At 74.5% G+C, this 57,671-nt stretch carries 45 protein-coding genes and 4 pseudogenes (2 of these 49 cut by a window edge); 25 read left to right on the plus strand and 24 right to left on the minus strand.

The features are described from left to right. From VSR01_RS11425 to VSR01_RS11440, 4 genes and pseudogenes are all read left to right on the plus strand, one after another. Positions 1-978 (plus strand): annotated as a pseudogene (locus VSR01_RS11425) (FGGY family carbohydrate kinase) (it extends 485 nt beyond the left edge of the window). 240 nt (positions 979-1,218) lie between these two features. Then, positions 1,219-2,955: an ABC transporter ATP-binding protein gene (locus VSR01_RS11430; protein WP_326449149.1), complete on the plus strand. Its 1,737-nt coding sequence runs from the start codon at positions 1,219-1,221 to the stop codon at positions 2,953-2,955. A 143-nt stretch (positions 2,956-3,098) separates the two neighbouring features. Continuing rightward, entirely contained in the window at positions 3,099-5,015 is a 1,917-nt protein-coding gene (locus tag VSR01_RS11435) for an ABC transporter ATP-binding protein (protein ID WP_326453597.1), read from the plus strand. Positions 5,016-5,088: 73 nt separating this feature from the next. After that, positions 5,089-6,036 (plus strand): DUF3048 domain-containing protein, encoded by a 948-nt coding sequence (locus VSR01_RS11440; protein ID WP_326449150.1) that lies wholly within the window; start codon positions 5,089-5,091, stop codon positions 6,034-6,036. Here VSR01_RS11440 and VSR01_RS11445 read toward each other — a convergent pair. The 4 genes from VSR01_RS11445 to VSR01_RS11460 form a co-directional block, all read right to left on the minus strand. Continuing rightward, the gene (locus tag VSR01_RS11445) at positions 6,024-7,133 is read right to left on the minus strand and encodes an RNA polymerase sigma factor (protein WP_326449151.1); all 1,110 of its coding nucleotides are present in this window, start codon (positions 7,131-7,133) and stop codon (positions 6,024-6,026) included. The two genes, VSR01_RS11440 and VSR01_RS11445, sit on opposite strands and share 13 nt — an antisense overlap. A gap of 288 nt (positions 7,134-7,421) precedes the next feature. Next, a complete protein-coding gene (gene dnaG, locus VSR01_RS11450) occupies positions 7,422-9,449 on the minus strand; it encodes a DNA primase (protein WP_326449152.1) in 2,028 nt (675 codons plus the stop codon). Positions 9,450-9,532: 83 nt separating this feature from the next. Then, complete coding sequence (locus VSR01_RS11455) at positions 9,533-9,994, minus strand: GNAT family N-acetyltransferase (RefSeq protein WP_326449153.1); 462 nt, start codon at positions 9,992-9,994, stop codon at positions 9,533-9,535. Positions 9,995-10,082: 88 nt separating this feature from the next. Then, a complete protein-coding gene (locus VSR01_RS11460; RefSeq protein ID WP_326449154.1) occupies positions 10,083-11,345 on the minus strand; it encodes an NAD(P)/FAD-dependent oxidoreductase in 1,263 nt (420 codons plus the stop codon). A 167-nt stretch (positions 11,346-11,512) separates the two neighbouring features. On the opposite strand from VSR01_RS11460, the gene VSR01_RS11465 reads away from it, so the two are divergent. Further along, positions 11,513-12,877 (plus strand): deoxyguanosinetriphosphate triphosphohydrolase, encoded by a 1,365-nt coding sequence (locus VSR01_RS11465; protein WP_326449155.1) that lies wholly within the window; start codon positions 11,513-11,515, stop codon positions 12,875-12,877. 516 nt (positions 12,878-13,393) lie between these two features. Here VSR01_RS11465 and VSR01_RS11470 read toward each other — a convergent pair. Next, entirely contained in the window at positions 13,394-14,380 is a 987-nt protein-coding gene (locus tag VSR01_RS11470) for a sirohydrochlorin chelatase (protein WP_442785438.1), read from the minus strand. A 243-nt stretch (positions 14,381-14,623) separates the two neighbouring features. After that, a complete protein-coding gene (locus VSR01_RS11475) occupies positions 14,624-15,055 on the minus strand; it encodes a gamma-glutamylcyclotransferase family protein (RefSeq protein WP_326449156.1) in 432 nt (143 codons plus the stop codon). 338 nt (positions 15,056-15,393) lie between these two features. On the opposite strand from VSR01_RS11475, the gene VSR01_RS11480 reads away from it, so the two are divergent. Together VSR01_RS11480 and VSR01_RS11485 are read left to right on the plus strand one after the other, a co-directional pair. Beyond that, positions 15,394-16,107 (plus strand): SanA/YdcF family protein, encoded by a 714-nt coding sequence (locus VSR01_RS11480; RefSeq protein WP_442785663.1) that lies wholly within the window; start codon positions 15,394-15,396, stop codon positions 16,105-16,107. 168 nt (positions 16,108-16,275) lie between these two features. Beyond that, a complete protein-coding gene (locus VSR01_RS11485; RefSeq protein WP_326449157.1) occupies positions 16,276-16,893 on the plus strand; it encodes a hypothetical protein in 618 nt (205 codons plus the stop codon). On the opposite strand, the gene VSR01_RS11490 is transcribed toward VSR01_RS11485, so the two are convergent. Beyond that, a complete protein-coding gene (locus VSR01_RS11490) occupies positions 16,880-17,368 on the minus strand; it encodes an OsmC family protein (RefSeq protein WP_326449158.1) in 489 nt (162 codons plus the stop codon). The two genes, VSR01_RS11485 and VSR01_RS11490, sit on opposite strands and share 14 nt — an antisense overlap. A gap of 137 nt (positions 17,369-17,505) precedes the next feature. Beyond that, entirely contained in the window at positions 17,506-18,177 is a 672-nt protein-coding gene (locus VSR01_RS11495; RefSeq protein WP_326449159.1) for a cysteine hydrolase family protein, read from the minus strand. Positions 18,178-18,460: 283 nt separating this feature from the next. Here VSR01_RS11495 and nirB point away from each other — a divergent pair, with 283 nt between their 5' ends. Beyond that, positions 18,461-21,028, plus strand: a complete 2,568-nt coding sequence (gene nirB / locus VSR01_RS11500) for a nitrite reductase large subunit NirB (protein WP_326449160.1) — start codon at positions 18,461-18,463, stop codon at positions 21,026-21,028. Between the two features lie 42 nt (positions 21,029-21,070). After that, positions 21,071-21,421 carry a nitrite reductase small subunit NirD gene (nirD, locus tag VSR01_RS11505; protein WP_442785664.1) on the plus strand — a complete coding sequence of 117 codons (351 nt, stop codon included), beginning with the start codon at positions 21,071-21,073 and terminating at the stop codon, positions 21,419-21,421. 29 nt (positions 21,422-21,450) lie between these two features. Here nirD and VSR01_RS11510 read toward each other — a convergent pair. From VSR01_RS11510 to dusB, 3 genes and pseudogenes are all read right to left on the minus strand, one after another. Further along, positions 21,451-22,528 (minus strand): annotated as a pseudogene (locus VSR01_RS11510) (LacI family DNA-binding transcriptional regulator). A 185-nt stretch (positions 22,529-22,713) separates the two neighbouring features. Then, entirely contained in the window at positions 22,714-25,506 is a 2,793-nt protein-coding gene (ppdK, locus tag VSR01_RS11515) for a pyruvate, phosphate dikinase (RefSeq protein ID WP_442785439.1), read from the minus strand. Positions 25,507-25,943: 437 nt separating this feature from the next. Further along, positions 25,944-27,107 (minus strand): tRNA dihydrouridine synthase DusB, encoded by a 1,164-nt coding sequence (gene dusB / locus VSR01_RS11520; RefSeq protein WP_326449162.1) that lies wholly within the window; start codon positions 27,105-27,107, stop codon positions 25,944-25,946. A gap of 135 nt (positions 27,108-27,242) precedes the next feature. Here dusB and VSR01_RS11525 point away from each other — a divergent pair, with 135 nt between their 5' ends. Together VSR01_RS11525 and VSR01_RS11530 are read left to right on the plus strand one after the other, a co-directional pair. Continuing rightward, on the plus strand, positions 27,243-28,685 hold the full coding sequence (locus tag VSR01_RS11525; RefSeq protein ID WP_326449163.1) for an MFS transporter: 1,443 nt from the start codon (positions 27,243-27,245) through the stop codon (positions 28,683-28,685). Next, positions 28,682-29,326, plus strand: coding sequence for a MarR family winged helix-turn-helix transcriptional regulator (locus VSR01_RS11530; RefSeq protein WP_326449164.1), 645 nt, complete (start codon positions 28,682-28,684; stop codon positions 29,324-29,326). The genes VSR01_RS11525 and VSR01_RS11530 overlap by 4 nt, the downstream gene beginning before the upstream one ends. On the opposite strand, the gene VSR01_RS11535 is transcribed toward VSR01_RS11530, so the two are convergent. From VSR01_RS11535 to VSR01_RS11550, 4 genes are all read right to left on the minus strand, one after another. After that, positions 29,317-29,931 carry a hypothetical protein gene (locus VSR01_RS11535; RefSeq protein ID WP_326449165.1) on the minus strand — a complete coding sequence of 205 codons (615 nt, stop codon included), beginning with the start codon at positions 29,929-29,931 and terminating at the stop codon, positions 29,317-29,319. The genes VSR01_RS11530 and VSR01_RS11535 overlap by 10 nt on opposite strands. A 188-nt stretch (positions 29,932-30,119) precedes the next feature. Next, complete coding sequence (locus VSR01_RS11540) at positions 30,120-30,710, minus strand: TetR family transcriptional regulator (protein WP_326449166.1); 591 nt, start codon at positions 30,708-30,710, stop codon at positions 30,120-30,122. A 106-nt stretch (positions 30,711-30,816) separates the two neighbouring features. Continuing rightward, positions 30,817-31,821, minus strand: coding sequence for an aldo/keto reductase (locus VSR01_RS11545; RefSeq protein WP_326449167.1), 1,005 nt, complete (start codon positions 31,819-31,821; stop codon positions 30,817-30,819). Positions 31,822-31,955: 134 nt separating this feature from the next. Beyond that, positions 31,956-33,425 (minus strand): MFS transporter, encoded by a 1,470-nt coding sequence (locus VSR01_RS11550; RefSeq protein WP_326449168.1) that lies wholly within the window; start codon positions 33,423-33,425, stop codon positions 31,956-31,958. 155 nt (positions 33,426-33,580) lie between these two features. Between VSR01_RS11550 and VSR01_RS11555 the strand changes: the two genes are divergently transcribed. Further along, positions 33,581-34,591: a helix-turn-helix transcriptional regulator gene (locus VSR01_RS11555; protein ID WP_326449169.1), complete on the plus strand. Its 1,011-nt coding sequence runs from the start codon at positions 33,581-33,583 to the stop codon at positions 34,589-34,591. Between the two features lie 39 nt (positions 34,592-34,630). On the opposite strand, the gene VSR01_RS11560 is transcribed toward VSR01_RS11555, so the two are convergent. Continuing rightward, the gene (locus tag VSR01_RS11560) at positions 34,631-36,061 is read right to left on the minus strand and encodes a PP2C family protein-serine/threonine phosphatase (RefSeq protein WP_326449170.1); all 1,431 of its coding nucleotides are present in this window, start codon (positions 36,059-36,061) and stop codon (positions 34,631-34,633) included. A gap of 329 nt (positions 36,062-36,390) precedes the next feature. Here VSR01_RS11560 and VSR01_RS11565 point away from each other — a divergent pair, with 329 nt between their 5' ends. Then, positions 36,391-37,203, plus strand: coding sequence for an SAM-dependent methyltransferase (locus tag VSR01_RS11565; RefSeq protein ID WP_326449171.1), 813 nt, complete (start codon positions 36,391-36,393; stop codon positions 37,201-37,203). 114 nt (positions 37,204-37,317) lie between these two features. Here VSR01_RS11565 and VSR01_RS11570 read toward each other — a convergent pair whose 3' ends face one another. After that, entirely contained in the window at positions 37,318-38,700 is a 1,383-nt protein-coding gene (locus VSR01_RS11570) for a glycine--tRNA ligase (RefSeq protein ID WP_326449172.1), read from the minus strand. A 212-nt stretch (positions 38,701-38,912) separates the two neighbouring features. Between VSR01_RS11570 and VSR01_RS11575 the strand changes: the two genes are divergently transcribed. Continuing rightward, complete coding sequence (locus VSR01_RS11575) at positions 38,913-39,398, plus strand: Fur family transcriptional regulator (protein WP_326449173.1); 486 nt, start codon at positions 38,913-38,915, stop codon at positions 39,396-39,398. A gap of 21 nt (positions 39,399-39,419) precedes the next feature. Here VSR01_RS11575 and VSR01_RS11580 read toward each other — a convergent pair whose 3' ends face one another. From VSR01_RS11580 to leuA, 4 genes are all read right to left on the minus strand, one after another. Beyond that, complete coding sequence (locus tag VSR01_RS11580; protein ID WP_326449174.1) at positions 39,420-40,280, minus strand: isoprenyl transferase; 861 nt, start codon at positions 40,278-40,280, stop codon at positions 39,420-39,422. A gap of 14 nt (positions 40,281-40,294) precedes the next feature. Then, a complete protein-coding gene (recO, locus tag VSR01_RS11585; RefSeq protein WP_326449175.1) occupies positions 40,295-41,080 on the minus strand; it encodes a DNA repair protein RecO in 786 nt (261 codons plus the stop codon). A 144-nt stretch (positions 41,081-41,224) separates the two neighbouring features. Further along, the gene (locus tag VSR01_RS11590) at positions 41,225-41,932 is read right to left on the minus strand and encodes a TerB family tellurite resistance protein (protein WP_326449176.1); all 708 of its coding nucleotides are present in this window, start codon (positions 41,930-41,932) and stop codon (positions 41,225-41,227) included. Between the two features lie 285 nt (positions 41,933-42,217). Further along, entirely contained in the window at positions 42,218-43,984 is a 1,767-nt protein-coding gene (leuA, locus tag VSR01_RS11595) for a 2-isopropylmalate synthase (protein WP_326449177.1), read from the minus strand. 372 nt (positions 43,985-44,356) lie between these two features. Between leuA and VSR01_RS11600 the strand changes: the two genes are divergently transcribed. The 3 genes from VSR01_RS11600 (at position 44,357) to VSR01_RS11610 (ending at position 47,082) form a co-directional block, all read left to right on the plus strand. After that, positions 44,357-45,475 carry a M4 family metallopeptidase gene (locus VSR01_RS11600; protein WP_326449178.1) on the plus strand — a complete coding sequence of 373 codons (1,119 nt, stop codon included), beginning with the start codon at positions 44,357-44,359 and terminating at the stop codon, positions 45,473-45,475. A gap of 156 nt (positions 45,476-45,631) precedes the next feature. Next, positions 45,632-45,895 (plus strand): protealysin inhibitor emfourin, encoded by a 264-nt coding sequence (locus VSR01_RS11605; protein ID WP_326449179.1) that lies wholly within the window; start codon positions 45,632-45,634, stop codon positions 45,893-45,895. Between the two features lie 215 nt (positions 45,896-46,110). After that, positions 46,111-47,082 (plus strand): aldo/keto reductase, encoded by a 972-nt coding sequence (locus VSR01_RS11610; RefSeq protein ID WP_326449180.1) that lies wholly within the window; start codon positions 46,111-46,113, stop codon positions 47,080-47,082. A gap of 84 nt (positions 47,083-47,166) precedes the next feature. On the opposite strand, the pseudogene VSR01_RS11615 reads toward VSR01_RS11610, so the two are convergent. Next, a pseudogene (locus VSR01_RS11615) lies at positions 47,167-47,734 on the minus strand (DJ-1/PfpI family protein). Positions 47,735-48,264: 530 nt separating this feature from the next. Between VSR01_RS11615 and VSR01_RS11620 the strand changes: the two are divergent. The 5 genes and pseudogenes from VSR01_RS11620 to VSR01_RS11640 all read left to right on the plus strand — a co-directional run. Beyond that, positions 48,265-48,636, plus strand: coding sequence for a hypothetical protein (locus tag VSR01_RS11620; protein ID WP_326449181.1), 372 nt, complete (start codon positions 48,265-48,267; stop codon positions 48,634-48,636). A gap of 72 nt (positions 48,637-48,708) precedes the next feature. Next, positions 48,709-49,506 (plus strand): ABC transporter ATP-binding protein, encoded by a 798-nt coding sequence (locus VSR01_RS11625; protein WP_326449182.1) that lies wholly within the window; start codon positions 48,709-48,711, stop codon positions 49,504-49,506. Next, positions 49,496-50,767 (plus strand): hypothetical protein, encoded by a 1,272-nt coding sequence (locus VSR01_RS11630; protein WP_326449183.1) that lies wholly within the window; start codon positions 49,496-49,498, stop codon positions 50,765-50,767. The genes VSR01_RS11625 and VSR01_RS11630 overlap by 11 nt, the downstream gene beginning before the upstream one ends. Further along, on the plus strand, positions 50,764-51,381 hold the full coding sequence (locus VSR01_RS11635; RefSeq protein WP_326449184.1) for a hypothetical protein: 618 nt from the start codon (positions 50,764-50,766) through the stop codon (positions 51,379-51,381). Before VSR01_RS11630 ends, VSR01_RS11635 begins: the two co-directional genes overlap by 4 nt. 23 nt (positions 51,382-51,404) lie before the next feature. Next, positions 51,405-51,782 (plus strand): annotated as a pseudogene (locus tag VSR01_RS11640) (TlpA disulfide reductase family protein); the annotation flags it as partial. A 318-nt stretch (positions 51,783-52,100) separates the two neighbouring features. Here the strand turns inward: VSR01_RS11640 and VSR01_RS11645 are convergent. After that, positions 52,101-53,543 carry an MFS transporter gene (locus VSR01_RS11645; RefSeq protein WP_326449185.1) on the minus strand — a complete coding sequence of 481 codons (1,443 nt, stop codon included), beginning with the start codon at positions 53,541-53,543 and terminating at the stop codon, positions 52,101-52,103. 218 nt (positions 53,544-53,761) lie between these two features. On the opposite strand from VSR01_RS11645, the gene VSR01_RS11650 reads away from it, so the two are divergent. Next, positions 53,762-54,811 carry an Lrp/AsnC family transcriptional regulator gene (locus tag VSR01_RS11650; RefSeq protein WP_326449186.1) on the plus strand — a complete coding sequence of 350 codons (1,050 nt, stop codon included), beginning with the start codon at positions 53,762-53,764 and terminating at the stop codon, positions 54,809-54,811. Between the two features lie 129 nt (positions 54,812-54,940). Here VSR01_RS11650 and era read toward each other — a convergent pair whose 3' ends face one another. Next, positions 54,941-55,870, minus strand: a complete 930-nt coding sequence (gene era / locus VSR01_RS11655) for a GTPase Era (protein ID WP_326449187.1) — start codon at positions 55,868-55,870, stop codon at positions 54,941-54,943. A 263-nt stretch (positions 55,871-56,133) separates the two neighbouring features. Here era and VSR01_RS11660 point away from each other — a divergent pair, with 263 nt between their 5' ends. Then, the gene (locus tag VSR01_RS11660; RefSeq protein ID WP_326449188.1) at positions 56,134-57,501 is read left to right on the plus strand and encodes an ammonium transporter; all 1,368 of its coding nucleotides are present in this window, start codon (positions 56,134-56,136) and stop codon (positions 57,499-57,501) included. Further along, on the plus strand, positions 57,498-57,671 hold the 5' portion of the coding sequence (locus tag VSR01_RS11665) for a P-II family nitrogen regulator (protein WP_326449189.1). 165 nt of this gene lie beyond the right edge of the window; only the first 174 of its 339 coding nucleotides appear in the window; its start codon is at positions 57,498-57,500; the stop codon falls past the right edge of the window. The genes VSR01_RS11660 and VSR01_RS11665 overlap by 4 nt, the downstream gene beginning before the upstream one ends.

The following is a 57,671-nucleotide window of genomic DNA, read 5'->3' on the forward strand; positions in this document are numbered from 1 at the left end:
GGGCCTGGCCTGCGCCGCACCACCGACCGCGGCGACGCCTCCGGCACCGGCTACTGGTCGGCGGCGACCGGCGCGTACCGCACCGACCTGGTGGAGCTGGCGCTCGGCCACCAGGTGCAGCTGCCGGACGTGCTCGCGCCCGCCGAGCCGGCCGGGCAGACCCCCGAGGGCCTGCTCATCTCCGCGGGCACCGGCGACACGATGGCCGCCGCGCTGGGCCTGGGCCTCGGCCCGGGGGACGCGGTGGTCTCCCTCGGCGCCGGCGGCACGGTCTTCGCCGTGCACCACGAGGCGCTCGGCGACCCCACCGGCACGATCACCGGGTACGCCGACGCCACCGGCAACCACCTGCCGCTGGTCCAGGTGCGCAACGCCGTACGGACCCTGCGCGGCGCCGCCGAGCTGCTCGGCACCGACCTCGCGGGCCTCTCGGAGCTGGCGCTGCGGTCCACGCCGGGGGCGTACGGCCTGGTGCTGCTGCCCTATCTGGAGGGCGAGCGGACCCCCGACCTGCCGCACACCGCGGGCACGCTGGCCGGGCTGCGGCGCGAGTCGATGAAGCCGGAGCACCTGGCGCGGGCGGCCTTCGAGGGCATGCTGTGCGCGCTGACCGACGCGCTGGACGTGCTGCGCGACAAGGGCGTGCCGGTGCACCGGGTGTTCCTGCTGGGCGCGGCGGCCGAGCTGCCCGCGGTGCAGGCGATCGCGCCGGCGCTGTTCGGCACGCTGGTGGCGGTGCCGCCCCCGGGCGAGTACGCGGCGCTGGGCGCGGCCCGGCAGGCGGCGTGGTCGCTGGGCGCGGTGCTGGGGTCGCGGGCGCAGGACGAGCTGCCGCCGTGGCGCCAGGCGGCGGTGCGGCTGCTGGAGCCGGGCGACGAGGCGGCGGTCGGCACGGCGGTGCGCCAGCAGTTCCGCGCGGTGCGCGACCACACCCACCCCGGAGCCTTCGACAGCCTGCGCGCGCCCCGCCCCGCCTGACCGCGGGCGCTGCCCCCGCGCTGGCCGACCGACGCTTCGACGATATATCGTCGACGTGTCGCGAGCAGTCATGCCCGCGGCGACAAAACCCCTGCGCCCCAGTCGCCCCGGAGAGTAAGGTGCCTGGGCTCAACCCACCGGCCGAACCGCGCGTCCTCCATCGGTGAGGCGTCCACGCCACACTCAGCTTCGCTGCCGGAGCAGACCCCCCGCAGCCACCGCAGACCCGAGGAATTCAGTGTGCTGATCCGACTCCTGCGCTCCCATCTGCGCCCGTACCGGCGGCCCATCGGCCTGCTCGTGCTGCTGCAGCTCGTGCAGACCATCGCCGCCCTGTTCCTGCCCACCCTCAACGCCGACATCATCGACAACGGCGTGGTCAAGGGCGACAGCGGCTACATCGTCGGCATGGGCGCCACCATGCTGGGCGTCACCGTCGTCCAGGTGTGCTGCGCCGTCGGCGCGGTCTACTTCGGCGCCCGCACCGCCATGGCCGTCGGCCGGGACATCCGCACCTCGGTCTTCGCCACCGTGCAGAGCTTCTCCGCCCGCGAGGTCGGCCAGTTCGGCGCGCCCTCGCTGATCACCCGCACCACCAACGACGTCCAGCAGGTGCAGATGCTGGTGCTGATGACCTTCACCATGATGGTCTCGGCGCCGATCATGTGCGTCGGCGGCATCATCATGGCACTCGGCCAGGACGTCCCGCTGTCCTCGCTGCTGCTGGCCGTGGTGCCGGTGCTGGGCATCGCGGTGAGCCTGATCGTACGGAAGATGCGGCCGCTGTTCCGCACCATGCAGAAGCGCATCGACACCGTGAACCGGGTGCTGCGCGAGCAGATCACCGGCATCCGCGTGATCCGCGCCTTCGTCAAGGACGACTACGAGCAGCGGCGGTTCGGCGTCGCCAACGACGAGGTGACCGCGGTGTCGCTGGCCACCGGCCGGCTGATGGCGCTGATGTTCCCCACCGTCATGGCGATCGTGAACCTCTCCAGCGTCGCCGTGCTGTGGTTCGGCGCGCACCGCATCGACAGCGGCGGCATGCAGGTCGGCGCGCTGACCGCGTTCCTCAGCTATCTGATGCAGATCCTGATGTCGGTGATGATGGCCACCTTCATGTTCATGATGGTGCCGCGCGCCGAGGTGTCCGCCGAGCGCATCCAGGAGGTGCTGACCACCGAGTCCAGCGTGGTGCCGCCCACCGCGCCGGTGACGACGCTGCGCCGGCACGGCGAACTGGAGCTGTTCGACGTGGACTTCGCCTACCCCGGCGCCGAGGCCGCGGTGCTGCGCGGGGTCGACATGGTCGCCAGGCCCGGCGAGACCACCGCGGTGATCGGCTCCACCGGCAGCGGCAAGTCCACCCTGCTCGGGCTGATTCCCCGGCTGTACGACGCGACCGGCGGCCGGGTGCTGGTCGACGGCGAGGACGTCACCGAGATCGCCCCCGAACTGCTCGCCCGGACCGTCGGCCTGGTGCCGCAGAAGCCGTACCTCTTCTCCGGCACGGTCGCCTCCAACCTCCGCTACGGCAACCCCGACGCCACCGACGAGGAGCTGTGGCACGCCCTGGAGGTCGCGCAGGCCCGCGACTTCGTCAGCGCCCTCGAAGGCGGCCTGGACGCGCCGATCGCGCAGGGCGGCTCCAACGTCTCCGGCGGCCAGCGGCAGCGGCTGGCGATCGCCCGCGCGCTGGTGCGCCGCCCGGAGATCTACCTGTTCGACGACTCCTTCTCCGCGCTGGACTACGCCACCGACGCGGCGCTGCGGCGCGCGCTGGCCGCGGAGACCGCGCAGGCGACGGTGGTGATCGTCGCCCAGCGGGTGTCCACCATCCGCGACGCCGACCGGATCGTGGTCCTGGACGAGGGCCGCGTCGTCGGCACCGGGACCCACGCGGAACTGATGCAGACCAACGAGACGTACCGGGAGATCGTGTTGTCCCAGCTGACCGAGCAGGAGGCCGCGGCGTGAGCGACGACGCACCCGCTCCGGGCGGCGGAAAGCCCGGCCCCGGAGGCCAGGGGCCCGGAGGCCAGGGACCCGGCGGCAAGGGGCCCGGCGGCACGCCCGGCCCCGGCAGACCCGCCGCGCCCACCCGCCGCGGCCCCGCCCCGATGGCCGGCCCGGCCCGCTTCATGAGCGGCGGCCCGATCGAGAAGTCGATGGACTTCAAGGGCTCGCTCAGGCGCCTGATCGGCCTGATGCGGCCGGACCGCTACTGGCTCTACGCGGTCCTCGCGCTCGGCACGTGCAGCGTGGCGCTGACGGTGACCGGACCGCGCATCCTCGGCCACGCCACCGACCTGATCTTCGCCGGCGTGATCGGCCGGCAGATCCACGGCGCCTCCAAGGACCAGGCGCTGGACTACCTGCGGGCGCACGGCAAGGGCGGCGTCGCCGACATGCTCTCCGGCATCGACTTCACGCCCGGCCAGGGCATGGACTTCGACGCCATCCGCAACGTGCTGCTGCTGGCGCTGGCGGTCTACCTGGGCGCCGCGGTGGTCAGCGTCTTCCAGATGCGGCTGGCCACCAAGGTCATCAACCGCGCGGTGTACCGGCTGCGCGGCGAGGTCGAGGCCAAGCTGTCCCGGCTGCCGCTGTCGTACTTCGACCAGCAGCCGCGCGGCGAGGTGCTCAGCCGCGCCACCAACGACATCGACAACATCGGCCAGACCATGCAGCAGACGATGGGCCAGCTGGTGAACTCGCTGCTGACCATCCTCGGCGTGCTGGCCATGATGTTCTGGATCTCCTGGCTGCTGGCGCTGGTGGCACTGGTCACCGTGCCGGTCACGATGCTGGTGGCGACCCGGGTCGGCAAGCGCGCGCAGCCGCAGTTCGTGCAGCAGTGGAAGACCACCGGCACGCTCAACGCGCACATCGAGGAGATGTACACCGGCCACTCGCTGGTGAAGGTCTTCGGCCGCGCCGAGGAGTCCGAGGAGATCTTCCGCAAGGAGAACGAGGCGCTGTTCCGCTCCGGCTTCCGCGCCCAGTTCATCTCCGGCACCATCCAGCCGCTGATGATGTTCATCGGCAACCTCAACTACGTGCTGGTCGCGGTGGTCGGCGGGCTGCGGGTGGCCTCCGGCGCGCTGTCGATCGGCGACGTGCAGGCGTTCATCCAGTACTCGCGGCAGTTCAGCCAGCCGCTGACGCAGGTCGCGAGCATGTCCAACCTGATCCAGTCCGGCGTCGCCTCGGCCGAGCGGGTCTTCGAACTCCTCGACGCCGACGAGCAGTCCGCCGAGCCCAAGGCCCCGGCCCGCCCGGCCGAGCTGACCGGGCGCGTCGCGCTGGAGGGCGTCAGCTTCCGCTACGACCCGGACAAGCCGCTGATCGACGACCTGTCGCTGAAGGTCGAGCCGGGCCACACCGTGGCCATCGTCGGCCCGACCGGCGCGGGCAAGACCACCCTGGTCAACCTGCTGATGCGGTTCTACGAGGTGGACGACGGCCGGATCACCCTGGACGGCGTGGACGTGGCCGCGATGTCCCGCGAGGAGCTGCGCGCCGCGATCGGCATGGTGCTCCAGGACACCTGGCTGTTCGGCGGCACCATCGCGGAGAACATCGGCTACGGCCACGAGGACGCCACCCGCGAGCAGATCGAGGAGGCGGCCAGGGCCGCGCACGCCGACCGCTTCATCCGCACCCTGCCCGACGGCTACGACACCGTCATCGACGACGAGGGCAGCGGGGTCAGCGCCGGCGAGAAGCAGCTGATCACCATCGCCCGCGCGTTCCTGTCCGACCCGGTGATCCTGGTCCTGGACGAGGCGACCAGCTCGGTGGACACCCGCACCGAGGTGCTGATCCAGCGGGCGATGGCCAAGCTCAGCCACGGCCGCACCAGCTTCGTCATCGCGCACCGGCTCTCCACCATCCGGGACGCGGACGTGATCCTGGTGATGGAGTCCGGCTCCATCGTCGAGCAGGGCACCCACGACGAGCTGCTGGCGGCGCAGGGCGCGTACGCCCGGCTGTACGCGGCGCAGTTCGCGCAGGCGGTGGCGGAGGTGGACTGACCGGCGGGCGCGGGCGCGGTCCGGCGGACCGGCCGGCGGATACGGGGGCGGTCCGCCGGGGCACACTGAGGTCATGGACATGCGGCGGGCGCGGGCGGCGGTCACGGGCACGGCGGCGGTCCTCGCGCTGCTGCTCGCCTCGGCGTGCACGGACAAGGGCGGCGGCGCGAGCCCGACCGCGCCGCCCTCCTCCTCCCGCTCGGTGCTCACCGGCGAACCGGGCGGCGCGGGCCGGGTGCTGGCCGTGAAGATCGACAACGTCGGCCCGGCCCGCCCGGCCACCGGCCTGGACGACGCCGACCTGGTGTACGCCATCGAGGTCGAGGGCGGCCTGTCCCGGCTGATGGCGGTCTTCGACACGCACCGGCTGCCCGCGGTGGTCGGCCCGGTGCGCAGCGCCCGCGAGACCGATCTACAGCTCCTGGCCGCCTACGACCGGCCCGCGCTGGCCTTCTCCGGCGCGCAGAGCAAGCTGCTCCCGGTGCTCAGGTCCGACGCGGACCTCGTCCCGGTCACCGGCACCGGCGCGTTCTTCCGCCGCCAGGACCGGCCCGCCCCGCACAACGAGTACCTGCGCACCAAGGGGGTGGCCGACCGGGCCGGGACGGCGGCCGACATCGGCCTGCGGTTCGCCGCGGCGGTCCCGCCCGGCGGGCGCGCCGGGACGAGGGCCTCGGCGTCGATGCCCTCGGCGCGGTTCTCCTTCGCCTGGGACGGCACGCGCTACCGCGTCTCCATGGACGGCGTGCGCTCGCCGTGGACCGCGGACAACGTGATCGTGCAGCACGTGACCGTCAAGGAGTCGCGCTTCCACAGCCGCACCGGCTTCGTGCCGTTCTCGCAGACCGTCGGCAGCGGGACGGCCGAGGTGCTGCGCGACGGCCGCTCGTACGCCGCCCGCTGGAACCGCCCCGGCGAGGACGACGGCACCGCGTACACCGTCGGCGGACGGACGCTGCCGCTGCACCCGGGCCGGACGTGGATCGTGCTGGAGCCGGCGGCGGGGAGTCAGTCGAGGTAGCCGCGCAGCTGGTCGGCGAAGGCGTGGTCGCGGAGCTTGCCGAGCGTCTTGGACTCGATCTGGCGGATGCGCTCGCGGGTGACGCCGAACATCCGGCCGATCTCCTCCAGGGTGCGCGCCCGGCCGTCGACCAGCCCGTAGCGCAGCTGCACCACCCGGCGCTCGCGCTCGCCCAGCGTGGACAGCACCGCCTCCAGGTGTTCGCGCAGCAGCAGGAACGCCGCGGACTCCACCGGCGAGGCCGCGTCGCCGTCCTCGATCAGGTCGCCGAGCGCGACGTCCTCCTCCTCGCCGACCGGCGCGTGCAGCGACACCGGCTCCTGGGCCAGCCGCAGCACCTCGCTCACGCGCTCCGGGGTCAGCTCCAGCCGGGCGGCGACCTCCTCGGTGGTCGGCTCGGTGCCGCGCTCCTGCAGCAGGCTGCGCTGCGTCCGCACCACCCGGTTGATCAGCTCGACCACGTGCACCGGCACCCGTATGGTGCGGGCCTGGTCGGCCAGCGCCCGCGACATCGCCTGGCGGATCCACCAGGTCGCGTACGTGGAGAACTTGTAGCCGCGCGCGTAGTCGAACTTCTCCACCGCGCGGATCAGTCCGAGGTTGCCCTCCTGGACCAGGTCGAGCATGGTCAGGCCGCGTCCGACGTATCGTTTCGCCACCGAGACCACCAGCCGCAGGTTCGCCTCGATCAGGCGGCGCTTGGCCATCCGGCCGAGCACCACCAGCCGGTCCAGGTCCACCGCGAGCTGCGAGTCCTGCGAGTCCAGGTCGGGGAACGCGGCGAGCTTCTCCTCCGCGAACAGCCCGGCCTCGACCCGGCGCGCGAGGTCCACCTCCTCCTCGGCGGTGAGCAGCGGGACGCGGCCGATCTCGCGCAGATACTGGCGGAACAGGTCCGCGGTGGGGCCGGCGGAGGACTGGGCGCGCTGCTCGGGGACCCGCGGCAGCGGGTCGTCGGCGGCGCCGTCGAGGACGTCGGGAACGTCCGGGATATCCGGGACATCCGGGACGTCGGCGCCGCCCGCGTCGTCCTGGGCCGCCGGCAGGGCCGGGAGGGCGACCGGTGCGGGTGCGTGGATCTGTGTGGGCGTCTGCACGGAAGTGACCTCCGCGGTGAGCGCGACGTGTGGCTCGCGAAGGGGCGTCGCGCGACGCGCGGGCGCGGCTCCGGGCCGTCACCCAGTGTGGCCCACGAGGCGGCCCCGCCCCTAGGGTCGTGCGCCCCCTTTTTCACACCACGTCACCACCCGCGTCCGCCCGGTGACGCAGGAGGGCCGGCACAGGAGCCTGGCACAGGAGCCTGCCGCAGATGCCCTGGCACAGGAGCCTGCCGCAGATGCCCTGACGCAGGGGTCCTGACGCAGCGGGCCCGCGACGCAGGTCGCCTACAGTGCCGCCGCGCCCTGGACCCGCAGCCGCTGGCCGTACTGCTGCAGCGCCCACAGCTCGCCCTGCGTCGCGGTCATCTCCGGCGCGTCCGCGCGCACGCCCTGCGCCGCCAGCCGGGCCTGGTGGGCCAGCACCTGCGCGACCCGCCGCTCGACCGCGAGCATCCGCACCCGGACCAGCACCTCGCCCGCGTACAGCTCGGGAATTTTGTGCATCACCGGCTCGACGGCCAGCTCGGTGACCATCATCCGCACGGTGTCGTCCGGCGCGGCCTCCCGGACCCGGGTGAGGTACTCCGCGTCGGCCTGCTCGACCCCGCCGGCCGCCGCGATCACCCGGCGCACCGCGGCGTACGGGGGACCGGTGAACTCGTCCTCGCCGTACGCGTCGAAGGCCGGGGAGACCAGCTGCGGGTACTGCAGCGCCATCTTCAGCAGCTCGCGCTCCACCCGGTGGGCCGGGCTGCGCAGGTCCAGCCGGGGGCCGCGGGGCGGCTGGGGTCCGCCCTGGCCGCCGTGACCGCCCGGCCCGGACGGCTGCCCGGGACCGTAGCCGCCGGGACCCGCGCCCGGACCGCGGCCAGGGCCGCCGGGACCGTAGCCGGGGCCCGGCCCGTAGCCGCCGCCCGGACCGCCGCGGCCGGGCCCGCCGGCCCGCACTGGCTCGCCACGGCCGGCGCCGCCGGCCGCCCGGGCCCGGGACATCGCCCGCACCCGGCGGATGATCGACTGCTCCTCGGCCTGACTGGCGATCCCCGCCATGCCGACCAGCCGGATCGCGTAACGGTCGCGCAGCGCCTGGTTCTTGATCGCGGCCACCACCGGGACCGCCGCGTCCACCGCGGCGACCCGGCCCTCGTCGGTGTCCAGGTTGTAGCGCGAGACGATCGAGCGCAGCGCGAACGCGAACAGCGGGGTGCGGCCGTCGATCAGCCGCTGCACCGCCGCGTCGCCCTCGGCCAGCCGCAGCTCGCACGGGTCCATGCCGCCCGGCGTGATCGCGATCGACGTCTCGGCGGCGAACTTCTGGTCGTCCTCGAACGCCCGCAGCGCCGCCTTCTGCCCGGCCTCGTCGCCGTCGAAGGTGAACACCACCTCCGCGCCGGAGTTGTCCATCAGCAGCCGGCGCAGGATCTTGATGTGGTCGCCGCCGAAGGAGGTGCCGCAGGTGGCGATGGCGGTGGTCACCCCGGCCAGGTGGCAGGCCATCACGTCGGTGTAGCCCTCGACCACCACCGCGCGGCCGGTCCGCGCGATCTCCTTCTTCGCCAGGTCGATCCCGTACAGCACCTGCGACTTGCGGTAGAGCGGCGTCTCGGAGGTGTTCAGGTACTTCGGCCCCTGGTCGTCCTCGCGCAGCTTGCGCGCGCCGAAGCCGACGACCTCGCCGGTGATGTCGCGGATCGGCCAGATCAGCCGGCCGCGGAACCGGTCGATCGCGCCGCCGCGACGGCTCTCCGAGGCCAGGCCCGCGGTGATCAACTCCTTGTCGGAGAAGCCCTTCCCGCGCAGATACCGCACCAGGTGGTCCCGGCCAGGCGCGTACCCCACCGCGAAGTGCTCGGCCGCGGCCTGGTCGAAGCCCCGCCCGGCCAGGAACCGCCGCCCGATCTCGGCCTCGGCGGAGGCCAGTTGCTCCTGGTAGAACTGCGCGGCCACCCGGTGCGCCTCGACCAGCCGGATGCGCTCCCCCTGCTGCCGCCCCGGTACGTGGCTGCCCTCCTCGTACCGCAGCGTGATCCCGGCCTGCCCCGCCAGCCGCTCCACCGCCTCGGTGAACGACAGGTGGTCCACCTTCATCACGAACGCGAGCGTGTCCCCGCCCTCGCCGCAGCCGAAACAGTGATAGAGGCCCTTGCTCGGGCTGACCTGGAAGGAGGGGGACTTCTCGTCGTGGAAGGGGCACAGGCCCTTGAGGTTGCCGCCGCCGGCGTTCTTGAGCTGGAGATATTCGGAGACGACCGCGTCGATGGGGACGGCGTCGCGTACCGCTTTCACGTCTTCGTCCCTGATCCGCCCGGCCACGGGGGAAGTCTACGGCGCGCGGCGGACAGGGCGGCCGGGGCCGGGCCCGGCGGCCGGGCGGGCGTGCGGAGGGCGGCAGCGGCTCAGCCGAGGTCCTTGGTGACGAAGACGTAGTGCGGGCCGCTGGGCTCCAGGACGAACTCCTCGCCGATCGCGGTGAAGCCCTGGTGCTCGTAGAAGCCGGCCGCCGAGGTGCGGCCGTTGCACCACGCCAGCTGCGCGCCGCGGGCCGCGCACTCGGCCAGGCCCGCGCGCAGCGCCGCCGCGCCGAAGCCCCGGCCGCGCACCTCGGGCGCGGTGCCCATGCCGCGGAACCGGTACGCGACGGCGCCCGCCTCGCCGGGCAGCTCGTCCGGGAAGAAGGTGACGCAGCCGCGCACGGCGCCGTCGGCGTCGTACGCGGCCACGTGGAAGGCGTCGTCGCGGGCGTCCTCCGGGTAGACCGCGGTCTCCCGCGGCAGCCCGGTGCGCAGCACCGCCCAGCGCAGCGCGAATATCTCCTCGACGGGCACGACGGCGGTGCGGACGGGGGCGGAGCCGGGCATGTGCGCAAGTCCTCTTCCTGGGCGTTCGGTGGGGCGGCCGGGCGTCCGGGGGCCGACCGGGCGGCCGGCCGTGCTGCCGTCCGGCCGCTCAGTCCAGGAACGAGGCTAGCGGGACGGAGGGGTCGGACAGCGCGTCGGGGTCGACCGGGCGGCCGGAGCGGATGAGCTGCTGGATCTGCTCGGTGACGTCCCACACGTTGACGTTCATCCCGGCCAGCACCCGCCCCTGGTGCAGCCAGAACGCGATGAACTGCCGCTTGCCGACGTCGCCGCGGCACACCACCTGGTCGTAGGTGCCGGGCGCGGCGTGCCCGGAGAACTCCATGCCCAGGTCGTACTGGTCGGAGAAGAAGTACGGCACCCGGTCGTACGTCACCGGCCGGCCGAGCATGGCGCGGGCGGCGGCCGGCCCGCCGTTCAGGGCGTTCGCCCAGTGCTCGACGCGCAGCCGGATGCCCAGCAGCGGGTGCTCGGCGCTGGCGACGTCGCCGGCGGCGTAGATGTCCGGGTCGGAGGTGCGCAGCTCGGCGTCCACCGCGATGCCGCCGCCCTGCTCGCGCGCGGCCAGGGTGAGGCCGGCGACCTCGGCGAGCGCGGTGCGCGGCGCGGCGCCGATCGCGGCGAGCACGTCGTGCGCGGGGTGCTCCTCGCCGTCGTCGGTGCGGGCGGCCAGGACCATGCCGTCCTGGCCGGTGATCTCGGTGAGCCGGGCGCCGAAGTGGAAACGGACTCCGTGTTCGGCGTGCAGGTCGGTGAAGACCGCGCCCAGCTCCGGGCCGAGCACCGCGTGCAGCGGCGTGGCCTCGGGCTCGACGACAGTCACCTCGGCGCCGTAGCCGCGGGCCGCGGCGGCGACCTCCAGGCCGATCCAGCCGGCGCCGGCGATCACCAGGTGGCCGTTCTCCCGGCCGAGGCTGGTCAGCACGTGCTTGAGCCGCTCGGCGTGGGCGAGCCGGCGCAGGTGGTGCACACCGGCCAGGTCGGTGCCGGGGATGTCGAGCCGGCGCGGCTCGGAGCCGGTGGCGAGCAGCAGTTTGTCGTACTGCAGCGTGGTGCCGTCGCCCAGCCGTACGGTCTTGGCGACGCGGTCCAGGTGCACCACGGGCTGGCCGAGGTGGAGTTCGATGTCGTGCTCGGCGTACCAGCCGTTGTGCTGGACGAACACCGACTCCCTGTCGGCGCTGCCGGTGAGGAAGCCCTTGGACAGCGGTGGGCGTTCGTAGGGGTGGTCGCGTTCGTCGCCGATCAGTATCACCCGGCCGGTGAATCCCTCGGAGCGGAGCGTCTCGGCGGCTTTCGCCCCGGCCAGCCCTGCTCCGACGATCACGAAGGTCTGGTGCGCGTCCACCACAGTTGCCTCCCCGGCGGGTCGTTCGGTGCTTCGAGCGTCCCGCACGGGGAGCCGCACCGGAAGAGCGCCGCGCCGTTTTCCCCCGTTCACCTGGTCCGGGGCCGCTCGGCGGGCCGGCGGGCCGGTGTGCGGCGTCATGTGCGCCGCGGGGCGGTTACGGTCGGGGTATGGACGTTGGGGACGGCGCGGCCGGGGCGGGGGCGGCACACACCGGGGCGCACGGCGAGGCGCGGACCGAGGCGCGGACCGAGGCGTACGCCGGGACGTACCCCGAGTCGTACGGCCCGTATCTCGCGGGCGACATGGAGCGCTACGTGCCCGAGCCCGACAAGCGCCCCGGCCGTACCGCCTTCCAGCGCGACCGGGCCCGCGTGCTGCACTCCGCCGCCCTGCGGCGCCTGGCCGGCAAGACGCAGGTCGTGGACCCGGTCACGCCCGAGAACGCCGCCGGCGACACCAGCCCCCGCACCCGGCTGACGCACTCGCTGGAGTGCGCCCAGGTCGGGCGCGAGCTGGGCGCCGCGCTGGGCTGCGACCCCGACCTGGTCGAGACCGCCTGCCTCGCGCACGACCTGGGCCACCCGCCGTTCGGGCACAACGGCGAGATGGTGCTCGCCGAGTTCGCCGCGGACTGCGGCGGCTTCGAGGGCAACGCGCAGAGCCTGCGGCTGCTCACCCGGATCGAGCCGAAGCGGTTCGCCTCGCCCGAGGTGAGCGTGGGGCTCAACCTCACCCGCGCCGCGCTCGACGCCGCCACCAAGTACCCGTGGCCCCGCGGCCGCCACCCGACCGTGCCGGGCAGCCCCAAGTTCGGCGCGTACGAGGACGACCTGCCGGTGTTCCGCTGGCTGCGCGAGGGCGCGCCCGAGGGGCGGCAGTGCTTCGAGGCGCAGGTCATGGACTGGTCGGACGATGTCGCCTACTCCGTGCACGACGTGGAGGACGGCCTGAAGGCCGGGCACATCGACCCGCGCGCGCTGCGGTCCCCGGCCGAGCGGGCCGACGTCTTCGCCTGCGCCGCCGCGCGCTACGCCCCCGCCGACGCCGAGCCCGAGGAGCTCGCCGAGGCCCTGGACCGGCTGGTCGGCCAGCCCTGGTGGCCGCGCCGCTACGACGGCTCGGCGCAGGACCAGGCGGGCCTGAAGGACGCGGCGTCGCAGCTCATCGGGAGGTTCTGCCTGGCGGCCGAGGGCGCGACGCGCGAGCGGTACGGGTCCGCGCGGCTCACCCGCTACCGCGCCGAGCTGGTCGTGCCGCGCGCGCAGCGCCTGGAGTGCGCGGTGCTCAAGGCGGTCGCCGACCGGTACGTGATGCAGCGCGCCGCCCAGGCACGGCGGCGCGCCGAGCAGCGCGTCGTCATCGGCGAGCTGGCCCAGGCGCTGCTGGAGCGCGCGCCGTACGGGCTCGATCCGCAGTTCCGCGCGGTGTTCCTGGCGGCCGGCGACGACGCGGGGCGGCGGCGGGCGGTGGTCGACCAGATCGCGTCGCTGACGGACGCGGCGGCCACGGCCCTGCACACGCGCCTCGCCTGACGCGGGGAGCCCGCGCCCGCCTCACTTGACGCCGTGTCCCGCAGTGGCCTCGCCTGACGCGGGGGCTCCCGCGCCCCGCCTCCCCCTCACGCGGGGGGGCGTCGCGCCCCGCCTCCCCCTGACGCGGGGGCGTCGCGCGCCCGCCTCACCGACACGGGGGGGCGCCGCGCTCAACTGCCGCGCGAGGGGTCCTCCCGGGCTGCACGGCGGTCCGAGGCTGCGGGGTTGTCCGACGCTGCGGTGCCGTCCGAGGCCCTGCGGCGGTCCGAGGCCGCGGTGCCGTCCCAGACCGCGCGGTGCCCGACTGCGCGCGGCCGTCCGAAGCTGCGGTGCGGCCCGGGGCCGCGCGGGCCGTCCCAGGTCGCGTGGCGGTCCGAGGCCGCGGGGTTGTCCGACGCTGCGGTGCGGTCCGGGGCCGCGCGGGCCGTCCCAGGCCCCGCGGCCGTCCCAGGCCGCGCGGTGCCCGGGCTGCGCGGTGCCCCGGCTGCGCCGAGGCCGCCGGCGCCGAGGCGTGGCTCATGCGCGTGACGCGGCAGGGCGGCGGGTCGGGAAGGGCGGGGGCAGGGGCGAGGACGGGCCCGGGGCCGGGGTCGACGCGGCGTCGTAGCGGTGGAGGACCAGCCGGGCCACGGCCTCGTGGGCGCCGAGCGGCGCGGACGCGAGGTCGGGGGCCGCGGCGGCGCACTGCGTGGCGAAGCGGCCGGGCGCGGTGAAGTAGGAGGCGACGGCGATCCGCCGGGCGCCGCGCGCGCGGAGGCCGGCCACGGCGTCGGCCACGGTGGGGGCCGCCGCCGAGGCGTACGCGGGGACGACCGGCGCCCCGCCGAGCCGGCGCGACAGCAGCGCCGCCGCCCGCCGCGTGTCCACCGCGGCGTCCGGATCGCGCGAGCCCGCCGCCGCCAGGACCACCGGGTCTCCCGCGCGCCGTCCCGCCTCCGCGAGCCGCGCGGCCAGCGCCTCGGCCAGCAGCGGATCGGGGCCCAGCGGCGGCGCGACGATCCCGCGCAGCCCCGGCTCCGCGGCGAGCGCGGCCGGCAGGTCGACCTTGACGTGGTGGCCGCGCCCGAGCAGCAGCGGCACGAGGACGACGTCGAGGGGGGCGCCGAGGGGGGCGCCGAGTGCGTCGAAGGGGGCGAGGACGTCGCGAGGGCCATGAGCGCCACGCGCGCCATCAGCGCCGGACACGTCCGGGCCGCCGCGTCGCCCGGGAGTGCCGGGGCTGCCGAGAGCCGCCGCGCGGGCGGACAGGCCCCGGACCTCCCGGGCCGGGCGGACTGCCCCGGCCGCGCGGGCCTGCCACGCCGCCAGGGCCGCCTGCCCGACGCCGACCGCGCCGGCCGCCGCGCGCTCCCCCGCGATCCCCGCCAGCGTCGCCCCCAGCAGCGGCTCGTTCAGCTCCACGTGCCCGAGCCGTACGTCCAGGCCGGGACGCAGCGCGCGGACCCGCGCCACGAGCGCGGTGACGGTCGCCAGGGCCCGCGGATCGCGGCTCCCGTGCGCCACCGCCACCAGCACCGGGGCGCGGCCGGCCGGGAGCGCGGGCAGCGCACGCGCGGACGCCGGCGCGGGACACGCCGGCACCGATTGCGTCGGCGCTCGATGCGCCGACGCCGGCCCGGCGCCGGATGGGCCGGTCCCGGATGCGTCGGTGCCGGATGCCTCGCTGCGGGATACGTCATGGGGACGATCGTCCGCGCACGCCGTTGCGCCGCGGTTGCCGCGCGGTAAGGGCGGGTGACGGGCGGCTCACAGGCCGTGCCGCGCCGCGGTGAGCCAGTCGCCGCCGGCGATGGGGCGGCCCTCGGCGCGCAGTTCGTCGGCCAGCGGCCCGTTGGCGAGGTAGACCCACGCCTCGGCCGGCCCGCGCTCGGTGGTGACGGTGCGGCGCTCGCGCTCGTAGAGGTTCCCGGGGTCGCCGGGGGTGTACGTCTCCAGCCGGTCGAGGTCGGCGAGCACCCGCGGGTAGACGTCGGCGGCGACGCGTACGAGGTCGCCGTGCACGACCGCCGCGCCGAGCGGGTCGGCGACGGCGAACGGGTAGCCGGGTCCGGGGTAGAGCAGCGCGCCGGGCAGCCGCGCGGGCGTCCAGGACAGGGTGCGCCCGGCCAGCAGCGCGTGGTTGCGCTGCCCGCGGCGCAGCGTCCCGTACACGAAGAACGGCAGCCGGGCCTCGGTCACGGGGTCCTCCGGGGGCGGGGTCGGCGGGTCGGAAGGCGGGGCGCCGTCGCGTACGGGCCCGGGTCCGCGCGGACGGGCCCGGTCCATGGTCTCGCGCGACGGGCTCCGGCGTGATGCGTACGGGGGCAACCGGCGGCGGTCCCCGGCGCGTCGGTGTCGTTGGCGGGGGTGCAACGGCCGGACGGCGGGAGGGGCGGCGCGTGGGGAATGCGGGACGGGACGCCGGGCGGTGGCGGCTGAGCCGGCTGGGCCGGCTGGGCCGGCTGAGCCCGTGGCTGCGTGGGCGGCTGCGGCCCGCCTCGCCCGCGGGGAGGGCGCCGAGGGCGCCGCGGCTGGAGCTGGAACCGCGGGCGCTGCCCCGGCTCGCCCTGCCGCGGACCGTGCCCGAGCGGCGGCGCGCCCTGCGCTGGGCGGTGGCCCTGTGCGTGCTCGCGCTGCTGCCCGCGACCTGGGTGCGGCTGGCCGGCGGCGACCGGGTGCATTCGGAGGCGGACGTGCCCGCGGAGCCGGTGGCCGTCGTCTTCGGCGCGGGCCTGGACGGCGACCGGCCGTCGCCGTACCTGGCGCACCGGCTGGACGCGGCGGTCCGCCTGTACGAGGCGGGGAAGGTCCGGGTGCTGCTGGTGACCGGTGACAACAGCCGGGTGTCGTACGACGAGCCGGGCGCGATGCGCGCCTACCTGACCGCGCACGGCGTGCCGCGCGGGCGGGTGGTCGTGGACGACGCCGGGTTCGACACCTGGGACTCCTGCGACCGGGCCCGCCGGATCTTCGGCGTGCGCCACGCGGTGCTGGTCAGCCAGGGATTCCACATCCGCAGGGCGCTCGCGCTGTGCGCCGCCGCGGGCATCGACGCCTACGGGGTCGGCGTCGGCGAGAAGCACGACGCGACCTGGTACGCCTCCGGCGCCCGCGAGGTCCTGGCGGCCGGCAAGGCGGCCTTCGACGCGGCGGTCCGCCCCGACCCGCGCTTCCTGGGTCCGCACGAGAGCGGTGTGACGCGCGCGCTGGAAGCCCCGGGGAGTACGCCCGGTGCGCCCGGCGGACGTTGAGGGGCGGGACCGAGCGGGTGCGGGCGCCCGGCGCTCGATGCGGGGTGGACGTCCGGCAGGGGCGAAGGGAGAGTGGACGTCGTGGAATTCTTCCGGGAGTTCGAACCCCCGGCGCCGCGTCCGCGGATGAGGCGGGCGCCCCGGAGGGCGTGGCACCAACCGGACAACATGATGCCGTCCGCGGTCCCCGCGCAGGCGCTGCTGCTGCGGACGCCCGGCGCGGCAGTGTGGCTGGGCCTGGTGCGGGCGTACCCGAACGGCTTCGAGTGCACGCTGCGGGTCCTGCGCCGCGGCGGGGACGCGGAGGACGAGGTGCGGCCGGGGTTCCGCCGGGACCCCGACCCCTTCGCGAACGGGCTGCGGCTGGGCGTCGGCTACCCGGACGGCAGGCGCGGCGTGGCGGGCGACCGCCTGCGGCAGGCGCAGGCGCTCCAGGACGCCGACGAGGAGACGCTGCGGGTCCTGCCGGCGAGCGCGGGCGGGAACATGGCGCGCTGGGACGCGGAACTGTGGATCACGCCGCTGCCGCCGGCCGGGCCGGTCACGGTGGTGGCGGTGTGGCCCGAGGTCGGCATTGCCGACGAACAGCACGCCGTGCTGGACGGCACGCAGATCCGCGCGGCGGGTGAGCGTGCCGTGCCGCTGTGGCCGGAGGAGGGGCTCGCCGAGGACGCACCGGCGGTGTCGGTGCGCGCGCTCGTGGTGGACGGGGACGGTCCGGCCGACGACGCGGGGGCTGAGGGCGAGACGTCTGGCGGCGGGGCGGGCGGTGTCACGCGGGGGTGACGGTGATCGTCGGCTCGTGGTCCACCGGGAAGTCGACCGAGTTCGCGATGAAGCACAGGCGGTGGGCCCGCTCGTGGAGGGTCCGCGCCTTCTCGGCCATCTCGGGGGACGCCACGGTGACCTCCGGGCGCAGCAGAGCGCGGGTGAAGTGGCCGCCGCCGTCCGGGGTCTCCTCCATCGTGCCGGTGGCGCGGTCGGTGTAGGCGGTGACGACGACGCCGCTGATCGCGCACACGTGCAGGTAGGAGAGCATGTGGCACTGCGAGAGCGAGGCGAGCAGCAGCTGCTCGGGGTTCCAGCGGTCGGCGTCGCCGTGGAAGTGGGGGTCGGCCGAGCCCGGGATGGCGGGCGCGCCACCGGGCGTGGCGGCGATCTCGTGGGTGCGCCGGTAGGAGCGGTAGGTGGCGGTCCCCTCCCCCGCGTTCCCGGTCCACACGACCTCGGTCTCGTAGGTGTGCGCGCGCGCTGACGCCATTCGCGATCCCTCCTCCTGCTCCGGCCTGCCCGCGCCCGCCGGCCTGCCTCCGTCTGCTGCCGGTGCAACCCTGCCAGACGCCGGCCGCCGCGCCCGGCCGGGCCCGCGCCGCGGCAGCCGCGTCGCGCCGGCGAGGGTCAGCGCCCGGTCAGCTCCCTGAGGGTGGTCACCGTGGCGAAGCGGCCGGCCAGGGCGTAGCGGGTGCGTTCGATCACCTCGGCGGGCTGGAGGGTGCGGGGGTCGGCGAGCACCTCGGCGAGCGGCCGGCCGGCGGGCGCGTCGGGGTGCGCGATGGGCTCGGTGGCGCACGCGTCGAGCACGACCGTGGCCTCGTAGCCGAGGTCGGAGGCGAGCCGGGAGGTGGTCTCGACGCACTGCTCGGTGCGCACGCCGCAGGTGATCACCGCGCGCACGCCGTGCGCCGTGAGGATCTGCTGCAGGTTGGTGGTGGTGAACGCGTTGTGCGAGGTCTTGGTCAACAGCGGTTCGCCCTCGGCGGGTTCGAGCCCGTCCATCAGCCGTACGTGGCCGAGCGCGGGGTCGAAGACGGTGCCGGAGCCCGGCTCCGCGTGCAGCACCCACACCACGAGGTGGCCGCTGTCACGGGCGTGGGCGACCAGGGCGGCCACCGCGGTGGCGACCTCGGGGTCGGACGCGGCCCGCCAGCTCTCCCGCTGCCGGAAGGACTCCTGGACGTCGATGACGAGCAGCGCGGTACGGGGGCCGGAGGCGTCGGGGGTGCCCGGGGCGTGCGGGGCGGGCGAAGCGTCCGGCGCGTCCGGCGCGGGCTGCGGAGTGGTGGTGGTCATGCCCCGATCCTGGCCGGTGGGCGCGCGTGCGCACAGGCACGATCGGGTCCGGGTGCGGAACGATCGGGACACGGCAGGCGCGGGGCGGCGGGGGGCGGGGCCGGCGCGGGGCACGGGAGGCGGGTCCGGCGCGGGGCGCGAGCGGGCGGGTCCGGCGCGGGAGGGCTGGTCCGTGCGCGCCGCACACGCTCACACCCGCCGCCGTGCGGCGATGAGCGCACCGTTGCCGCCGGGAAACGGCGGGGATGCGGCCGGGAAACAGCGCCCCCGCACGCTGACGGCCATGGACACGCAAGCGAACGCGACGATCGTCCTGGTCGGCCACGGCATGGTGGGCCAGCGGTTCCTGGAGGCGCTGGCCGAGCAGGGCGTGACGCCCGCCGCGCGCGTGGTGGTGCTGTGCGAGGAGCCCCGGCCGGCGTACGACCGCGTCCACCTGACCTCGTACTTCTCGCAGGGCGCGAGCCCGCAGGACCTGGACCTGACCGATCACGCGGCGCTGGCCGCGCACGGCGTGGAACTGCACGTCGGGGACCCGGCGGTCGCGGTGGACCTGGACTCCCGCACGGTGACGGCCCGTTCGGGGCTGACGGTCGGCTACGACACGCTGGTGCTGGCGACCGGCTCGTACCCGTTCGTCCCGCCGGTGCCGGGGCGGGACGCCGAGGGCTGCTTCGTGTACCGCACGATCGAGGACGTGCTGGCGATCGAGGCGTACGCGAAGGACGCGGAGCGCGGCGCGGTGGTCGGCGGCGGGCTGCTCGGCCTGGAGGCGGCGGGCGCGCTGCGGGGGCTCGGACTGGACACGCACGTCGTGGAGTTCGCGCCGCGGCTGATGCCGGCGCAGGTCGACGAGGGCGGCGGCGCGGCGCTGCGCGGCCGGGTCGAGGGCCTGGGCGTGGCGGTGCGCACCGGCGTCGGCACGCAGGAGATCACCGCGGGCCCGGACGGCCGGGTCACCGGCATGCGGTTGACCGACGGCTCCGAACTGCCCGTGGACATGGTGGTGTTCTCCGCCGGGGTGCGCCCGCGCGACCAACTGGCCCGTGACTGCGGCCTGGTGGTGGGCGAGCGCGGCGGTGTGGTGGTCGACGCGTCGTGCCGCACGTCGGACCCCGCGGTGTTCGCGATCGGCGAGTGCGCGCTCGCCGCCGACGGCCGGGTGTACGGGCTGGTCGCCCCCGGCTACGAGATGGCGCAGACCGTCGCCCGCACGCTGGCCGGCGGTTCGGCCGCCTTCACCGGCGCCGACCTGTCGACGAAGCTGAAGCTGCTGGGTGTGGACGTGGCGTCGTTCGGCGACGCGCACGGCGCCGCGGAGGGCGCGGCCGACGTGCTGTACAGCGACGCGCGGGCGGGCGTCTACCGCAAGCTGGTGGTCGGCGGCGACGGGACGCTGCTGGGCGGCGTGCTGGTCGGGGACAGCTCCTCGTACGAGGTGCTGCGTCCGCTGGCCGGCTCGGTGCCGCCGGTGCCGGCCGAGCAGTTGGTGCTGCCGGCGGGCGCGGGGGCGCCGGCGCCGCTGGGGCCCGCCGCGCTGCCGGACTCCGCGGTGGTGTGCAGTTGCCACCACGTGACGAAGGGGGCGATCCGGGCCGCGGTCGCCGAGCAGGGCTGCGGCTCGGCCGCGGAGGTGCGCGGCTGCACCCGGGCCGGCACCGGCTGCGGCTCCTGCGTGAAGGTGCTCGGGCAACTGGTGGACGCGGAGCTGGAGGCGTCCGGCATTGAGGTGGACAAGGGCTTGTGCGGCTGCTTCGCGCTCACCCGCGCGGAGTTGTACGAGATCGTGCTCGCGCTGCGGATCACCTCCTACCGCGAACTGCTGCGCCGGCACGGCCGGGAGGGCGCGCGGGACGGCGAGGGCTGCGAGGTGTGCAAGCCGGCCGTCGCCTCGGTGATCGCCTCGCTGGCCCCGGCGATCGGCGCGAGCGGGCACGTGCTGGACGGCGAGCAGGCGGCGTTGCAGGACACCAACGACCACTTCCTGGCCAACATGCAGAAGAACGGCTCCTATTCGGTGGTGCCGCGCATCCCCGGCGGCGAGATCACCCCGGAGAAGCTGATCGTGATCGGCGAGGTGGCACGGGACTTCGGGCTCTACACGAAGATCACCGGCGGCCAGCGGATCGACCTGTTCGGCGCGCGGGTCGAGCAACTGCCGCTGATCTGGACCCGGTTGGTGGACGCGGGCTTCGAGTCGGGGCACGCGTACGGCAAGTCGCTGCGGACGGTGAAGTCCTGCGTGGGCTCGTCCTGGTGCCGCTACGGGGTGCAGGACAGCGTGCGGATGGCGATCAACCTGGAGCTGCGCTACCGCGGCCTGCGCTCGCCGCACAAGCTCAAGTCGGCGGTGTCCGGGTGCGCCCGCGAGTGCGCGGAGGCGCGGTCCAAGGACTTCGGGGTGATCGCCACGGCCAACGGCTGGAACCTCTACGTCGGCGGCAACGGCGGCGCGACCCCGCGGCACGCGGACCTGCTCGCGCAGGACCTGTCCGACGCGGAACTGGTCCGGCTCATCGACCGGTTCCTGATGTTCTACATCCGCACCGCGGACCGGCTGGAGCGCACCAGCGTGTGGCTGGAGCGGCTGCCCGGCGGCCTGGAGCACGTACGGGACGTGGTGGTGCACGACTCGCTGGGCATCTGCGCGGAGCTGGAGGAGCTGATGGTCGGGCACGTGGCCGGCTACCGCGACGAGTGGGCGGACACCGTGAACGACCCCGAGCGGCTGCGCCGGTTCGTCTCCTTCGTCAACGCGCCCGACACCCCCGACCCGACGGTCCGCTTCGTCGCGGAGCGCGACCAGATCAAGCCCGAGCCGGTGCTGGTGCCGGTCCTGACGAAGAGGTGACCTGATGACGACTGCGACGAGCGAGATCACGGCGGCGGCCAGCTGGCGGGCGGCCGGACGGCCGCCGCCGGGTGGGTCGAACTGCGCACCGCGCAGGGGTGGTTGCCGGTGTGCGCGGTGGACGCGCTGGAGCCCGGGCGGGGCGTGGCGGCGCTGCTGCCGGGCGGCGGGCAGGCGGCGGTGTTCCGCGACGGCGCGGGCGGGGTCTACGCGATCGGCAACGTGGACCCGTTCACCGGGGCGGGGGTGCTGGCGCACGGCCTCCTCGGCTCGGCGGCCGGGCGCTGCTACGTGGCCTCGCCGCTGCTGAAGCAGCGCTTCGACCTCGCGGACGGCCGCTGCCTGGACGACGAGGCGGTCGCCGTCCCGGCGTACGAGGTCCGCCTGGTCTGAGCCCCCGATCGGGCGTGGCCTCCAGCCCTCTAGAGCGGGGCCGCGCTGCTGGCGCGCTCGACGAGCCGGGTGGCGAGGTCCACCCGGAGGGTGCCCGGCTGCCGTCCCCGGCTGAGGTCGAGCACCAGCCGCGCCGCGGCCTCGGCCATCTCGGTGAGCGGCTGCCGCACCGTGGTCAGCGGCGGACTGATCCACCGCGCCAGCGGCAGGTCGTCGAAGCCGACCACGCTCAGGTCGTGCGGCACGCGCAGCCCCAACTCCCGCGCGGCCTCGTAGAGTCCGAGCGCCTGGAGGTCGTTGCCGGTGAAGATCGCGGTGGGCCGGTCGGGCATCTGCAGCAGCGCGAGCCCCTCGGTGTAGCCGGCCTCGTAGTGGAACGTGCCGTTTTTGACCAGCGCCGGGTCGTAGGCGACGCCCGCGGTCTCCAGCGCCGCCCGGTAGCCGTCGACGCGGGCGCGGCTGCACATGATGCCGACGGGACCGGCGATCACGCCGATCCTGCGGTGGCCGAGTTCCAGCAGGTGGCGGGTCGCGGCGACGCCGCCCTGCCAGTTGGTCGCGCCGATCGCGGGCACGTCGTCGCCGGGGTCGCCGGCCGGGTCGAGCACCACGAACGGGATGTCGCGGCTGGTGAGTTGGGCGCGCTGGGCCGGGTCGAGGTCGGACAGCACGAGGATCACGCCGGTGGGCCGGCGGGCGAGCACGCCGTCGACCCAGGTCTGGCCGGGGGTGAGGCCAGGCGGACTCCGAGAGCACCACGCTCAGGCTCTCCTGGCGGGCCACGTTCTCCACGCCGCGGATGACCTCCATCGCCCAGGAACTCTCCAGTTCGTGGAAGACCAGGTCGAGCAGCGGCGCGGGCTGCACACTGCCGCGGCGGCGCTGGTAGCCGTGCCGGCGCAGCAGCTCCTCCACCCGGCTGCGGGTGGCGGGGGCGACGTCGCCGCGGCCGTTGAGGACCTTGGAGACCGTCGGCGCCGACACGCCCGCCGCCCGGGCGATCTCGGCGAGCGTCGCCGCGCCGTCGGCGGACCGCGTACCGCCGCTGCCGTCGGCGGCCTTCGCCGGCTCCTCGTCGCGTGGCTGCTCAACGCTGCTGGCACTCATGCCAGCGATCGTATCCGTGCCGCCCGCGCGGCCCGCCCGGGGACGCGAGGTGCCCGGGGGCCCGCGCGTGCACGAGGCGCGGGCCCCCGGGCGGGGGTGGGCCGGAGCCGGCCCGCCGGGCGGTGAGGGTTGGGGCCCCAGGGCAAGGGCCGCCGCCGGCGGGCCGGTCCGGCCCGGTCAGGTGGTCATCGGGTGGCCGCCGCGTTCGCCGCGCGGCCGGCCTCCAGGCGGGCGACCGGGATGCGGAAGGGCGAGCAGGAGACGTAGTCCAGGCCCGCGTCGTGGAAGAAGTGCACCGACTCCGGGTCGCCGCCGTGCTCGCCGCACACGCCGAGCTTGAGGTCGGGGCGGGTGGCCCGGCCGGCCTCGGCGGCGGCGCGGACCAGCGAGCCGACGCCGTCCCGGTCGATGGTCTCGAACGGGGAGACGCCGAAGATGCCCTTCTCCAGGTAGGCGGTGAAGAAGCTGGCCTCCACGTCGTCGCGGGAGAAGCCCCACACGGTCTGGGTCAGGTCGTTGGTGCCGAAGGAGAAGAACTGCGCGGCCTCGGCGATCTGCCCGGCGGTCAGCGCGGCCCGCGGCAGCTCGATCATCGTGCCGATCGGCAGCCGCAGCCGGGTCCCGGTGGCCCGCTCGACCTCGGCGATCACCGCGTCGGCCTCGTCGCGGACGATCTCCAGCTCCTGCACGGTGCCGACCAGCGGGATCATGATCTCCGGTCGCGGGTCGCCCTTGGCGGCCAGGCGGTGCGCCGCGGCCTCGGCGATCGCGCGGACCTGCATCGCGAACAGGCCCGGCACGACCAGGCCCAGGCGCACCCCGCGCAGGCCCAGCATCGGGTTCTGCTCGTGCAGCTTGTGCACCGCCTGCAGCAGCCGCAGGTCGTTCTCGTTCTCGTCCTCGCGCGCCTCGGCGAGCGCCACCCGCACCGACAACTCCGTGATGTCGGGCAGGAACTCGTGCAGCGGCGGGTCCAGCAGCCGCACCGTCACGGGAAGTCCGTCCATCGCCTCGAACAGCTCGATGAAGTCGGCCCTCTGCAGCGGCAGCAGCGCGCCGAGGGCCTTGTCCCGCTCGGCGTCGGTGTCGGCGAGGATCAAGTGCTCGACCAGTTCCCGGCGTTCGCCGAGGAACATGTGCTCGGTGCGGCACAGTCCGATTCCCTGGGCGCCGAACCGCCGTGCCCGCAGGGCGTCTTCGGCGTTGTCGGCGTTCGCCCGCACCCGCAGCCGGCGCACCCGGTCGGCGTAGGCCATGATCCGGTGCACGGCGCGCACGAGTTCGTCGGCCTCCTCGGCGCCGGCGTGCATCCGGCCCTCGAAGTACTCGACCACCGGGGACGGCACCACCGGCACCTCCCCGGTGTAGACCTTGCCGGTGGAGCCGTCGATGGAGACCAGGTCGCCCTCCTCCAGCACCACCGGCGCGCCGTCCGGGCCGGTGGCGGTCAGCCGGCGCCGCTTGGTGTCGACCTCCAGCTCCTCCGCGCCGCACACGCAGGTCTTGCCCATGCCGCGGGCGACCACGGCGGCGTGCGAGGTCTTGCCGCCGCGGGAGGTGAGGATGCCCTCGGCGGCGATCATCCCGTTGAGGTCGTCGGGGTTGGTCTCGCGGCGGATCAGGATGACCTTCTCGCCCGAGCGCGACCACTTGACCGCGGTGTAGGAGTCGAAGACCGCCTTGCCGACCGCCGCGCCGGGCGAGGCCGCGATGCCCCAGCCGATCCTGCGCACGCCGGCCGCTCCGGCCTCGGCGTCGTCGAAGCGCGGGAACATCAGCTGCGCCAACTGCCCGCCGCTGACCCGCCGCAGCGCCTCCGCCTCGTCGATCAGGCCCTGGTCGACCAGTTGCACGGCGATGCGGAACGCGGCCGCCGCGGTGCGCTTGCCGACCCGGGTCTGCAGCATCCACAGCCGGCCGCGCTCGATGGTGAACTCGATGTCGCACAGGTCCTTGTAGTGCGTCTCCAGCGTCTCCATGATCGACAGCAGCTGGTCGTAGGACGCCTTGTCGATGCGTTCGAGCTCGGCGAGCGGCACGGTGTTGCGGATGCCGGCCACGACGTCCTCGCCCTGCGCGTTCTGCAGGTAGTCGCCGTAGACGCCCTGGTGCCCGGTGGCCGGGTCGCGGGTGAAGGCGACGCCGGTGCCGGAGTCGGCGCCGAGGTTGCCGAAGACCATCGAGCAGATGTTGACGGCGGTGCCGAGGTCGCCGGGGATGCGCTCCTGGCGGCGGTAGAGCGCGGCCCGCTCGGTGTTCCAGGAGTCGAAGACCGCGCGCACCGCGAGGTCCATCTGCTCGCGCGGCTCCTGCGGGAACCCCCGGCCGGCCTCCCGGGCGACGATCGCCTTGAACTCCTCGACGAGCGCGCGCAGGCAGGCGGCGTCCAGGTCCAGGTCGCTGGCCGCGCCGCGGTCCCGCTTGGCCCGCTCCAGCGCGTCCTCGAACAGCTCGCCGGGCACGCCCAGCACCGTCGCGCCGAACATCTGGACCAGCCGGCGGTAGGAGTCCCAGGCGAACCGCTCGTCGCCGGCCTGCTCGGCCAGGCCCGCGACCGAGGCGTCGGACAGGCCGACGTTGAGGACGGTGTCCATCATGCCGGGCATGGAGAACTTCGCGCCGGAGCGCACCGACACCAGCAGCGGGTCGGCGGGCGCGCCCAGCTTGCGGCCCATCCGCTGCTCCAGCGCGTCGAGGTGCGCACTCACCTCGTCGCGCAGCGCGGGCGGCTCCTGGCCGGACTCCAGATAGACCTTGCACGCCTCGGTGGTGATGGTGAAGCCGGGCGGGACCGGCAGCCCGAGGTTGGTCATCTCGGCGAGGTTGGCCCCCTTGCCGCCGAGCAGGTCCTTCAGGTCCTTGTTGCCCTCAGTGAAGTCGTAGACGAACTTCTGCTTCTTCTGACGTCCCGCCACGGGTCTTCGACTCCTCGCCGTCCGCACGCACCGCGCTGCCCTGACGGCGGGGAGCGTACCCATCTCCAAGGCTCCGCAGTACGTCCATCACCACGACACACGGCCGCAACCGCCCATCTGCCGACGGATCGAAAGTGCGCGGCGCAGCGGCGGCGGAGGGCCGTCCGTTCACGAGTCGAACGCAGCGCGGCGCACGGCGGGCCAGGACAGCGTTTTCCGTCACCCAGTGTCACGGCGGACGGTGGTTCATGGAGGCGGCGGACTGCTACGGACCGGGGTTTCATTCGAGAGGTGCAGCGCTCGCATGTGCGCTCATCTGAGCGCAAGAGGTATCAAGCGTGGCATGAATCACGTACTCCGTACGGCGTACACGGACAGGCCTCACCCCTCGGACGAGGGACGCGCGGAGACGCGGCGACCCGAAGGCGCGGGGCCGCGGAGACCCCAAGGCGCGAAGACGGGAAGGCGCGAAGGCGCGGAGACGCGAAGGCGGGCCCGGCTCAGCCGCCCGAGGTGTCCGCCTCCGCGTCGTCGTCCAGCACCGCGCAGGCGTACGGGTCCTCCAGCCAGCCGTCCGGCAGCACCACGCGCTTGCCCGGCGCGGTCCGCCCGCGCGGCCCGTCGGCGTGCGCCGGCCACGGCTGCGCGGCGTCCAGCGCGCCCAGATGCTCGTCCAGCTCGGCCAGCGAGGACGCGGTGGCCAGCGCCCGGCGCAGCTCGGAGCCGACCGCGAAGCCCTTAGTGTACCAGGGCACGTGCTTGCGGAAGTCGATCACGCCGCGCGCCTCGTCGCCCAGCCACTGGCCGAGCAGCTCCGCGTGCCGCCGCATCACCACCGCGACCTCGCCGAACCGCGGCCTGGCCGGCTCCCGCCCGTCGCCCTCGAACGCGCCGACCAGATCGGCGAACAGCCAGGGCCTGCCCAGGCAGCCGCGGCCGACCACGACGCCGTCGCACCCGGTCTCGCGGACCATCCGCACCGCGTCCTCGGCGCACCAGATGTCGCCGTTGCCAAGCACCGGGATCTCCGGGACGTGCTCCTTCAGCCGGGCGATGGCGTCCCAGTCGGCGGTGCCGCCGTAGTGCTGGGCGGCGGTGCGGCCGTGCAGCGCGACCGCGGTCACGCCCTCGTCCACCGCGATGCGCCCGGCGTCGAGATAGGTCAGGTGGTCGTCGTCGATGCCCTTGCGCATCTTGATGGTGACCGGCAGGGACCCCGCGTTGCCGACCGCCTCGCGCAGGATCGCGCGCAGCAGGTTGCGCTTGTACGGCAGCGCGCTGCCACCGCCCTTGCGGGTGACCTTGGGCACCGGGCAGCCGAAGTTGAGGTCGATGTGGTCGGCGAGGTCCTCGTCCACGATCATCCGCACCGCCTTGCCGACGGTCACCGGGTCGACCCCGTAGAGCTGGATCGAGCGCGGCGTCTCGGACGCGTCGAAGTGGATCAGCTGCATGGTCTTCTCGTTGCGCTCGACCAGCGCCCGGGTGGTGATCATCTCGCTGACGAACAGCCCCTTGCCGCCCGAGAACTCCCGGCACAGCGTGCGGAAGGGCGCGTTGGTGATCCCGGCCATGGGGGCGAGCACCACCGGCGGCTGCACGGTGTGCGGGCCGATCCGCAGGGCGCCGGCGAGGGGACGGCTCAAGGTGGCTTCAGCGGTCATGCCGTCCATTGTCCCGTACGCCGGGAGCGGGTCCCGTACGCCGGGAACAGGTCCCGTATGCCGGGAGCGGGTCCCCGCGGTGATGGTTGTACGATAGTAACGATTCGACTCGTACAATCATTGGAGACGGCACCTATGCCCGAGCTGACGTACCGGCGGCGCATGCTCGTCCTCGGCATCTGCTGCATGAGCCTGCTGATCGTCAGCCTCGACAACACGATCCTGAACGTGGCGCTGCCGTCCATGCAGAAGGACTTCCACACCAGCGTCTCCGGGCTGCAGTGGACCATCGACGCCTACCTCGTGGTGATCGCGTCGCTGCTGCTGCTGGCCGGCTCGACCGCGGACCGGATCGGCCGCAAGCGGGTCTTCCAGAGCGGCCTGGTGCTCTTCACCCTCGGCTCGCTGCTGTGCAGCCTCGCCCCCGGCCTCGGCTGGCTGATCGTCTTCCGGATGGTGCAGGCGGTCGGCGGCTCGATGCTCAACCCGGTGGCGATGTCGATCATCACCAACACCTTCTCCGACGCGCGCGAGCGCGCCCGGGCCATCGGCGTGTGGGGCGGCGTCGTCGGCATCAGCATGGCCGCCGGGCCGATCGTCGGCGGCGCGCTGGTGGAGTCGGTCGGCTGGCGCTCGATCTTCTGGATCAACCTGCCGGTGGGCGTGGTCGCGCTGGCGCTGACCGCGCGGTTCGTGCCCGAGTCGCGGGCCCCGCGGGCGCGCAGGACCGACCCGGTCGGCCAGGTGCTGGTGATCGCGCTGCTCGGCTCGCTGACGTACGGCATCATCCAGGGCTCGGAGGCCGGCTGGACCTCGCCGGAGATCATCGGCTGCTTCGTGCTGGCCGCGCTGTCGCTGGCCGGACTGGCCCGCTACGAGACGCGGCGCGACGATCCGCTGATCGACACGCGCTTCTTCCGCAGCGCGCCGTTCTCCGGCGCGACGGTCATCGCGGTGTGCGCGTTCGCCGCGCTCGGCGGCTTCCTCTTCCTCAACACCCTCTACCTGCAGAACGACCGCGGCATGTCGGCGCTGCGCGCGGGCCTGTACATGCTGCCGATGGCGCTGATGTGCCTGGTCTTCGCGCCGCTGTCGGGCCGCCTGGTCGGCGCCCGGGGACCGCGGCTGCCGCTGGCGCTGGCCGGCGTGATGATGACGGCGAGCGGGGTGCTGCTGGCGGCGCTGGACGCGCAGTCCTCGAACGCGCTGCTGTTCACCTCGTACGTGCTGTTCGGCATCGGCTTCGGCCTGGTCAACGCGCCGATCACGAACACCGCGGTGTCCGGCATGCCGCGCGCCCAGGCGGGCGTGGCGGCGGCGGTGGCCTCCACCAGCCGCCAGGTCGGGCAGTCGCTCGGCGTCGCGGTGCTCGGCGCGGCGCTGGCGGCGGGACTCCACGAGGGTTCCTGGTGGATCATTACGGGATGCGGCGCGGCCGTCCTCGCCCTCGGGCTGCTCACCACCGGCGCCTGGGCCCGGGGCACCGCCACCCGCACGGCCGAGCTCCTGATGACCCCCGAAGAGGCCGCGGACCCGGCCGCCCCCGGCGGCCCCCCACGGAAGACGGTGAAGGCATGACGACCAGCACGCCGCCCGACGCGGCGAACGCGCGGGAAGCGGCGGACGCGACGGAAGCGCCGGAAGGGCCGGAAGCGGGGGACACGGCAGGCACGGCCCCGGGCGGGGCGGACTCCGGGCAGCCGGCGGGCGGGAGCGCGGGCTCGGGCGGTACGGGCGGCGCGGGTGGCATCGGCTCGGGCGGTGCGAGCGGCTCGGGCGGCGCCGACGCGACGCCGGAGGCGGCCGACGGGGACGGGGACGGGGACGACGTCGCGTCGCGGGTCTGGCGGGGGCTGCGGCTCGTGGTGCTGGAGCGCCACGAGGGGCGCAAGGAGGTCGTCGAGGCGCTCGGGATGAGCTTCTTCCGGATCAAGGCGCTGCGGCGGATCGCCGCGCGGCCCTCGCGGCTCAGCGAACTCGCCGCCGAACTGGGCTCGGACCGGCCCTACCTCACGCTGGTGGTCGACGACCTGCTCAAGCGCGGCCTGGTGGAGCGCGACCGGGACCCGGCCGACCGGCGTTCGAAGATCGTCACGGCGACGGCCGAGGGCCGGGCCGTCGCCGCGCGGGCGAACGCGATCCTCGGCACCCCTCCCCGGTGCTGCGCGCGCTGCCGGCCCGCGACCTGGCCGAGCTGGAGCGGATCGTGTCAGCCCTGACGGCGGCCGGCGGCTGACGAGGAGGGGCCGACCGGCCCCCGCTGGGCCCCGGCCTGCTCGCGGGCGGCCCGCAGCGCCACGGCGCCGCACAGCGCGGCGAGCGGCAGTTCGGCGACCGCGGCGAGCACGAGCGCGAAGACCAGGTCGACGCCGCTGGACGTGGTGGTGTCGAACCACGCGTCCACCAGCAGCAGCGTCGCGGTGACCGCCGCCGCCGGGGTGCGCAGGGGGTGCCGGCGCAGCACCAGCAGGCCGGTGGTGACCAGCCCGGCCGCCTCCATGGCGTCCAGGCCGACCCAGGCGAGCGTCATCGACGGCAGGGTCAGCGCGAGCACCACCAGCCACGGCACCAGCAGGGCGCCCGTGACCAGCATGACCCGGGCCGCCCACACCGAGTCGGCGGACGGGCGCGCGGCGACCCGCGCGGGGCAGCCGGAGAAGTGCCCGGCGCGCGGCACCGGCAACTCGATGACCTGGGCCGACCCCTGCTGCTCCGGCGCACGAGCGGTCCGGGCGGCCCGCCCGGTGGAGGGGGCCGCGCGTCCGGCGGGCCCGGGGCGGTCAGCGCCGTCCGGGCCGGTGCGGGGCAGTTCGCTGACACTCATCACCCGACTCCTTCCCACGAACGGCGTACGGCATCCCGGACAACCACAACGTCGGCTCGATCGGGTCTCTTCCGCCCCACGGCTGTGACGCCCGCGACGGTGTGCCCGTGCGGCCCGCCGGGTACCGCTCGCCCGTGCCGCCCGTGCCGCCCGTGCCGCCCGTGCCGCCCGTACCGCCCGTGCCGCCCCTACGCCGGCCCGCCCCGCAGTCCCCGCAGGACCAGCCCGCGCACCGCCTCGAAGGCCGCGTCGATGTCCGGCTGGAACCACTGCCGCGCGTACACCGGGTCGTGGAAGCGCGCGGTGGCGTCCCAGACGGCGCGTCCGGTGGCCGCGGGGTCGCACGGCGCGAAGACGCCCTGGGCCACGCCGTCGGCGACGATGCGCGCGAGCTGGCCGACGAGTTGGTCGACGTGGGCGGCGACGGTGTGGCTGTTCTCGTCGGCCAGCGACAGGTACGTGGCGAACAGCTCCGGGTCGTGCCCGGCCTTGTGCCGCTTGGCGGCGAACAGCGCGGCGAGCCAGCGGCCGAGCCGGTCGCCGGCCGGGCCGTCCGCGTCGGCCAGCGCCTGGAGTTCGGCGTGCTCGGTGTCCAGCCACCGCTGGGTGACCGCCTCGCGCAGCGCCGCCTTGGTCCGGAAGTGCCGGTAGACGCTGCCGTGGCTGACCCCGAGCGCCCGCGCCACGTCGACCACGGTGGCCTTCGCGGGCCCGTAGCGGCGCAGCACGTCCTCGGTGGCTTCGAGGATGCGGGTCGGGGTCAGGGTCTCGGGCGGCATGGGCGGCCTTTCACGCGGGGGTGCCGGCGGGCGCGGGGGCGGGGTGCGACGTCCAGTGTGCGGCCTGCGCGGCCGCCCGCGCCGACCCGCCCCCGCGAACGCCCGGTCAGCCCTTCTCGCTGTCCAGCGTCCCCATCTGCCGCTCGGGGTAGCGCATGCCGGCCACGGCCCCGGCCGGCACCGCGGCCTCGACGGCGGCCAGGTCGGCCTCGTCCAGGACGACGTCCAGCGCGCCGAGCGACTCCGCGAGGCGCTCGCGGGTGCGGGCGCCGACCAGCGGCACGATGTCGTCGCCGCGCGAGAGCACCCAGGCGATGGCGGTCTGCGCGACCGTGGCGCCCTTGGCGTCGGCGACCTTGCGCAGCGCCTCGACCAGGTCGAGGTTGCGGTCCAGGTTCGCGCCGGTGAAGCGCGGGTGGCCGGTCCTGAAGTCGCGCGGGTCGGTGCTGCGTTCGCGGGTCCACCGGCCGCCGAGCAGTCCGCGGGCCAGCACGCCGTACGCGGTGACGCCGATACCCAGCTCGCGCGCGGTGGGCAGCACGGACTCCTCGGCGCCGCGGGCGAACAGGCCGTACTCGATCTGCAGGTCGCTGATCGGCGCGGTGGCCGCGGCCCGGCGCAGGGTCTCGGCGCCGACCTCGGACAGGCCGATGTGCCGGACCCGGCCGGCCTGCACCTCCTCGGCGATCGCGCCGACCGTCTCCTCGATCGGGACCTGCGGGTCGAGGCGGGCGATTCGGTAGACGTCGACGTGGTCGGTGCCGAGCCGGTTGAGGGAGTAGGCGAGGAAGTTCTTCACCGCGGCCGGGCGGCCGTCGTGGCCGGCCCAGCCGCCGCCCGCGTCGCGCAGCGCGCCGAACTTGACGCTGATCACCGCCTGGTCGCGGCTGCCCGGGCGGGCCCGCAGCGCGTCGCGGATCAGCAGCTCGTTCAGGCCCATGGCGTAGAAGTCGCCGGTGTCCAGCAGGGTGACGCCGGCGTCGAGGGCGGCGTGGATGGTCGCGATCGACTCGGCCTCGTCGGCGGGACCGTACATGTCGGTCATGCCCATGCAGCCGAGGCCGATGGCGGAGACGGCGGGGCCGGTGGCGCCGAGGGTGCGGGTTCGCATCGGGGAACTCCTGGGATCGACTCTTCGGGAACACGAGAAGCCTCGCACATGGAATGACAGATTTCAATATCTGTCATTCCATGTGCGAGGCGAGGCTCCGGAGCCGGCGCGGGACGACGCCGGCCCCGGTCCGGCTACCGCACCGTGCGCGGCAGCCGCAGGCTCAGCGCGGTGGTCAGGACGACCGCCGCGAGCTGGGCGAGCAGCGTCCACACCAGCGCGTCGCGCACCCCCACCGAGCCGGACAGGGTCAGGAAGAGCGTGCCGAGGGTGGCCACGCCCAGCGCCAGGCTGGACTGCTGGGTGGTGGCCATCGCGCCGCTGCCGACGCCCGCCTGGGCCGGCGGGATCTCGCTGAGCACGACGCGGAAGACCACCGGCAGCACCAGGCCCTGGCCGAAGCCGGCCACCGCCATGCCGGGCGCCAGCGCCCACACGCCGAGGTCCGGCCAGCCCCAGAAGAACGTCCCGGCGAGCACCAGCAGGCCGACGCCCTGGATCAGCGAGCCGCCGGTCACGGTCGCCCGGCCGAAACGGTTCACCGCGCGCGGGCCGAGCAGCGAGGCGGCGAAGAACGCCGCGCACAGCGGGGCCAGGCCGGCGCCGGCGGCCAGCGCGCCGAAGTGCAGCCCGTCCTGCATGGCCACCGCGAGCACGAACATGAACCCGCCGAAGCCGAGGCAGAACGGCACGATGAGCATCAGCCCGCTGCGCACGCTGTGCACGCGTACCAGCGACGGCGGCAGCAGCGGGTTGCCGCCGGCCCGCTCGCCGCGCGTCTCCACCGTCACGAACGCGGCGGCGGCAAACGGCGACAGCGCCAGCAGCAGCCACGACCACAGCGGCCAGCCGGCCGCGCGGCCCTCGGTGAGCGGCAGCAGCAGCGCGACCAGGGTGACGGCCAGCAGCGCGGTGCCGGCCCGGTCGATCCTGGCCGGGTGCTGGGAGCGGGTCTCCGGCACGGACTTCAGCGCGAGCGCGAAGGCGACGGCCGCCACCGGCACGTTGACCAGGAAGATCGCCCGCCAGCCGCTGCCGGCGATGTCCGCGGAGACCAGCACGCCGCCGAGCACCTGCCCGACCACGCTGGCCACGCCGGCGGTCGCGCCGTAGTAGCTGAGCGCCTTGCCGCGGCTGCTGCCGGAGGTGGCGGCCTGGATGGTGGCCAGCGCCTGCGGGAGCAGCAGCGCGGAGGCCGCGCCCTGCGCCACCCGGGCGGCCACCAGCGTCCACGCGCTGGGCGCGAGCCCGCAGGCCAGGGAGGTCAGCGCGAAGGCCGCCAGGCCCCACAGGAAGAGGGTGCGGCGGCCGACCATGTCGCCGAGCCGGCCGCCGAGCACGAGCAGGACCGCGTACGCGACGCCGTAGCCCGCGACGACCATCTCCAGGACGGCGGGTCCCGCGTCCAGGTCGCGGTCGATGGTGGGCAGGGCGACGTTGACGATGAAGAAGTCCACCATCGGCAGCGCGGCGCCGAGCAGCACGGTCAGCAGACCGAGCGCGCTGAGCACCGGCGGGGCGGCCGGCGCCCCGGAGCGGACGGCGGGAGCGGAGGCGGAGGAGGGGACGGAGGAAGGGACGGCGGGTGCGCCGATACGGGTCACGCGGGGCAGCACCTGCGCCCTGGAGGACGGAATCTGTTGCGTTCGGTCGGTCACGTCATCCACGGTGGACCTCTGCTCAAGGGGGTACCAGAGAGGGTTTATCCAGGTATACGGACCACCTGGCAACGGTCTGACCCGTGCGGCACCCTGGGAGCATGACCACGATCAGCTCCGCAGCACCGTCCGCCGCCGCGAGCAGCGCCGCCGCGAGCAGGGCCGGGTCCGGGACGTCCGCCGCGACCTCAATTCCCGTCGCGCTCGACCCGCAGGGCCCGCCGGTCCCCGCGGGCACGGCCGCCGCGAGCCGCCGCCGCGAGCTGGCGTCGTTCCTGCGCAGCCGGCGCGAGCGGATCTCGCCCGAGCAGGTCGGACTGCCGCCGGGCCGCCGGCGGCGCACCCCGGGGCTGCGCCGCGAGGAGGTCGCGCAGCTCGCCGCGGTCGGGGTGACCTGGTACACGTGGCTGGAGCAGGCCCGCGAGATCCAGGTGTCCGGACAGGTCGCCGACGCGATCGCGCGGGCGCTGATGCTCGACCGCACCGAGCGCCGCCACCTGTTCACCCTCGCCGGCACCGCCGACCCGCACCCGGACCTGGACTGCCCGGGGCTGTCCCCCTCCCTGCTGACGATGCTGGGCCGGCTGGAGCCGCTGCCCGCCGCGGTGATCAACAGCCGCTACGACGTGGTCGCCCACAACCGCACCTACGGCCGGCTCGTCACGGACCTGGACGCGATGCCGGACGAGGACCGGAACATCATGTGGCTGGCCTTCACCGACCCGCAGTGGCGCGAGCGGATGCTGGACCGCGAGGAGAACATGCGGCTGATGGCCGCCAAGTTCCGCGCGTCGATGGCGCAGCACCTCGCCGACCCGGCGTGGAAGGCGCTGCTAAAGCGGCTGGAACAGGCGTCGCCGGAGTTCCGCGCGGCGTGGGAGCGGCACGAGGTGATCCAGCCGGACAGCCACGTCAAGCGGTACCTCAACCCGCTGGTCGGGCTGCTCGCCTTCGACTTCACGCACCTGTGGCTGGGCCCGCAGTCCGGCCCGCGGCTGACCACGTACACCCCGGCGGACGAGCTGACCCGCGAGCGCCTGGACCGGCTGTACGCGGCCGTGCTCGCCGAGGAGCAGCGGCGGCCCGCCGCGGGCGTGGCGGCGGGCGGCTGACCTCCCCGCCGCTCGCCGTAGCTCCCCGCCGCTCCCCCGCTACGCCGGGATCAGCTCGGCCAGCAGCAGCGTGCGGTCGTCGGCCGCGCCGTCCAGCGGCTGCTCGTGCAGCAGCCGCTCGCACAGCGCCTCCAGCCGGCCCTGGTTGCCCCGCGCGCCGGGCGCGAGCGCCGCGGCGCCGGCGTCCAGCGCGCCGGCCAGCCGCTCGATCCCGGCGTCGATGTCGGTGTCGCGCGACTCCACCAGGCCGTCGCTGTACATCAGCAGCAGCGTCGGCCGGTGGAGCTCCAGCACCGCGGGCTCGCTGTGCCAGGCGCCCAGGCCCAGCGGCAGCCCGGCGCCGACCACGGCACGGCGGGCGGCCTGCCCCGGCCCGCGCACCAGCGGCGGCGGATGGCCGGCCGCCACCAGCGTGCAGGTGTGCCGGGCGGCGTCCCACTCGGCGTAGACGCAGGTGGCGAAGGAGGCGCCCGGGGTGTCGGCGGCCAGCGCGTCGAGCCGGCTGAGCAGCTCCGCCGGGTCGGTGTCCAGGCCGGCCAGCGTACGCGCGGCGGTGCGCAGCTGGATCATCGCGACCGCCGCCTCGGGGCCGTGGCCCATGGCGTCGCCGACGATCAGCCCGACCCGGCCGTCGGGCCGCGGCAGCACGTCGAACCAGTCGCCGCCGATCACGTCGTGCGCGCCCGCGGGCCGGTAGCCGTGGGCGACGTGGCAGCCCTGGTACGCCGCGTCGGTGGCCGGCAGCAGGCTGGTGCGGATGGCCAGCGCGGTACGCCGCTCGTACTCGTAGCGCCGCGCGTTGTCCAGGGCGACCGCGGCGCGCGCGGCCAGCGACTCCACGGCGGCGGTGTCGGCGCCGTCGAACGCGGGCAGGCCGGGGCCGCGGGTGCAGGCCACGAAGCCGATCGCGGCGCCCTGCAGCCGCAGCGGCACGACGAGGAACGACGTGGTGCGCAGCAGCTCCCGTATCAGCGCGTCGCCGGCCGGCGCCGAGGCCGCGAGCCGGTCCGAGGTGTGCCGGTCGACCGCGCCGAGCAGTTGGCTGCGGCCGGTGGCGAGCGCCCGGGCGTAGGGGGTGTGCCGCGGGAAGACCAGCACCTCGCCGACCGGCAGCACGCCGTCCGCGGCGGAGCCGGCGCGCGGGCCGGGGGCGTCCGGGGCGCCCGGGGCGCCGGAGGGGTCGCCGCCGTCCGCGGGCCGGCGGGCCGCGTCGTGGCCCAGGCGCAGCGCGAGCCGCCGGGCCTCGATCTGCGGCGGGTCGTGGGAGCCCCCGGTCGTGGCGTCGGCGACCCAGCGTTCCAGCAGGTAGACCGAGGCGGCGTCGCAGAAGCCGGGGACCAGCGCGGCCACCACGTGGTCACCGGTCAGCGCCAGGTCCAGGGCCGAGCCGATGGCGTCCGCCGCCGGCGAGGCGGCGGGCGAGACCAGCACTTGCCCGCGGGCCGACGGGTGCGACCGCAGCCTATCCATGGCCGCGGCGGCGGGCGCCGTGGGGCCGCCCACGGGTCCGGAAGCGGTTCCGGAGACGGTCGGGGCTGCCATCGACCGCCCGGGTGCGGGCGGTGCGGACGGCACGGACGGTGCCGGCGGCACGGAGGCCGGCGGCGCCAGGCGAGGGGTGGCCGGCGCCGCGGCGTCCGGGGCCTGGTCGGGTGGTTCGTACGGCAGGGTCGTGCCCTTTCACGAGGAACCGGCGCGGCAGTGGTGGCACCGCCCAGCGGACGTTCGTCCCCCCGTCGTACTCGGACCTACGGATTCTATGATGACCCTTCATATTGCCTTCAGGGGAAGGGGATCCGGTGACCGACGAGCGGAACGTCCCGGACGGGGTCGACCCGAACAAGGCCAGCGTGGCGCGCATCTACGACGCCATGCTCGGCGGCGAGCACAACTTCGCCATAGACCGGGAGGCCCTCGCCGCCTTCACCGCCATCGATCCGCAGGTCCGGGCGCTGGCCAGGGCCAACCGGGCGTTCCTCGGCCGCGCGGTGCGCCATCTGGCCCGCGCCGGGGTGCGGCAGTTCCTCGACCTGGGCTCGGGCATCCCCACCCAGGGCAATGTGCACGAGGTCGCGCAGGCGGTCGCCCCCGGCTCGCGGGTGGTCTACGTGGACAACGACCCGGTGGCGGTCGCGCACAGCGCCTCGCTGCTGGAGGGCAACCCGGACGCCACCGTGGTCAGCGCCGACATACGCAAGCCCGACGAGGTGCTGGCCCACCCGCAGGTGCGCGCGCTGCTCGACTTCGACGAGCCGGTCGCGGTGCTGATGATCACGATCCTGCACTTCATCACCCCCGAGGAGGACCCGGCGGGGATCGTCGGCGCCTACCGCGACGGGCTGCCGCCCGGCAGCTGGCTGGCGATGAGCCACGCGACCTCGCAGGACCGCCCCGACACCGCCGCCGCGGTGGGCCGGCTCTACCGCTCGCGGGCCACCTCGCCGGTCACCGCCCGCTCCTACGACGAGATCGCCGCGCTCTTCGCCGGCTTCGAACTGGTCGAGCCCGGCCTGGTCTACGTGCCGCTGTGGCGGCCCGACCCGGACGAGGAACTGCCCGAGAAGCCCTCGGAGTTCTGGGTCTACGCGGGCGTCGGCCGCAAGACCGCCTGACGCGGAGCGCCCCGGCCGCCGTACGCGGGAGGCGTACGGCGGCCGGGGCGGCGCGGGAAGACCCCGCGGGCGGCCCCGCGGGCGGCCCGGCGGATCGGCGGGCCGCCCGGCGGCTCAGCAGCCCAGCAGCCGCGAGCCGAGGTAGCCCTCGACCTGGTCCAGGGAGACCCGCTCCTGCTTCATGGTGTCGCGCTCGCGCACGGTCACCGCGTTGTCCTCCAGGGTGTCGAAGTCGACGGTGACGCAGAACGGCGTGCCGATCTCGTCCTGGCGGCGGTAGCGGCGGCCGATCGCGCCCGCGTCGTCGAACTCGATGTTCCAGTTCGCCCGCAGCGCGGTGGCCAGGCCCTTGGCCTTCGGGGACAGCTCGGGGTTGCGGGACAGCGGCAGCACCGCGACCTTGACCGGGGCCAGCCGCGGGTCCAGCCGCAGCACGGTGCGCTTCTCCATCACGCCCTTGGCGTTCGGCGCCTCGTCCTCGGTGTAGGCGTCGAGCATGAAGGCCAGCATCGCGCGGTTCACCCCGGCCGCCGGCTCGATCACGTACGGCGTCCAGCGCTCGCCGGCCTCCTGGTCGAAGTACGACAGGTCCTGGCCGGACGCCTTGGAGTGCGCGGTGAGGTCGAAGTCGGTGCGGTTGGCGACGCCCTCCAACTCACTGAACTCCTGGCCGCCGAAGTTGAAGCGGTACTCGATGTCGGCGGTGCGCTTGGAGTAGTGGGAGAGCTTCTCCTTGGGGTGGTCGTACCAGCGGATGTTCTCCTCGCGGATGCCGAGGCCGGTGTACCAGTTCCAGCGCTCCTGCATCCAGTACTCGTGCCACTTCTCGTCCTCGCCGGGCTTGACGAAGAACTCCATCTCCATCTGCTCGAACTCGCGGGTGCGGAAGATGAAGTTGCCCGGGGTGATCTCGTTGCGGAACGACTTGCCCACCTGGGCGATGCCGAACGGCGGCTTGCGCCGCGAGGTGGTCTGCACCTGGGTGAAGTTCACGAAGATGCCCTGCGCGGTCTCCGGGCGCAGGTAGGCCACCGAGCCGGCGTCCTGGGTCGGGCCGAGGTGGGTCTGCAGCATGCCGGAGAACTGCTTGGGCTCGGTGAAGGCGCCCTTGGTGCCGCAGTGCGGGCAGTTGATGTCGGCCAGGCCGTTCGCCGGCAGCTTGCCGTGCTTGGCCTCGTACGCCTCCTCCAGGTGGTCGGCGCGGTAGCGCTTGTGGCAGGAGGTGCACTCGGTCAGCGGGTCGGAGAACGTCGCGACGTGGCCGGAGGCGACCCACACCTCGGGGGCGAGGATCACCGACGAGTCGAGTCCCACCACGTCGTCGCGCGAGGTCACCATCGACCGCCACCACTGGCGCTTGATGTTCTCCTTGAGCTCCACGCCCAGCGGTCCGTAGTCCCAGGCGGCGCGCGAACCGCCGTAGATCTCGCTGCTGGGGAAAACGAAGCCACGGCGCTTGCTCAGGCTGACGATGGTGTCGATCTTGTCGGCGGCCACGGTGCTCTCTTCATTACGACGAAGCGGTCAGTTGTCCCAGATTACCGGCGGGTGCGGGGCGCATATCAAATCCGTTCCGCGACCTGCAAGAGTACGATTGGAAGTGACAATCGTTTCCAGTCCGCCTCCGGTCGCGCGCGCGGTCGCCCGACCCGACCGGCCTGGCACAATGGCGGCACCGCAATCGGTCGGCCAGCGAGGAGGAGTAACCGGTGAGCAGCGCCAAGCACCCCGTGCAGGGCCGCGCCACCCGCCAGCGCGCCGCGGTGGCGGCCGCCCTCGACGAGGTCGACGAGTTCCGCAGCGCGCAGGACCTGCACGACATCCTCAAGCACCGGGGTGACTCCGTCGGGCTGACCACGGTCTACCGCACCCTGCAGACGCTCGCCGACGCCGGCGAGGTCGACGTGCTGCGCACCGGCGACGGCGAGGCGGTCTACCGCCGCTGCTCCGGCGGCGGGCACCACCACCACCTGGTCTGCCGGATGTGCGGCAAGGCGGTGGAGGTGGAGGGCCCGGCGGTGGAGAAGTGGGCCGACGCGGTCGCCGCGGAGCACGGCTACGTGGACGTGGCCCACACCCTGGAGATCTTCGGCACCTGCGCGGAGTGCGCCGCGGCGGCCCGGGAGGGCCGGACCCCGGACGGTCCGCAGCACGGCCCGGCCCAGGGCGGCCCGGCCCAGGACGGCCTGGCCTAGCAGATCTCGGCCTGTCTCGGCCTAGGAGGTCTCGGGCTGCGCCCGCCCGTCCCCGGGCAGCGCGCCCGCCGACCGCTCGGCCTCGTTGGGCAGCGCGCCGCCGAAGCGGCGGTCGCGCTGGGCGTACTCCAGGCAGCCCCGCCACAGGTCGCGCCGGTCGAAGTCCGGCCACAGCACGTCCTGGAACACCATCTCCGCGTAGCTGGACTGCCAGATCAGGTAGTTGGACGTGCGCTGCTCGCCGCTGGGGCGCAGGAAGAGGTCCACATCGGGCATGTCCGGGTAGTACAGGTACTTCGCGAACGTCTTCTCGTTGACCTTCGACGGGTCGAGCCGGCCGGCCGCCACGTCCCGGGCGATCGCCTGCGCCGCGTCGGCGATCTCCGCGCGGCCGCCGTAGTTGACGCAGAAGTACAGCGTCATCGCGTCGTTGCCGACCGTCTGCTCCTGCGCGACCTGGAGCTCCTGGACCACCGACTTCCACATCCGCGGCATCCGGCCCACCCAGCGGATGCGGATGCCCAGCTCGTCCATCTCGTCGCGGCGGCGGCGGATCACGTCCCGGTTGAAGTTCATCAGGAAGCGCACCTCCTCCGGCGAGCGCTTCCAGTTCTCGGTGGAGAAGGCGTACAGCGACAGGTTCTTGACGCCGATCTCCAGGCAGCCCTTGAGCACGTCGAGCACGACGCCCTCGCCGACCTTGTGGCCCTCGGTGCGCGGCAGCCCGCGCTCCTTGGCCCAGCGGCCGTTGCCGTCCATCACGATCGCCACGTGCTTGGGCACCAGCTCGCCGGGGATCTTCGGCGGCCGCGCCCCCGACGGGTGCGGGTCGGGCGTCCGGTACGCGGTCCGGTTACGGGTCAGGATCCCGCGACGTGCCATGGTGCTGCTTCTCCTCAGATCCTCGGGGTCGGCTGGGCCCTCGTGCCGTCCGGCCGCTTGTCGACGAAGCGCAGGCTGCGCAGGCCGCGTTCCAGGTGCCACTGCAGGTACGCCGCGACCAGCCCGCTGCCCTCGCGGCAGTGCCGCGGCTCGCAGGCGTCCGCGGTCTCCCAGTCGCCGCCCAGCAGCGCGCCGAGCAGGTGGAGCGACTCCCTGGAGGGTACGACGCTGCCGGGCACCCGGCAGTCCCCGCACACCACTCCCCCGGCGCCGACCGAGAAGAACCGGTTGGGCCCGGCCATCCCGCACTTCGCGCAGTCGTCGAAGCTGGGCGCGTAGCCGTTGACCGCGAGCGAGCGCAGCAGGAAGGCGTCGAGCACCAGCCGCGGGTCGTGGTCGCCGGCGGCCAGCGTGCGCAGCGCGCCGACCAGCAGCAGATACTGCTGCACCGCGGGCTCGCCCTCGTGGTCGGTGAAGCGCTCGGCGGTCTCCAGCATCGCGGTGCCCGCGGTGTAGCGCTCGTAGTCGGTGACGATGCCGCTGCCGTACGGCGCGATGGTCTCGCCCTGCGTGCACAGCGGCAGCCCGCGCCCGATCAGTTCGCCGCCGCGGGCGAAGAACTGCACGTCGACGTGGCTGAAGGGTTCGAGCCGGGCGCCGAACTTGGACTTGGTCCGGCGCACCCCCCTGGCCACCGCGCGGACCCGGCCGTTGCGCCGGGTGAGCAGCGTGATGATCCGGTCCGCCTCGCCCAGCTTCTGGGTGCGCAGCACGATGCCGTCGTCGCGGAACAGACTCATGCGGCCATTCTCGCGTACGGCGGCGACTGCGCGGGCATGCTCCCCGGATCGCCCGGAACCGGCGGCCCGGGCGCCGGGCGCGGCGGGAGCGGCGGGCGCGCCGCGGTCAGGACGCCGTCTCCGCCGGGACGCTCGGCGCAGCGCTCAGGACGCCGTCGCCGCCGCCGCGGTCAGCAGCCGGTCGATGTCGTCGGTGTGCAGCGACAGGCAGCGCCCGATGGCCTCCAGCACCTCGCGCTCGGCGGGCAGGTAGGGCCCGTCGGCCAGCGCGATGTGCGCGCCCTGCAGCAGCACCCGCTCGCGGCCGGGCACCAGCAGGTGGTCGGCCAGCGGCTCCAGCGCCTCGTGCAGTTCGATGGACAGCCAGCTGCCGCAGCCGTCGACGGCCTCCGCGAAGGAGTCGGGGCCGAGCTCCTCGGAGCGGCGGAAGCGGCCCTCGTCGGCGACGATCGCGGCGAGCAGGCCGAGCAGCTGGTCCTCGGTGCAGTCGGTGAAGCCGGCCGCGCGGACCGCGCCGACCGCGGCCTCGCGGGCGGCCCGGCCGCTGGAGCCGCCCGCGGTGAGCACGGCGAGCGCGATGGTGTGCACGGCGTCCCGCAGCATCGCGGAGAAGCGGGTGGTGGTGGGCCGCAGCAGCACCTCGGAGCCGTAGTGGCGGTTGCACGCGGCGCACTCTATGACGCTGCCCGCGCTGCCCCGGGCCAGCAGCGGCACGCCCAGCACGGTCAGCCTGCGGGTGCCGGTTCTGCGCTGGTAGGCGCGGTCGCCGCCGCAGTCGGGGCAGAAGAACTCACCGTCGTCCTCGGTGTGCCAGGCGGTCCGCACACCCCAGATACACAGCCCCAGCTTCATCACGCTGCACCCTCCGGCCGTCTTCGTCCCGGTACGCAGGCGCCGCCGGGGGCCGCGCCCGCGGGGACGGCTCGGCAGCGCTGCCGTACTGCCGTGATGTTAGCCACACCTGCGAGCCGCAGTCAGTACCGCGTACGGGGGCAATTGCGACCGGTGACCGCCGCGGACGGCCCGTTCACCCGCCCCGGATCCGGCACAGCCCCGCCACTGCCCCGGCAGCACGCCGCGCCGGCCGGTGCGGGACCGGCCGGCGGCGGCAGCCCGCGGGTGCGGGCGGGGGGTGACTCAGCGGGCCGCGCGGTTGACGGCGGAGACCACCGCCTGCAGCGAGGCGCGGGTGGTGTTGGGGTCGACGCCGATGCCCCACAGCACCCGGCCGTCGATCGCGCACTCGATGTACGAGGCGGCCTGCGCGGAGGCGCCCTCGCTGAGCGTGTGCTCGGAGTAGTCCAGCAGCCGGGCGTCGACGCCGATCGAGGCCAGCGCGTCGAAGAACGCGGAGATCGGTCCGTTGCCGGTGCCGGTCAGCGTGGTCTCCTCGCCGTCCACCACGGCCTCGACGGTCAGCTCGTCGGTGCCGTCGCTGGAGGTCGAGGAGGACGCCGAGCGCAGCGCGATGCGGCCCCAGGGGTTCTGCGTGGTCGGCAGGTACTCGTCCTGGAACACCGACCAGATCTGCTCCGGGGTGACCTCGCCGCCCTCGCTGTCGGTCTTGGCCTGGATGATCCGGGAGAACTCGATCTGCATCCGCCGCGGCAGGTCCAGCTTGTGGCCGTTCTTCAGCACGTAGGCCACGCCGCCCTTGCCGGACTGGGAGTTGACCCGGATCACCGCCTCGTAGGTGCGGCCGACGTCCTTGGGGTCGATCGGCAGGTACGGCACCGCCCACTCGATCTCGTCGACGGTCTTGCCGGCGGCCGAGGCGGCGGCCTCCATCGCCTCGAAGCCCTTCTTGATGGCGTCCTGGTGGGAGCCGGAGAAGGAGGTGTAGACCAGGTCGCCCGCGTAGGGGTGGCGCGGGTGGATCTCCATCTGGTTGCAGTACTCGGCGGTGCGACGGATCTCGTCGATCTGCGAGAAGTCGATCTGCGGGTCGATGCCCTGGCTGAACAGGTTCATCCCCAGGGTGACCAGGTCGACGTTGCCGGTGCGCTCGCCCTGGCCGAACAGGCAGCCCTCGATGCGGTCGGCGCCGGCCATCAGGGCCAGCTCGGCGGCGGCCACCGCGGTGCCGCGGTCGTTGTGCGGGTGCACCGACAGGCAGACGTGCTCGCGGCGGGTCAGGTTCCGCGACATCCACTCGAACCGGTCGGCGTGCGTGGAGGGGGTCGAACGCTCCACGGTGGCGGGCAGGTTGAGGATGATCTCGCGGCCGTCCTCGGGCTGCCAGACGTCCATGACGCCCTCGCAGACCTCCAGCGCGAAGTCCAGCTCGGTGTCGGTGAAGATCTCCGGGCTGTACTGGTAGCCGAAGACGGTGTCGTCGCCCAGCAGCTTGTCGGCGTACTCCATCACCAGCCGGGTGCCGTCCACCGCGATCGCCTTGACCTGCTCGCGGCTGCCGCGGAAGACCACCCGGCGGAAGACCGGCGCGGTGGCGTTGTACAGGTGCACGGTGGCGCGCGGCGCGCCGACCAGGGCCTGCACGGTGCGCTCGATCAGCTCCTCGCGGGCCTGGGTGAGCACCGAGATGGTGACGTCCTCGGGGATCGCGTCCTGCTCGATGACCGACCGGACGAAGTCGAAGTCGGTCTGGCCGGAGGCCGGGAAGCCGATCTCGATCTCCTTGTAGCCCATCCGCACCAGCAGGTCGAACATCTCGCGCTTGCGGGCCGGCGACATCGGGTCGATCAGCGCCTGGTTGCCGTCGCGCAGGTCGGTGGACAGCCAGCGCGGCGCCTTGGTGATGCGGGCGTCCGGCCAGGTGCGGTCGGGCAGGTCCACCTGCTCGTAGCGGCCGTACTTGTGGATCGGCATCGAGGTGGCGCGCTGTGTGACCGTCGCCGCGGTCAGGGGGGTGGGGCGGCCTACGCGCTCGGGGGTGGTGCTCATGTGACGGGTGCTCCTCGGGTCCGCTGGGGACGGCCGACGGCTGGGCAACGCCGAACTCCGCGGGGAGGGGGTCGGCCTCTGACTACAGGCCCTCGCCGCGGCAGCTAAGGAGAAGCAGCCCGAATCGCATGATGGACCGACCTTAGCGGCTCGGGCGGCGATCACCCAGCCGACGGCGCGGTCCTCTCACAATGCAAGACGGGGCGCCGGGCGGGGCGGCGGTGCCGGGGCGCGCCCGGGGCGGTGCCGGGGGCGTACTCGCGGCGGTGCCGGCTCCGGGCGCGCGTCCACCGCGGAGCGGTCATTCGCTCCTTTTCGTGGATCATGGCACCAAGCAGTGACAGAGGGTATGGCGCGTGCCACATTGCGCACATGGGAGTTTTCTGCACGATCGTGCCGCCGCACGTCCTCGACAACCTCGCGCGCTCCACGGACGGAGCGCTGTCGGACCCGGCCCGCCGGACCCTGGAGCACGACGCCCGCCAGCGCACCCGCCGCCGGCTGACCGCGGTGGCCGGCCCGCCGCCGGGGGCCGCCGCCGCGCGCGCCGCCGCGGACGCCGCGTCCGACCAGCCGCGGCGCGCCGTCTACGACGCCCGGCACAAGGACGACCTGCCCGGCAAGAAGCTGCGCGCGGAGGGCGGCAAGCCGGTCAAGGACGCCAGCGCCAACCGCGCCTACGACGGGCTCGGCGCGACCTTCGAGACGTACCTGAAGGCGTACGGACGCCGCTCCATCGACGGCGAGGGCCTGCCGCTGACCGCCAGCGTCCACTACCTGGAGGGCTACAACAACGCCTTCTGGAACGGCGAGCAGATGGTGTTCGGCGACGGCGACGGCCGGATCTTCCTCGACTTCACCATCCCGCTGGACGTCATCGGGCACGAGCTGACCCACGGCGTCACCCAGTACAGCGCCAACCTCGACTACCACGGCCAGTCCGGCGCGCTCAACGAGTCGGTCTCGGACGTCTTCGGCAGCCTGATCAAGCAGTACGCGCTGGGGCAGACCGCGGACCAGGCGGACTGGCTGATCGGCGCGGGGCTGCTCGCGCCGGGCGTCAGGGGCCACGCGCTGCGCTCGATGAAGGAGCCCGGCACCGCCTACGACGACCCGCGCCTGGGCAAGGACCCGCAGCCGGGCACGATGGCCGGCTACGTCAGCACGTCCCAGGACGAGGGCGGCGTGCACATCAACTCCGGCATCCCCAACCACGCCTTCTACCTGGCCGCCGCGGCGCTGGGCGGGCACGCGTGGGAGCGCGCGGGCCAGGTCTGGTACGACACGCTGACCGGCGGCTCGCTCTCCTCCTCGGCCGACTTCGCGGCCTTCGCCGGCGCCACGGTCGCCGCGGCGACGGCGCGCTACGGTGCGGGCGAGGTGGCCGACGCGGTGAAGTCCGCGTGGTCGCGGGTGGGGGTCGAGCCCGCGGCCGGCGCCGCGGCGCCGGTGCCGCACCAGCAGCCGGGGGAGCAGGCGCAGAAGGCGTGAGGCCGTGAGGGCGTGACGGCGCGGGCGGCGCGCGGGCCGGGGGCTTGGCGCCGTGACGGCGCTGTGACGGTGCCGGGGGCTTGGCGCCGTGACGGCGCCGGGGCGGGGAAGGGTATGGGACAGGGACCCGCGCGGGGCACAGGAAGGAGCCGGGTGATGCACATCGAGGTGGTCCGCTCCGGCGGCTTCGCGGGCATCCCGCGCCGGGCCGCGCTCGACACCGAGGGCCGTCCGGACGCGGCCCGGCTGGAGTCCCTCGCCCGCGCCGCCCTGGCCGCCCCTCCCCCGGCCGGCCGTCCCGTCCCCGACGGTTTCGCGTACACCATCACCGCGGGTCCGCGTACCGTCCACTGCGCCGACCCGCACCTCACCGCGGCGCAGCGCGTCCTGATAAGCGAGCTTCTCGGCGAGGGGGCGTAGCAGCGGGTGCCGCGCCGGGGAGCGCGGGGGAAAGCCGGGGAGCGCCGGGGAGAGCGCCCGCGCCGGGGAAAGCCGGGGAGGGCCGGGCAGCGCACGGGAGATGCGGACCGACGGGCCGGCGGGGGCACGCGTAGGGTTGCCGGTGGTGATCGAATGCGCCGCGGCCCGGGTGCCGCACCCGGGGCGGGCGGCGCGGCGACGGAGCCGGAGGAAACGTGGAATACCTGAAGCTGGGCGCTACGGGCCTTGAGGTCTCGCGGATCTGCCTGGGCTGCATGAGCTACGGGGCCAAGGACCGCGGCACCCACCCGTGGGTGCTGGAGGAGGAGGACAGCCGGCCGTTCCTGCGGCAGGCGCTGGACGCGGGGATCAACTTCTTCGACACCGCGAACGTCTACTCCGACGGCACCAGCGAGGAGATCGTCGGCCGGGCGCTGAAGGACTTCGCGGCGCGCGACGACATCGTGCTGGCGACGAAGGTGCACGGCAGGATGCGCCCGGGCGCGAACGGCGGCGGCCTGTCCCGCAAGGCGATCCTCACCGAGATCGACCACAGCCTGCGCCGGCTCGGCACCGACTACGTCGACCTCTACCAGATCCACCGGTTCGACCCGACCACGCCGGTCGAGGAGACGATGGAGGCGCTGCACGACGTGGTGAAGGCCGGCAAGGCCCGCTACATCGGGGCGAGTTCGATGTACGCGTGGCAGTTCGCCAAGATGCAGCACGCCGCCGAGCGGCACGGCTGGACCCGCTTCGTGTCCATGCAGAACCACTACAACCTGCTCTACCGCGAGGAGGAGCGGGAGATGCTGCCGCTGTGCGCGGACCAGGGCGTCGGCGTGATCCCGTGGAGCCCGCTGGCCCGCGGCCGGCTCACCCGGCCGTGGGACACGGTCAGCGCGCGCAGCGAGACCGACGAGTTCGGCAAGTCGCTCTACCAGGAGGGCGACCGGCGCATCGTGGACGCGGTCGCCGAGGTGGCCGCGGAGCGCGGCGTCTCCCCCGCGCGGATCGCGCTGGCCTGGCTGCTGCGGCAGCCCGCCGTGACCTCGCCGATCGTCGGCGCGACCAAGGCGCGGCACCTGGAGGACGCGGTCGCCGCGGTGGACGTCGTGCTGAGCGACGACGAGGCGAAGCGGCTGGAGGAGCACTACACGCCGCGCGGCATCGCGGGCCACGCCTGAGCCGCCCGGCCGGGTCGCGGGTCACGCCTGAGGCGCCCGGCCTCCCCGGCCCGGGGCGCCGACCCGGGCCGGGGCGCCGCGCCGTCAGGCCGGCGGCGCGGTCTTGCGCAGCACCTCCACGAACGCCCGCATCCAGCTGGGGTGGTCCGGCCAGGCGCGGGCCGAGACCAGCCTGCCGTCGACCACCGCGTCGCCGTCCTCGTCAGCCGGCGCCGGCTGCCAGGACGTCCGGCTCCAGCGCCGGGTACGCGGCGGTGCGCCGCCCGGTGAGCACGCCGGCCGCGGCGGAGATCTGCGGCCCGTGGCAGATCTGCGCCACCGGTTTGCCCGCGCCGAAGAAGTGCTCGACGATGCGCCGCAGGTCGGCGTCGTTGCGCAGGTACTCCGGGGCGCGCCCGCCGGGGATCACCAGCGCCGCGTACTGCTCGGGGTCCACCTCGGCGAAGGCCAGGTCGGCCGGCCAGGTGTAGCCGGGCTTCTCGGTGTACGTGTCGAAGCCGTCCTCGAAGTCGTGCACGACGAACCGCAGCTTCTTGCGCGAGGGCGCGGCGATCTCCACCGCGTAGCCCTCCTCGGTCAACCGCTGGTAGGGGTAGAACACTTCGAGCGACTCGGCCGCGTCCCCGGTCACCAGCAGGATCTTCACCGTCATGGCCCCGCACCGTCCTCTCTGATCACGTGCCCGCCCGGGCACGCGGCGTCCCTACGCCCCACGATGCCCACCCCCGCATCCCGCCACGCCCGCACGACCGGGGCGCCGTGCGCCGTCCCGCGGACGGAGCACATCCCTCCGGCCGTCGCCGGGGGCAGGAGGCCACACCGTTTCGGCCGCGCCCCGCGAACGGGCGGAACCTCCGCGGCCTCGCTCCGGCGTCGCGCCCGCCCACTCGTTCCCGTAGCCGTCACCCCTTCCAGCAGGACCGACGTCGCGGGCCCGCGGGGGCCGCGGCGCGGCGCGAAATGCCACGCGGAGGCGGATCACGCCCGCGAAAACGACCGAAAATCATACGTGAGCAGGCTCACAAACAATACATTGGGGGAATTCAGAATTCCGTCTTACGATTTTCGGCGGCTGCCCGTCAGGTATTCCGTTGCAAGCAGGCATTAAGGAATCACCACTTCCACTTCGGTGCAGCTCCACCCGGCGTCGACAGCCGGGTCGCCAGCAGAAGAGGAGAACTTGTGAAGAATCCCAGCAGGATAGCCGTCGCGGCCGGCACGGTGGCCGTTTTCGGCATGGCGCTCGCCGCTCCCGCGTTCGCGTGGGAGAACACCTTCACCACCACGGGAAGCAACATCCGACTGCCCGATCACTCGCTGAGCAGCGGTTCCCACTTCGTGCACGGCGGAGTGAACAACAACTGCAGCGGCACGGTCACGGTGCACTGGCGCCGGACCGTCAGCGGAGCGCCCGACCCGCTGATCGACCAGGTCAGCGGCGCGGCGTGCAACGTCGAGTACTACGGCGACTACAAGTCGGTCTCCTCCGGGACGTACCACGTGGACGTGGACTACGGCACCAAGGGCAAGACCGGCTGGGCCGGGGTCGAGTAGGACCCGGCGCCCCGCGCGGGGCCCGGCCGGCCGGGCCCCGCGCCACTCGGACGAATCACATGGAGGGCTCGGGTGTTTGCCGTCGAAGTCTCAGGAGTGACCGTACGCCGTGGCGACCGGAGAATATTGAATGCCGTCGATCTCGCCCTTCCCGAGGGAATCACCGCACTCCTGGGGCCGAACGGATCAGGAAAGACCACACTCCTGCGGACGCTGGTGAACGACATGGAACGCGAGAGTGGGAGCGTCAGCGTCCATGGCCACGATTTCTCGACCGGAAACGGCAGATCCGCCCTGCCGAGGACCGTCGGATACCTTCCCCAGACCTTCGACTTCTGGCCGCATTTCACGGTCCGCGAAACGCTGCTCTATATCGCGTGGATCAAGGGCGTGCCGAGACGGGACCGCATGTCCGAGGCACAGCGGGCCGGCGAGGCGTTCGGTCTCGGTCGGCACATGGACGCGCGCATGAAGACGCTGTCGGGCGGCACCGTGCGGCGCGTGGGGATCGCCCAGGCGGTGCTGGGAGGACCGCGGCTCCTCCTGCTCGACGAGCCGGCGGCCGGCCTCGACCCGGCGCAGCGCGCCGCCATGCGCGAGGCCGTCGTCGCTCTCGCCGCGCAGGGGCGAAGCGTCGTGCTGAGCACCCACCTGGTCGACGATCTGGCCGATTACTGCCGGCACGTCGTCGTCCTGCGGGGCGGCCGCGTCGCCTTCTCCGGCACGGCGTCGGCGTTCCTGCGGCTGGGCGGCGACCCGCTGTCCGGCGGCACGGCCGAGGCGGCGTACGCGGCGGCGCTGCTCGGGCCCGGTGCGGGGCCCAGGGCCGCAGCAGCGGCCGGAACCGAGGGGGACGGCCGTGCGCGCTAGCGTCGTCGCGCTGTTGCTGCGGCGTTCATCCGCCGCCGCCGCGTTCCCCCTCCTCGCCGCCGTCGCCTTCTACGGCTGCCTGCGATCCCAGTCCCTGTGGCTCGGGGACTGGGCCGAGACCAGCCTCCAGGTCCGCAACTCGCTGGTGTTCTCCGGACCGGCGCTGGCGGCCCTGGGGGCGTGGGCGGCCGATCGGGAGGCCCGCCACGGCCCGAGCCATCTGCATCGGACCGGTGCGGTGCCCCGGTGGCACCAACTGGCCGCCGTCTGGGGGGCCGCCGCCGTCTGGGCTCTGGCCGCCTACACGGCGGCGGCAGCGACGACACTGCTGACCTCGTGGTCCAGCTCGGTCTGGGGCGCACCGTCCCTTTCCCTGCTCGCCGCCGGCGCACTGGCGTCACTGACCTACGTCACCTTCGGCTTCGCGGTCGGCCGGCTGTGGCCGTCGCTGTTCGCGGTACCGCTGGCCGCCGTCGTGGTGTACGGCTGCGGGCTGGCGGCTCTGGAGAACTGGACGTCACCGTGGCGCCACCTGGTGCCGTACAACGACGACGTGATCACCGACGGGGCCACGTACCGAGGGGGCCTGCTGGCGGCGCAGTCGGTGTGGCTCACCGGTCTGCTGGCCCTGTCCGCGGTCGTCGCACTGCGCAAGGGCCTCGCCCTGACGGTGCGCACGGCGATCACGGCGGGTGTCGCGGCGACGGCCCTGCTGGTGGTCGGCGCCGCGGCGGCGGTCGCCGAGGGGGGCGACTTCATCCGCCACCAGGACATCGCCGTGAGCGACCTGACATGCGATCAGGGCACACCCGCGGTGTGTCTGCACCCCAGTCGGGCCTCCCAACTCCCGGCGGCCCGAGGCGCGGTGGAGCGGGTCGTGGAAGCCTTCCGAGGGGTGCGCGGGCTTCCGGCACGCTACGTGGAGGCGGGCGTGCTGAGCCGGGTACCGGCCGACACGCTGGAATTCCCCCTGGGCGACCGCGGCTTCGACGAGGACCAGGTGTCCCTGTCCATCGTCGACGACATGCTGTACCGGGCCCCGTGCGCGCGAACGCCCGTCTCCGCGGGTGGCCCCAGCCGCGGCACGGTGATCGAGGTGTGGTTCCTCCGGCACCGTTCCCTGGGGTCCGGAACCCAGCCGGCCGCGGTCCGCGGCGCCGTCGACCGCGTCGACGCCATGCCCGCCGCACGGCGCACCGCGTTCTTCCAGCAGTCCCTGGCGGCATCGCCCGACGCCTGCGCGGCCGGGAGGACGCCATGAACCCGGTACGCCTGTACCTGCGGTCGCGTCAGGCCGGAGCGCTCGGGGGCTCACTGCTCGGCCTCGGCCTGTGCGCAGCCGCCCTGGCACAGGTGACCGGCCGCGCGGCCGTCGCTCCCGTGCTGCCCGTGCTGTCGTCCGCGTCGGCGGCGGCGCTGACCGGCGTCAGTCTCCGTTCCCCGTTCGGCCGGACGGAAGCCCCGTTCCGAGCCGGACCGCTGGGCCGGGCCCGCCTCGCCCACGTGCTGTGCGCCTACGTCGCCGCGCTGGCGGCGCTGGCCCCGGCCGCATGGGCCGCCGGCGCGGGTCCCGCCGTCGCTGCCACCGCGCGCGGGCTCGTCGGGTACGACGCCGCCGCACTGCTCGCCGTCGCCTTCCTGGGGGCGGCCCGCTCATGGGTCCCGGTGCTCTGCCTCGGAGTGGCGGCGCTCAGCCTTCCGCTGCCTTCTTCGACCTCTCCCTGGCTGTGGGGATGGACCGGCGCGGACGTGCGAGGACCGGCGGCGTGGCTGTCGGCCGCCGCGATCGTGCTGCTCGCGCGTCTGGCGAGCGGCGTCACGGACAGGGGAGGTCCGCCCGGCCTGCGGGCCCGCGGAGCCCGGCGGCCTGGCTGATGGGCCGTGGGATACTGCCGGGCATGACCGCACGTCACACGAGGGCCGGTGGTTTACCGGCGTTTCTCGCCTCGGCCGTCTGCTCGGTGCTGGTGCTCGCGCTCGGCGCGTGTGACGGGGGCGGGGGTTCCGGGGGCGGTGCGTTCACGGTCAACGGCGCGGGGTTCGACACCGCGAAGGCGGGGCACCGGCAGGTGGCGCCCGACATCGGCGGGCCGACCGTCGACGGCGGCACGGTGCACCTGTCGGACTTCGCCGGCAAGGTCGTGGTCGTCAACGTGTGGGGTTCCTGGTGCCCGCCGTGCCGCGCGGAGGCCCCGGACTTCGGGACCACCTACGAGAAGTACCGCGACCGTGGCGTGCAGTTCCTCGGCGTCAACACCCGGGACTCCTCACCCGGGCAGGCCCGGCAGTTCGAGAAGCGTTTCGACATCCCCTACCCGAGCATCTTCGACCCGCCCGGCCTGGCAGATCCTGCGCTTCCCCAAGGGCACGCTGAACCCGCAGTTCATCCCCTCCACCCTCGTGATGGACCGCGAGGGCCGCATCGCCGCGCGCGCTCTGAAGCCGCTGAGCGGCGATGCGTTGGAGCAGGAACTGGACGCGGTGCTCGCCGAGAAGACCTGACCGCCGAGCCCCCGGCCGCGGCCGCCGGCCGGAGCCGGCCGGGGTGGGCCCGGGTGGGCCGGGAGCCCGGGTGGGCCGAGGGCTCGACAGGATCAGCGGGTGCGGGTCGCCGGGGGCGGGGCGGCCTCGGGGGCCCCGGAGCCGCCCCGCGGGGTGGCCGGGTGGGCCGCCGGCGCGGGGGTGCGGACGGCGGCGAGGACCGCGACCGCCGCGACCGTCGCCGCGATCGCGGACCACAGGGCGACCCGGTCGATGCCCGAGGCGTAGCCGGCGTGCAGGTCGGGGGCCGCGGCGCGGACCCGGTCGGAGAAGACCGCGCCCAGCAGCGCGATGCCGAGCGTCATGCCGAGCTGCCGGAAGGTGTTGACCGCCGCGCCGGCCATCCCCGCGCGGGCCGGCGGGACGGACTCGACCGCCGCCGAGACCAGCACGGGCGTGGCCAGGCCCACGCCGACGCCGCTCACCGCGAGCCCGGCGAACAGCGCGGTCTGCCCGGACGAGGCGTGCACCGACGCCCACAGCAGCAGCGATCCCGCGCCGATCAGCAGCATCCCGCCGCCGATGGGCACCCGCGGCGCGAACCGGTGCGTGTGCCGGCCGGCCGCGCCGGCCACCACGAACGCCGTGCCGGCCAGCGGCATCAGCGCCAGGCCGCCGCGCACCGGGCTGAGCCCGAGCACGTCCTGCAGCCACAGCGAGATGAACACCAGCCCGCTGAACGCGGCCAGTTGGTAAAGCAGCGCACCGGCCAGCAGCCCGGAGAACGCGGGCCGGCGCAGCAGCGCGAGGTCCAGCATCGGGTGCGCCGAGCGCAGTTCGACCGGTACGAAGACCACCGCGGCCACCCCGGCCAGCACGAACGCGGCGACGCTCTGCCCGTCGCCCCAGCCGTGCTCGCCGCCGCGGATCAGCGCATAGGTGAGCGAGGCGGCGGCGACGGTGAAGACCAGCGCGCCCGGCACGTCCAGCCGCCCGGCGCCGCGCCCGCCGACCGGCAGCACCTTCAGCGTCAGCGCCACGGCGGCCACCGCGATCGGCAGGTTGACCAGGAAGATCGCCTGCCAGCCGAAGCCCTGGGTGAGCAGGCCGCCGACGATCGGCCCGGCCGCGGCGGCGGCGCCGTTGACCGCGCCCCACACGCCGAAGGCGACGCCGCGGTCGCGTCCGGCGTAGGTCGCGGACACCAGGGCCGCCGAGGTCGCGAACATCGCCGCGCCGCCCACGCCCTGCACCGCCCGCGCGGTGATCAGCGCCGCGGCGTTCGGCGACAGCGCGCAGGCCAGCGAGGCGAGCGCGAAGACGGTGAGCCCGGCGACGTAGAGCCGGCGGTGGCCGAAGAGGTCGGCGAGCGAGCCCGCGGCCATGAGCAGCGCGGCCAGCGCCAGCGCGTAGACGTCGATCACCCACTGCAGCGAGGAGAACGACGCGTTCAGGTCGTCCGCCATCCGCGGCAGCGCGACGTTCACGATCGTGACGTCGACCAGCAGGATGAAGGCGCCGAGGCATATCGCCACCAGGGGCAGCCACTTGCGCATGAGTGGAACTCCGTTCGGGTCGGGGAGGGGACGAGCGGTGCGCTCCCGGCGGCCCGGGACCTCCGGGACACCGGGACGCCGGGACCTCCGGGGCACCAGAGCTTCCGGGACGCCGGGACCTCCGGGACGCCCGCACGCCCCACGATCCGCGTACGCACCCGCACCCCACAGCCACCACCCCTTCCGCGGCGGAATCCGACATCACCTACCCTCGGCGTATGAGATCCGACGATCCCTGGAATCTGATGCACGGATTCGACAGCCTCGACCGGAGCATCGCGCAGGCGCTGCAGATCGACGGCCGGGCGCCGTTCAGCCGGATCGCGCAGGTCCTGGGCGTCTCCGACCAGACCGTCGCCCGGCGCTACGCGCGGCTGCGCGGCAGCGGCGCGGTCCGGGTGCTGGGTTTGCCCGATCCACTGCGGCTGGGCATCACCCCGTGGCTGGTACGGGTGCGCTGCACGCCGGACGCGGCGGGTTCGGTCGCCGAGGCGCTGGCGCGGCGCGCGGACACCCGCTGGGTCAGCCTCATCTCCGGCGGCACCGAGATCTCCTGCATGGTGCACGGCGCCGAGCCCGGCCAGGGCGACGCGCTGCTGCTGCAGAAGCTGCCGCGCACGCCGCGGGTGGTGCAGGTGTCCGCGCACGCGCTGCTGCACGTCTTCTTCGGCCGCGAGCTGAGCCCGGTGAGCCGGTCGGGGCCGCTCGGCCCGGCCGAGCTGGCGGCGCTGGCGCCCGAGGACGGCCGCCGCGCGGACGCGTGGCAGAGCGCCTCCGAGGTGGGCGACCCGGTGCCGCTCGGGCCCGGCGATCTGCGGCTGTTCGACGCGCTCGCGGTGGACGGCCGCGCGCCGGCCGCGGAGCTGGCCGAGGCGACCGGCTGGTCGCAGACGACGGTCCGCCGCCGGATGTCGGAACTGCGCGCCCTGGGCGCGCTCTACTTCGATCTGGACCTGGCCGCGGGGGCGCTCGCGCCGGAGGCGATGCGGGTCGGGCTGTGGCTGGACGTCGAGCCCGCCCGGCTGGCCGAGGTCGGCGCGGCGATGGCCCGGCACCACGAGGTGGCGTTCGTCGCCGCCACGACCGGCACGGCGAACGTCTACGCCTCGGTGAGCTGCAAGGACCCCGGCTCGCTCTACCGCTACGTGACCGGTCCGGTCGCCGCGCTGCCCGGCATCCGCCGCGCCGAGACCGCGCCGGTGCACCGCAACCTCAAGGGCGCGGGACCGCACTACGCGCCGCGCCGCGACCACCCCGACCGGGCCTGACCCGCCCGATCGCGCCGGACCCGCCCGACTGCGCACGATCCCGCCTGACCCGCCGGACCGGGCCTGACCCGCCCGACCCGCCGCGCCCGGGGCCGCGCCCGCCCGGGCCGCAGCCCCCGGCGGGACGGGTCAGAACCCGAGCTTGCGCAGCTGCTTGGGGTCGCGCTGCCAGTCCTTCGCGACCTTCACGTGCAGGTCGAGGAAGACCGGCGTGCCCAGCAGCGCCTCGATCTGCCGGCGCGACGTGGTGCCGACGTCCTTCAGCCGCGCGCCCTTCGGGCCGATGACGATGCCCTTCTGGCTGGGCCGCTCGATGTAGAGGTTGGCGTGGATGTCGAGCAGCGGGCGGTCGGCGGGACGGCCCTCGCGCGGCACCATCTCCTCCACGACGACCGCGATGGAGTGCGGCAGTTCGTCGCGCACGCCTTCCAGCGCCGCCTCCCGGATCAGCTCGGCCACCATCACCTGCTCCGGCTCGTCGGTGAGGTCGCCCTCGGCGTAGAGCGCGGGGCCCTCGGGCAGCAGCGGCACCAGCAGGTCGGCGAGCAGGCCCACCTGCGCGCCGCTCACCGCCGAGACCGGCACGATCTCCGCCCACTCGATGCCGAGGTCCCGGCCCACCTTGTCGACGGCCATCAGCTGCGTCGCCAGCCGCTCGGCGTCGACCAGGTCGGTCTTGGTGACCACCGCGACCTTCGGCGTCTTCTTGACGCCGGCCAGCTCGCGGGCGATGTAGGTGTCGCCGGGGCCCAGCTTCTGGTCCGCGGGCAGGCAGAAGCCGATCACGTCGACCTCGGCCCAGGTGGCGCGGACCACGTCGTTGAGCCGCTCGCCGAGCAGCGTGCGCGGCTTGTGCAGGCCCGGGGTGTCGACCAGGACGAGCTGGGCGTCCGGGCGGTGCACGATGCCCCGCACGGTGTGCCGGGTGGTCTGCGGCCGGTTGGAGGTGATCGCCACCTTCTGGCCGACCAGAGCGTTCGTCAGGGTCGACTTGCCGGCGTTGGGCCGCCCGACGAAACAGGCGAAACCGGACCGGTGGGAAGGGGTGCGAGCGCTCATGCCCCCATTCTCCCCGATCGCGGCACCGCTCCCGGCCACGGCTCGGGCCGCGCCCCCGCCACACCGCCGGCCACCGCTCGGCCCGCGCCCCCGCCACACCGCCGGCCACGGCTCGGGACGCCGCGGAACGGCGTCCCGCGAACGCCGCGGTGACGCGGCGGAAACGTCTCGGCAACACGAAACACCGGCGAAACACATCCGTCCCCGCCGCGAAACGCACACCGACGACCCTCGTAGGGCCTCGCCGACCGAAGGGACGCCCCGTGCTGCTGCTCTCCGCCGCACCGTCCACCGCCGACGCGGGCGACACCGCGTGGCTGCTGGCCGCCACCGCCCTGGTGCTGCTGATGACGCCGGGCCTGGCGCTCTTCTACGGCGGCATGGTCCGCAGCAAGAGCGTCCTCAACATGTTCATGATGAGCTTTGTGTCGATCGCCCTGGTCACCGTCGTGTGGCTGGTGGCCGGCTACAGCCTGGCGTTCGGCCCCGACGCCGACGGGCTCGGGCTGATCGGCGGCCTGGAGCACGCCGGGATGCACGGGATCGGCCCGGACGCGGTCACCGGCCGTGTGCCCACGCTCCTCTTCGCCGCCTTCCAGCTGACCTTCGCGATCATCACCGCCGCCCTGATCAGCGGCGCGGTCGCGGACCGGGCCCGGTTCGGCGCGTGGACGGTCTTCGTGCCGGTGTGGACGCTGCTCGTATACGCGCCGGTCGCGCACTGGGTGTTCGGCTCCGGCGGCTGGATCACGGGCCGGCTGCACGCGCTGGACTTCGCCGGCGGCACGGTCGTCGAGGTGTGCTCGGGCGCCTCGGGGCTCGCGCTCGCGATCGTGCTGGGCCCGCGGCTGGGCTTCGGCAAGGAGGCGATGCGCCCGCACAACCTGCCGCTGGTGCTGCTTGGCGCCGGGCTGCTGTGGTTCGGCTGGTTCGGCTTCAACGCGGGGTCGGCGCTCGGCGCGAACGGCCTGGCCGCGGCCGCCTTCTTCAACACCCAGGCGGCCGGCTGCGCGGGCCTGCTGGGCTGGCTCGCGGTGGAGAAGCGCAGGGACGGCCACGCGACCACGCTCGGCGCCGCGTCCGGTTCGGTGGCCGGCCTGGTCGCGATCACCCCGTCCTGCGGCAGCGTCGACCTGCTCGGCGCGGTCGTCGTGGGCCTGGCCGCCGGCGTGCTCTGCTCGTACGCGGTGAGCTGGAAGTTCCGCTGGGGCGTGGACGACTCGCTGGACGTGGTGGGCGTGCACCTGGTCGGCGGCGTCGTCGGCACGCTCTTGATCGGACTGCTCGCCTCCGCGTCCATGACGCACGGCCCGAAGGGCCTGTTCTACGGCGGCGGGCTCGGCCAGCTCGGGCGGCAGTCCGTCGCGGTGGCGGTCGTCGGGGCGTACGCCTTCGCCGTCACGTACGGGATCGGCAAGGCGATCGACCGGCTGGCCGGCTTCCGCGCCACGGCGGACGACGAAAGGACCGGCCTGGACCTGACCGTGCACGCCGAGACCGCCTACGATCACGGCGTACTCACGCACGGCACCTCGCACGGCCTGTCGCACGGCGCCCTCCTCGGCGGGCCCGCCCCGCGTCCTGCCGCGCCCGGCGCCGGGCCCGCGCAGGACAGGAGCCCGCTGGGATGAAACTGGTCACCGCCGTGATCAAGCCGTACAAGCTGGACGAGGTGAAGACGGCGCTGCAGACCTTCGGCGTGCACGGGCTGACCGTGACCGAGGCGAGCGGCTACGGCAGGCAGCGCGGCCACACCGAGGTCTACCGCGGCGCGGAGTACCGGGTCGACCTGGTGCCCAAG

The sequence above is a fragment of the Actinacidiphila sp. DG2A-62 genome, assembly GCF_035825295.1.
In the GTDB taxonomy this organism is placed as follows: Bacteria; Actinomycetota; Actinomycetes; order Streptomycetales; family Streptomycetaceae; genus Actinacidiphila.

Bases quoted from the DNA above. Each gene is read 5' to 3' on its own strand.
- recO (WP_326449175.1), bottom strand. From the start codon at position 41,080: ATGAGTCTGTTCCGCGACGACGGCATCGTGCTGCGCACCCAGAAGCTG.
- VSR01_RS11545 (WP_326449167.1), bottom strand. From the start codon at position 31,821: ATGCGAACCCGCACCCTCGGCGCCACCGGCCCCGCCGTCTCCGCCATC.
- VSR01_RS11455 (WP_326449153.1), bottom strand. From the start codon at position 9,994: ATGCCCGGCTCCGCCCCCGTCCGCACCGCCGTCGTGCCCGTCGAGGAG.
- VSR01_RS11490 (WP_326449158.1), bottom strand. From the start codon at position 17,368: ATGGCGTCAGCGCGCGCGCACACCTACGAGACCGAGGTCGTGTGGACC.
- VSR01_RS11435 (WP_326453597.1), top strand. From the start codon at position 3,099: ATGGCCGGCCCGGCCCGCTTCATGAGCGGCGGCCCGATCGAGAAGTCG.
- VSR01_RS11560 (WP_326449170.1), bottom strand. From the start codon at position 36,061: ATGGATAGGCTGCGGTCGCACCCGTCGGCCCGCGGGCAAGTGCTGGTC.
- VSR01_RS11535 (WP_326449165.1), bottom strand. From the start codon at position 29,931: ATGAGTGTCAGCGAACTGCCCCGCACCGGCCCGGACGGCGCTGACCGC.
- VSR01_RS11540 (WP_326449166.1), bottom strand. From the start codon at position 30,710: ATGCCGCCCGAGACCCTGACCCCGACCCGCATCCTCGAAGCCACCGAG.
- VSR01_RS11525 (WP_326449163.1), top strand. From the start codon at position 27,243: ATGCCCGAGCTGACGTACCGGCGGCGCATGCTCGTCCTCGGCATCTGC.
- VSR01_RS11555 (WP_326449169.1), top strand. From the start codon at position 33,581: ATGACCACGATCAGCTCCGCAGCACCGTCCGCCGCCGCGAGCAGCGCC.
- VSR01_RS11440 (WP_326449150.1), top strand. From the start codon at position 5,089: ATGGACATGCGGCGGGCGCGGGCGGCGGTCACGGGCACGGCGGCGGTC.
- VSR01_RS11485 (WP_326449157.1), top strand. From the start codon at position 16,276: ATGATGCCGTCCGCGGTCCCCGCGCAGGCGCTGCTGCTGCGGACGCCC.
- leuA (WP_326449177.1), bottom strand. From the start codon at position 43,984: ATGAGCACCACCCCCGAGCGCGTAGGCCGCCCCACCCCCCTGACCGCG.
- VSR01_RS11465 (WP_326449155.1), top strand. From the start codon at position 11,513: ATGGACGTTGGGGACGGCGCGGCCGGGGCGGGGGCGGCACACACCGGG.
- dusB (WP_326449162.1), bottom strand. From the start codon at position 27,107: ATGACCGCTGAAGCCACCTTGAGCCGTCCCCTCGCCGGCGCCCTGCGG.
- era (WP_326449187.1), bottom strand. From the start codon at position 55,870: ATGAGCGCTCGCACCCCTTCCCACCGGTCCGGTTTCGCCTGTTTCGTC.
- VSR01_RS11580 (WP_326449174.1), bottom strand. From the start codon at position 40,280: ATGGCACGTCGCGGGATCCTGACCCGTAACCGGACCGCGTACCGGACG.
- VSR01_RS11635 (WP_326449184.1), top strand. From the start codon at position 50,764: ATGAACCCGGTACGCCTGTACCTGCGGTCGCGTCAGGCCGGAGCGCTC.
- VSR01_RS11645 (WP_326449185.1), bottom strand. From the start codon at position 53,543: ATGCGCAAGTGGCTGCCCCTGGTGGCGATATGCCTCGGCGCCTTCATC.
- ppdK (WP_442785439.1), bottom strand. From the start codon at position 25,506: ATGGGTACGCTCCCCGCCGTCAGGGCAGCGCGGTGCGTGCGGACGGCG.
- VSR01_RS11605 (WP_326449179.1), top strand. From the start codon at position 45,632: ATGCACATCGAGGTGGTCCGCTCCGGCGGCTTCGCGGGCATCCCGCGC.
- VSR01_RS11495 (WP_326449159.1), bottom strand. From the start codon at position 18,177: ATGACCACCACCACTCCGCAGCCCGCGCCGGACGCGCCGGACGCTTCG.
- VSR01_RS11650 (WP_326449186.1), top strand. From the start codon at position 53,762: ATGAGATCCGACGATCCCTGGAATCTGATGCACGGATTCGACAGCCTC.
- VSR01_RS11530 (WP_326449164.1), top strand. From the start codon at position 28,682: ATGACGACCAGCACGCCGCCCGACGCGGCGAACGCGCGGGAAGCGGCG.
- nirB (WP_326449160.1), top strand. From the start codon at position 18,461: ATGGACACGCAAGCGAACGCGACGATCGTCCTGGTCGGCCACGGCATG.
- VSR01_RS11600 (WP_326449178.1), top strand. From the start codon at position 44,357: ATGGGAGTTTTCTGCACGATCGTGCCGCCGCACGTCCTCGACAACCTC.
- VSR01_RS11590 (WP_326449176.1), bottom strand. From the start codon at position 41,932: ATGAAGCTGGGGCTGTGTATCTGGGGTGTGCGGACCGCCTGGCACACC.